A 57,671-nucleotide genomic window follows, 5' to 3' on the forward strand; every position below is an offset into this window, starting at 1 on the left:
CGAGGGGTACGCCTGCCGAGGGGTACGCCTGCCGAGGGGTACGCCTGCCGAGGGGTACGCCTGCCGAGGGGTACGCCCGGCGAGGGGTACGCCCGGCGAGGGGTACGCCCGGCGAGGGGTACGCCTGCCGCTTCGACACCCCCGTCTGCATCAGCCGCGCTGTTCCCCCGGGGAACAGCGCTCCGCGGGTCGGTGTCGCTTCGGCGTGCGCAGGCAAGTGCGAGGCCCTGACCTGCGAAAACAGGCGTACCCTGACTGTCCAGCGTGATGTACCCCGAATCGGTGAAGCGCACCCCGTACCCCGTACCTGCGACCGCACCCCGTACCCCGTACCCCGTACCACCCCGTACCCCGTCTAGCGCGAAGGCGGCGTACCCCGAGCCCCTGTCCGTCAGGAAGGTAGCCGTACCCCGTACCCTCCGCCTGGGAGGTACGGGGTACGGCATGACGAAGGGCGTACCCCTTGGGGTACGCCCTTCGTCAGGAAACACGATGGCTACCTGCCAGTGGCCCGGGCGGCATCACGCTGTTTGCGGCGTTCCTCGGCAGCGGCACGGTCGGCGGCTTCCTCCTCGCGGACCAGCTCCAGGAAGCGCACCGGGTATTCGTCGGCCAGCCTGCGGCGGGCCCTTGCACGTGGCCGAGGCTCGGGGACATGGTGGCCGCGACGGGCCACAATCCCCGCGAACACCGTCTCCAGCAGTACAGCCTCGTTCTCCGCCCGGGCCCGAAAGCGGCGGACGTACTCGCGGGCACCGTTGGCTCCGAGAGAGGCCGGGGGTGACCCGACGTACTTCTCCGGCTCTCGGACGATGCGGTCCACGAGCCGGCGAGCCTTCCGTACGACCTCCGGCGAGCGCAGTGCGTAAGCGAGCACCTGGTCGACGTCGTCGGGCGAGTTGATGAAGGCGGCCAGTGTCTCGGCAAGCTCGGCGTTCGGCATCGCGTTGAGACGGCTGATTTCCTTCTCAACCTCTGCCCGGTCGGGTTCAACCCAGCTGCTCTTTCGCCCCCGCTTGTCGGGCCCGTCCTGGTCCGGTGCCGCCATGCTGGCTGGCCCTCCTGAAGTCGGTCGGTCGGCTGCGCCGAGGTTGGGTATGGGCAAGGTGGCCGCCCTGCGACCGATCTCCCCGCGAGCCGGATCGTCCCGGATAGCGGCCGGTACCCGACCCTGGGTTCCCGGAGGAACGCAGTTTGCTCGGAGCCCTGAGCGGCACGCTCCCTTCTCAATCCCGCCGAGGCGGGAGAGGAATGGAACCGCTGGGCTTACCTGCGACGGTGAGATCGGCGGCACGGCGGCCACCTACAGCGCATGATACCTGCGCGGCTCCGCCGGGCCGCCATCGTGCGGCCCTATTCGGCCGCAGGGGACGCCTTCGGGCTGGTAATCGACTCGATGGCCGGGGCGATGCCGCTGGGCTTCCAGATCAGATCGTGCGCGCTCTGAGAGACGGCGAGGACAGCTCCGATGGTGCCGAGCGTGGGAAGGCCGTGCTGGAGCTGGCCCAAGCCGTTGGTGGACGCCACGGTGGCGACGCCGGCGAGCAGTGCCATGAGGGCGGCGACGATCTTCTTGTTCCGTACGGACCACTCGGGGCGCTGGACAACGGCGGTGATCAGCGGCATGAGGCCGCCGACGGCGGAGCCGGTTCCGACGAGCTGAAGGGTGGAGGACATGAGGGTTCCCGTCTGTTAGAGGAGTTCGACGGGGGAAGAGTGGCGGCCGGCCGGGGCTTGCGTCGCGGCGTGCGGGCGCGGCCGGTCAGTCCCGGTCCTGGGCATCCACGTCAGCCTTGATCTCCTCCGGCGGCACGGGGGCCGGCCGCCCGAGCGTCCTTGCCACCAGGTCCCGCAGGTCACTGATGTACTCCAGCGCCGCAGCCTTCCAGCGCCGCCACTGCCGCTGTTCCTCTTCCAGCCGCTCGACCTTGCGCTCCAGGTCGACTTGCCTCTCTTCCAAAGTCGTGACCCGGGCCATCGTGGACTCGTTGACCGACCTCTGCTGTTCGAGCAGGGTGGTGAACCCTTCGGTCACTGTCTTCATGGACGAGACGAACGTCTGCCCTTCGGCGACTGCGGCATCGGTGCTGTTCTTCTTGGCGTTGGTCCTGTAGACCAGCCAGGCCCCGCCAAGGACACCGGTCATGCCGAACAGCGGAGTAAGGACAGGCGCCAGGGAGGTAAGCCACTCCATGGCCGCCTCCTCGCTTGTGATCGATCGTCAGATGGGTGCGCGGGAGCCGGGGCTATCAAGCCCGCGGCTCCCCGCGACACGAACGCTGCACTACTCGGGAGGCTTGCGTCTCAGGCGGCGGGGACGATGTCGTTGACCAGTTGCTCGCAGCCGGCGCACATCGCGGACCAGACCGGCGCTTCGGCGTTCGGGTACATCGCGGCCACGTACTGGATGCCCTCGGAGGGGCACCCGGCCGTGTGGCATGTGATGACCATGCGCGTGGACGTGGGTGCTTCGCTTTCTGCGGTCATTGCGCTCAGTCCTTCGCGATGACGATGTAGTCGATGTTGGTGGCGGCGTTGTCGGTGCGGGTGACCCAGACGGTCATGGAGGTGTCGGTCTGGTCGGTGATGGAGACGCCCTTGACGTCGGTCCCGACGACGGTGGTGACGGGCGTGGCGACGCCGCGGAAGGTCTTGGAGCCCTCCGGGAAGCGAAGACCGGTGACGGTCATGCTCGTGGGGATGTTCGGGGTCGGCGTGATCCGTACGCGGCCGACTTCCATGTTTCGGGCGGACAGGTAGCCCTCGATCAGGAACTGGGTCTGCGGGACGTATCCGATAGGGGACAAGGCGGAGCCCTGGAAGACGACTCGGTCGGCCTTGACGATCGCTGTCCCCACGTTGCCGTCCGCAGCCAGGGAGAGGGAAGGGCGGTTGCCCCATGCACCCGCGTAGCGGGTTGGGCCCTTGAGTACGAGGGCCTGCATGCCGTCGCGGTCGGTGCCCGCCGAGATGTCGGCGGCGAGGTCGCCGGCGGTGTTGAAGAAGCGGACGACTCCGGTGCTGGTGTCGTTGGTGACCAGGACCCGGTTTCCTGCGGCGGCTGTTTGGACGACGGCGCCTGTGATGGTTTTGCCGTTGAGGGCGTCTGCGTCGATCTTCTCGGCGGTGATGGCACCGGCCTTGATGTGCGTGGCCTCGACCGCCCCGGCCGCGATCTTCGTTGCCGTCACAGAGTTCACGGCGAGCTTGTCCGCGGTCACCGCCAGGGCGTCGAGCTTCGCCGTGGTGATCGCCAGCGCGGCGATCTTCTCCGCCGTGACGGCGAGCGCGAGGAGCTTGTCCGTGGTGATGGAGCCGGCCAGGATCTTCGGCGCGGTGACCGCTCCATCGGCGATCTGCACCCCCGGGACGACGGGGCGCACCGCCGCGTTGTCGAACCAGACCGTGCCCGCGGTGGCGCTTCGGGACTCGACGCGGATGCGGGCGCGGACGGCGGTGGCCGGGGCGGTGATGGTGTTCGTCAGCCGGGTCCAGGCCGCGCGGGCAGGCGAGGTGGTGGGGGCTTTGCTGTAGGAGAGGGACGTTCCGTCTCCGAGTTCCCAGCGGACTTGGATGCTGATCTCGGCGCCGTTCCAGTCGGCGGAGGCGTAGTAGTCGGTCGCCAGGTAGAGCTGGTCGCCGGCGGTTACGGGGATCAGGGTGAGGTCCACGGACCGGGACGTGGCCGTGGCTGAGACTGCGCTGATCCGCAGGGAGGTGGCCGAGCCGTTGCCGAACGCCTTGTCCTGCGTGGCCCACGGCTGGTATGGGGCGATGATCGCCGCGGTGTACGCGCCCTCGAAGGACGGGTCGGAGAGGATGTTTCCGGCCCCGACGATCGTCAGCTTGTCGACCGTGATCGCTCCGGCCGCAACTGCGGTCGCGGTGACGGATGCGGCGGCGAGCTCGTTGACGCCGATGGCCTCGGCCATGATCTCGCGTGAGCTGATGGAGTCCGCCGCGATCTTCCCGGCCGTCACCGAGTCTGCGGCCAGGTGGGCTGTTGCCACGGACCCGATCACGAGGTTCGTGCCGTCGACCACGCCCGTCTTCAGGGCCTCGACGGTGACGGCGTCGATCTGCATGACGCCGGACCCGGATGTGCCTCCGGCGCCGTAGTTGAGCCAGAGCATCGGGGAGATGAAGCGGACTGCGCTGTGGAGGTATCCGGGTGCACGCGGGTCGGGGTACGCGCCGCCGGTCCCGGATGCGCCGGGGGCGGCGAGGCCCTTGATGTAGCCGGTGTAGGTGATCCAGCCCCCGCCTGCCGGCTGCGGGGCGGCTGACGCGGCGCAGTAGTGCTGCGAGCTGTGGGTGTCGGCGCCCGTGCGGTTGACGAGCGTCGTACCGTCCGCCGCGATGCCCAGGACACCGAGGTACAGGCTGTCGGTGCCGGTGGTCGTCGCCACGGTGGTGCGGGCGCGGACCGACACCCGGTAGAGGACGTCGGGGTCGTAGGCGATCTGCACGGCGCCGCGCAGCACCGCGTGCCCGGTGGCCTGTCCGACGCTTCGGCCGGTGCGGGCGTCGGGGACGTCGGGGACGATGTCCCACTGGGCGGTGGGGGCCTTCGTGATGACCCGCCAGGCGGAGGGGTCGGCCATTGTGTCGACGTAGCGCTGGGCGGCGAGGTCGGAGACGGCCCCGCCGAGCGCGTTCAGGGTGACTGCCCCGTCGCCGATCTTGCCGAGGGTGACGGCCCCCTTGGCGAGCTTGTCGGCGAGGACCGCCCCGTCGGCGAGGGCGGTGGTCCCGACCGCGCCGAGCGCGATCTTCGCCTCTGTGACCGCGGCCTCGGCGAGCTTCGTCGCGTCGATGATCTCGTTGACCAGGTCGTCGCCCACGGCCTTGCGCGGCGTGCCCTCCACGGCCGTGCTCGCCTCGCCGGTCACCGCCGCGGTGTTGGCGGCGACCAGGCGCACCCACACGGTGGTGTAGCCCTCGACGGAGATGGTGGCGGAGCCGCCGAGCGGGGCGGTGATGGTCGCTGCGAGCGTCGTCAGGGTGGGGGTGTAGTCGGGGTCGGGCCCGACGTGGACCTGGACGAGCGCGAAGTCGGCCGGGGCGGCTTCCGCGTCGGCCCAGGTCCCGTCCCACGCGACGACCAGGCCCGCGAGGGTGTTCTCGACGGCCGGCGGCGTGGGCGTGGGCGGGGGCTGGGAGTTGCGGGGGGCGAGCGCGACGGTGCCGTCGTCCTGGACGCCGATCTGCGCGCGCAGGGTGCCGTCACCGTCGTAGACGTCGATGGCGCCGCCCTCGATCGACGCGTTCGTGAGCGGGTTGGCGCGCTCCAGCGCGGTGATCCGGTCCTCAAGGGCCTTGAAGTACGCGCCGAACTGCTTGGCCTTCTCGCGCTCGTCCAGCCCGAATGACGACAGCACCCTCCCCGCCCTCCTTCCTCCTCCGGTGTTGTGGAGTGGGGAGAATGGAGGGGCGGGCGGGTTAGCGTCGCGGGCTCAGCCGTAGTGGTCGGAGCGGGCCAGGGTGAGAATGGCGGCGCCGGCGGCCGGGTCGATCTCCTCGGCCATGATCCGGTGCCACAGGGCGAGCTCGCCGAGCCACGGGATCTCGACCTGGACGAGGATGCGGTCGCCCAGACACCAGCTGCCCAACGGGGCGTTCGGGTGCTGCTTGATCGCGATCGACGGGATGGTGATCTGCTCGGAGTGCCGGGAGAGCTCCGTCTGCCCGTACTCCGTGAGCAGCTTCAGGTTCGCCGTGCTCTTGAAGGTGGCGACACGGGCGCGGCGCAGCCGCTTGTCGTCACGGACGAGGCGGACCTTCGCGGTTTTCCGCCCGACGCCCTTGCCGAGCGCGTAAACGGTGTTCGCGAACTCGTCGCCCTGGCCGGAGGGGGTCGCGATCTCCACGATGTTCTCGCCCTGCGCGAAGCGGAGGTCGGTGCGCTGCCGTCCCAGGCGCTTGTGCCCGAGGTCGATGTGATGGAGCACCTTCTCTTTGGAGCCGTCCCAGCGGTGGGACTCCATGTAGTCCGCCTTGGCCAGGCGCATCACCTCATCGATCGTGTCCCCGCAGTCCGGGAAATCCCACCAGTTCAGGGTCCAGGGGTCCTCGCCGTTGCTCGCGCCGAGCAGGTGGCCGGAGTCGTGGCCGTCGATCGTCACGCCGAGATTCCCGCCGTGGTAGCTCTGAAGGTGCGCCCAGATGTGCCGGACGACGTCGAAGGACTCCCACCGCGGGCTGACCTTGTCCTTCGGCCGCTTGGGCATCTTCCGCTTCGGGCGGGTGTGGTCGATGTACCCGTCGTGATTCTTGTCCTTGCCGTCGTACGCCCACTTCTCCTTGATCTTGACGGCGGCCTGGATGCCGGACCCGAAGTACGGCATGCCGTGCGGGTAGGCGGTGTAACCCGAGCAGCCGATGTTCATCTTCTGCCCCTCAAAGCCGAGGCTGGTGACCAGCCCGCCCCAGCGGATATGCCCGTCGTACTCGGCGTACAGGGTGGTCGCCCACTCCCCGATGATCGGCAGCCCGTCCGGCTTCGAGAGCAGGCGCAGGTACTCCGGCTCGATGGTGCCCCGCATCTCCCCGGGCCCGCTCAGCTCTCGCTTCGGCAGGGTCGTCGCCACGAAGGGGACGTCCCAGTCGAGGAAGTCGCCGGTCGTGGAGCGCTGGGCGATGTACCTCCAACCCATCAGGCGACCACCGGTGCCTGCGAGTACGTGATCTCGGCACACAGGACGGTCCCGGCATCGGCCCGCAGGAGACCCGTCACACCGGCGGTCCCGATGCCCTCCACGCCGATGCGCACGACCTGGCCGCGCTCCTCCGGGGGCAGGACGAACTCGTGGCCGGTCTGCACGGCGATCCGGCCGGCCTGCGCGGCCTCGAACGGGTGCTGCGCCCCTGCCTGGTCCCCGCATGTCACCCGCAGCATCCCCCGGGCCGTGGTGGCGTCCGGGTGGAGGAGGCCGGTGACGAAGACGTGGACGGAGACGTGGGTGGCCCACGCCGGGGCGACCGTCGCCCACGATGCGCCGAGCGGGAATTCCTCCCAGACGTCGGTGATCGGGCCGAGCTCGTCCGGGGTCTCCCACGCCCGGTAGAGGTAGTGGCGGCTGCTCTGGGAGCGCGGGCGGGCCATCTGCCGCAGGTCGGTGACCATCGCCGCGGTGACGGACCCGGTCGACGCCTCCAGGTCGACTCGGGCCAGCGTGACCGCGGTCGACGTCGGGTCGACGTCGTGGATGCTTGTGGTGCCCGGCGGCACGTCCGAGATGACCCGGGTGTAGACGTACGGGCCGATGGCGGGGTCCTCGGGCTCCGGCCACAGCTCCCCGCCGAACGGGTCCTCGACCCGGGCGATGATCAGGTCGCTGCGCGGCCCGTCAGCCCCGGTCGGCTCGATGCTGACCTGCTCCGTGGTCGGCATCCGGGCGGCGTAGGACTGCGCCAGGCCGATGCCCTGCCGTCGGGCGATCATCGCGCCGGGCCCGACCTGGACCGCCGCGGCGGGCGCGTCGAGCGCCGTGACCAGTAGGTCGGCAGGGCCGACGATGCCCTCGCCGCCGGCGGCCGCCACCTCCGCGATCAGCCGCAGCGTCTCCTCCGATGTGACCGTGTTCTCGATGAACCACGGCACCCCGTCCCACGCCATCGCTGTCTCCCTCGGATCAAATCGGGTGTGATCCGCGGAGACTGGACCGGGCGGACGGCTAACGTCGCCCCCTGCCCCCGGTCACCACCAGGCGTGGGCGTCACGCCACTTGATCTCGATGCGGGGGCCGGTGCCCTCCGGGTAGGTGGTGCCGGTGCGGCTGTAGGCCAGTTCCGTGTCCCACCGGCCGGGCGGGATCGCCATCTTGGCCAGGCGCGGCGAGGCCCGGGTCAGTGCCGTCCCCACCGCCGACCGCGCCCCGGACGCCGCCGTTTTCGTGACGTTGCGGTACCAGGGGCTGGCGTCGATCGTGACGTGCTCCCCGGCCTTGAGTACCAGCGACAGCTGCACCGCCCACAGGCCGTGCACGGTCAGCTTCGGGTTCTTGCACGGGCCGTGCATCACGATGACGGGATGGGTCGGCAGCCGGCCGCCCACCGCGATCTGCACCTTCTTCCTGGTGTGGGAGGCCACCCACTCCTCGAAAGCGCCGGGGCGGCCCGGGCGCCACATCGTCCTGGGCACCGAGTAGTCCCACAGCTCTGCTGTCTGCCGTGTCTCGTCGTAGAAGCGGTCATCCACGGTCACGAAATCGGCCACGACGGGGATGAACCCCTGGCGGGCGAAGCGGGAGTGCGCGACCGCGAACTTCCGCGGCCGGCCGAACAGGCGCCGCGTGCGCCCACCGGTCCGGTGCGAGAGCCACGCCGGCTCACCGGGCCGGTCCCGCAGCGAGTCCGCCCGCCACACCTGGCGCAGCATGTTCACCCCGTCCTGCGCCCACGTCTCGCGGGTGCCCTCTGTACGCAGCATGCCGAGGACGGGGAGCTCGTTGTTCTCCTCGGGCCACCCGCCGATGTACTCGCCGGAGGTCAACCACCGGTCGCCGCGCGGCCACTTCCGGTCCACGGGGTAGTCCACCGCGTCCACGCCGAGCTCGAACGACACCGTCGCCGAGCGCTGGTAGTCGCGGCCCAGCCGGACCCCGTCCTCACCCGGCAGCGGTGCGTCCCCCACATCCGGGTCGCTGAACGCGATCTCCGGCTCCGACATGGCGGGAATCCCGGACCGGTCGCGCCCGAAGGTCAGCGCCGCGCCGGGCAGGCCGTCGTAGCTCGGGTACCCCAGGTACCAGTCGCCGTCTTGCATCGTTACTTCCCTCCCAGCTTCAGGCGCCGCAGCTCGAACATCGCGTCTTGCAGCGCCTCTCTGGTGTCGCGTACGGCCGCGATGTTCAGATTCAGGTCGCCGCCGACAAGTGCGCTGTTCCCCGGGGGAACAGCCGGCGTGGCTCGTGTTGTCCTCGTGGTGGCGCTGCGGTTGAGCGCCACGGCGTCCTGGCGCTGACTGGTGAGACCGCCGCTGGCGTACCAGGCGACCGCTCCGCCGAAGCGGCGCACGATCTCCTCGACAATTGCCTTAGAACGGGCCCTCTTGGATACCCCTAGGGGTATGTATCCCTCGCCCCCAGTCTCCCGCTCCGCCCACACCCTGTAGCTGCCGGCCGGAGCGATCTGCGCGACGTGGTTCTCGCTGCGGAGACCACCCCGGGCGAACGCCTGGATCTTGCCGATGGCCTTCGTGATGCCGCCGTTGGCGAAGTAGTCGACAACGGCGCCGTTGGCCCGTGCCTGGATGAGGTCGGGGACGCCGTTGCCGTCGAGGTCAGAGCTTGTGGCCTTGAGGTACACGCCGACGCCGACCGACCGGCCGCGGATGTTGTCGATCGCGCCTTGAATGGCGCGCGCGTTCTTCGTCGCGTTCGATGTCGGCACGGTGATCTCGACCCGCTTTCCCGGCAGGTCACGGATCTTGAAACCGAGATCCTTGAGCGCTTCCTGCGCCGTTTTCGTCGGGGTGTCGATCTTGAGCTTGCGCCCCTTGAGCGATGCGACCTTGGTGCGGAGGTTGTCCAGCTCCATGTTGGCCTTGAGGACGATCGCGGACACCGTGATCGTCTTGGAGTCGGGGGCATCCGCGATGTCCGCGACGAGGGCCTTGATGTTCTCGCTGGCCTCCGTAGTCGGCGCGGTGATCTTCACGTTCTTCGAGTGGGGGATCTTCGCGAGCTTGTATCCGAAGCCCTCCAGCGCCTTCTGGGCCTCGCGGGACGGCGCCGCGATCTCGACGCTGGTGCCCTTCTTGAGGTTGGCCAGGCGAACCGACAGCCCGATCAGCTCGGCGTTGACCTCTGTCACGCCTCGGGCCTTGAGGAGCATGGTCACGGCCTCGGGCATCAGCCCCATCTGAGAGGCCAGCCCTTCAGCCTCCTTCGTCGTCAGGCCGAGATCGACGCCGTAGCGCACGGCGGCGTCACGGGCTTTTGCCATCTCCGCCTGGCCGTTCTTCAGCCCTTCCGTGAGCGGCTTCCCGTTCGCCTCCGCCATGTCGAGCGCGGCCACCGCGGCATCGAGGGCGGAATCCCGCAAGTCCTTGAGTGAGCTGTTGTACGCCTGGCCCGTCTTCGTCGTCGTCTTGATGGTGCCGTCCGCCTGAATCAAGGTCTTGGCGGCGTGCGACAGCTTCTTCTTGTTCTCGTCAATCGCGTCGTTCACGGAGAGGATGGCCTCGTTCACCCGTGTCTGCGCGTCGTGGAAACTGGTCGTGTTGCCGGTAAGGGCGTCCAGGGCCTGCTTGAGGGAGTTGACCCGGTCGTCAGCGGTCCCCGTCGACTTCGACAGACCTTCGACCGCTGCCTGGAGGCGGCTGTAGGAGTCCGTGCCTGCCTTGCCCGCGCCCTTCTGCGCCTCGGCCAACTCCTTGTTCTTTTTCTGGCTCCCCTCAAGCTCCCCGTTCACCTCGGTGAGAGCCTTCTGGGCCCGGTCGGCGGCCAGGCCCGTGTCATTGAGGACGATGGCGCCACTGGAGCGGTTGATCATCCAGTTCGCATCGATCGTGTCTTGCAGCGTCGAGTTGAGGCCCTTGAGCGAACCGCCCTGGTTCAGGTAGGCGTCGGTGACCTGCCCCAAGCTGATGTGCGCCTTCCCCAGGACGTCCATGAGCTTGCCCTTGCCGTCCGACAGCTCCATGTCCTGGAGCATCTGGGCTGCCTGCGCCCTCACGTTGGCGTCGATGACTCCGTTCGAATCGCGCAGGGCCTGCGACAGCGAGTCGATGCGCTCCTTGTGGGCCTGGGCCGCCCGGGCACTCTTCTCCTGCTGTGTGGCCAGGTACCCGAGGCCGATCACGGCGCCGGTGATGACGGCTCCCCACGGGCCGCCGAGTGCCCCGAGGAGACCGCCTGCGGATCTGCGCATGACTCCCATGGATGCGCTGGCTCCGGCCAGGGCACGGGGTATCCGGCCCGCGTCGGCTGCCGCGCCGCGGTAGGCGACGCCCATGCGCTGCCACATGCTGATCTGCGGACCCATGCCTCGGTTGGCGACGCTGGATGCTGCCCCCACGTTGCGGATGCTGCTGAGCAAGCCGCCGAGCATGGTGGTCACACCGCGCACGACTCGCAGGGCCAGGAGGGTGCCGAGCATGATGCCCAGGGCTTTCCCGAGGCCGGGCGTGACGACCATCAGCCGGTTGAAGAGGTCCAGCAGCCCGTTGAAGGACGCCAGGAGAAACCCGAGGCCAGTGCCGGCCGCCGACAGGTGAGCAATGGCGGTGGCAATGTTCGAGATCAGGGCAACGACGGTCGGGCCCATGTTCCGGCCGAGGGTGTCCAGGAAACGGCCGATCCCGGGCATGAGCTCGACCCGGATCTGACGTACCAAGTCGGTGATCCCGCTGTCCCGGGACATCCTTCCGAGCCCGCGCATGAGGTCACCGACGAGCCGGTTCAGCTCGTGGAAGGTGGAAGCGGAGTCGTTGAAGTACCGCTTCATGCTGAACGTGCCCTTGTCGCTGTTCGCCCACCGGGCGAACCGCGTCATCGTCCCCTCGAAGCTGTCGAGCAACAGGTTGCCCGTGTCCATCGCGGCACGCCCAACGCCGGCCAGCCCCTTGCCGAGCGAGCCTGTGGCCCGGCCGAGCTGCGCGGCCTTGTCGCCGGCGTGGTCCAAGAACTTGGCCAGCGAGCCCGTTTCCCGCCCCGCCTGGGACGAGGCGCGCAGCCAGCGGGTGAACCGCTCCGTCGCAGCACCGACACGCTCTACGAACGGACCCGACGCCACCAAGAAGTGCCCGGTCGCTCCGGCCAGGTTCGCGGTGCTGTTGCTGAGCTGGCCGATGACCGTGCTGGCCGTCCCCGCGACCTGCTTGAAGCCCTTCGCGAAGACGCCGCTGCGCATCGCCCGGGCGCCCCGGGCCACGAGGTTCCCGAGCTGGCCGGCCGCGTCGTTCATCGCGGAGGAGAACTTCGGCAGGAACGTTTCTGCCGTCGGCTTGATCTGCCCCTTGATCTTGGAGAAGAAGGACTCCTGGGCCCCGCTGCGGACCTTCTTCCACGCCCCTTGAAGGCCCAGGAGCTCCTTCGCTGACGCACGGGCAGACGGCGTCAGCTCCTTCAGGGCGGCGTTGAGCTCACGCTGCTCGCTCTTCGTGAGCTTCGTACCGGCAGCGGCCTTTTTCTGCGCTTCGGCCATCGCCGAGAGCGCCGTACCGAAGCCCTTGAACGCCAGAACACCGGCGATTGCGGCCGTACCCGCAGCCACGATCAAGCCCGGGATGGCCTCCAGCACCCCGACCGCAGGGGCAGCGGCGGAAACGAGGGCAGTCAGCCCGAAGGCGTACTGCGTCAGCGCCCCGAGGATGGGTTGGATCGCGGGGATCAGGGCGGCGAGCAGCAGGCCGCGCATCCTGCGCCTGTTCGGCATGCCCAGCCGAACAGGGACATTCAGCGGGGTGCGGTCGGCTTCCCCCTGCCCAATGCGCAGCAGGCGACGGACGGCTGTACGGAACCGGCCCGGTCCCTCGGTGGTGTCCGGGCTGACCCGGATGCGGAGCGCCGCCCGGCCCGCCCGCCGAACGATGGTGCTGACTCCGCGCGTCAGGGTCCTGGCCGCATCCGTCGCCGGCCGAACAGCGACTCGGACCGCGGCCCGCGTATCACGGGTCGCGTCTCCGATGATCCGACGCATGTCCCGGGTCAGGCCCCGTACGGCGGTGCGTACCGGTTCGGTGGCCACCCGTACGCGGGCGATCAGCGGGGCGGTGATGCTGCCCGCGCTGCGGACGCTGCGCGCGACTCCGGCCAGGGCGCTGCGGGTGGAACTCACTGCCAGACGGACGCCGATGACGACGCGGTCGCGCTGGGTTCGGGCCAGGGATTGCAGGCCGCGGCCGAAGTCCCGGACGGCGGACACGGACATGTCCACACCGGCCCGGACCTGGACCCGTACCCGCCGCAGCGGTCCCCCGAGGAGCGTTTCGATCCAGCCCTCACCGCCAGTGCGGCCGCCGAGGGCGAGGGCCAGGGCGTCGGACATCTCCTCGCCGAGACGACGGAGGTTGCGACCGATGTCCTTCCAGTCCGGCCGCCACAGTGCAGCGATGCGGACTCGGGCCGCGACGTCGCGGCTGTGGACCCCGACGAAGTGCCGCAGCTCCTGTGCGAAGGACCGGACTGCGTCCGTGCCGCTGGCGACCCGCACCCGCACCGTCGTGGCGAGCGAGCGGACGCGGGTGCCCTGGCGGCCGAGTGTTGTCCAGAAGGCCCGGTTGAACGCCGAGCCCGTCTCACGGCCGGCTGTCGCGGTGATCCGTCCGAGCTCCCGCACGAGCCGGCTGAGCGCGCCCCTTGTCGGGGTCATCGCGTCGCCCCACACGGTGCGCATCTGCCGGCGAGCGACGCGAACGATGCGGCCGACCTGGCTGCGCAGCGTGCCTTCCGCAGTTCGCGGAATCCGTACGGGTACCTGGACGGTGGTGTCCGGGTCGCGTGCGGCGCGGGTCACCAGTCTCCGCAATGACCCGCGTATGCGGCGCAGAAGCCCGCCCTGGCGGCCGCGGTCGTCCGGGTCACCGACACGAACCGGAAGGTTCACGGCGACATCGTCGGCCGCGGCCTGGGTGAGGCTGCTGATCTCTTCCCGCAGCCGGGTCTTCTCCTCGGCGACCTTGATCCGGACCTTCGCCTCAACGCCCTTGGACGCCTTCTTGACGGCCTTCTCCAGGCGCTTACGCAGACCCTTGTCGTCCACCTTGACCTTGACCTTGACGGCCAGGCCCTCGGCCGCTGCCTCGACCTTGGTGCGCAGGGCCGCGGCGAAGCCGTCGAGGGCGGCGACGACAGTGACCTCAAGGCGGCCGGCCTGCAACCCTTCAGGCATGGGGGCGCACCATTCCTCTCCGGGCAGCAGCCGCGAGCATCTTGCGGTGCCCGTTCATGGGGGCGGGCTGCTGGGCCGGTGTGCTGTTCCCCTGGGGAACACCCGAGTCGGACGGCGTCGGGTAGGGCCGCTCGATCGTGCGGTGTTCCTTGCGGCGCTCGTCGGCGGCCAGCAGCGAGACTTCCTCGATGAGCTGCGCGAGTAGTTCGGTGTGTACCGTCCAGCCGCCGATGGGGCCGGAGGCGACGCGGGACTCTTCGGGTAGCCCGTCGATGTACGAGATCAGCCGTCGGAGTCCGATGAAGCCGGGCTGTCCTGGTCGGAGCCAGACGCCCCGGGCATCGAGTCCGTGGTGGAAGCGGGAGAGGTCGGACTCGACGTCGCGGAAGCGTTCGCGGAGGAGGTGCCCGACCCGAAGAGCTTTCCCAGGTCCACCCCGTACACCTTGGCGAGGGCCTTGGTGAGGCGTACGTAGTCGCCGATGGAAGGTCGGATGGCGGTGAAGCTCTCGTACGCCTCGGCTCCGAGCAGGCTCTTGTAGATGTCCTTCACCGCAGCGTAGAAGCGGGAGGGGAGCTGCGGCCGGCGGAAGATCAGGGTCACGACCTCGTCCGTCGTGGTGTCGCCCTCCGCGTTGAAGATGTCCCGCATGACGCCCATCAGATCCAGCTCGTCGGAGAACAGCGGATCGAGGCAGTCGGCCGGAACCTCCGCCGGGAAGAGGAACTGCTCACCACGCAGCTTCACGGGGATGCCGTGCGGGTACTGCACCTCGCGGCGCTCGGCGTCGAGGTCAATCGCGTAACTCATGGGGGTAGTCCTCCCGGGGTGGGTGTCGAAGCCCGGGGAACGTAGGAGGCCCGCGCGGTTAGCGTCTCGGGGTGCGCGGCACCGAAGTACAAGGCCGCGTCGGTGTCCCGTCTCAACGAACCCAGTCGACGACAGGCCCCCGACCTGGGGCGACTAACTTCGCTGAGACGGCCCTGTAGAGACCGGGCGAGCGCGTGCCGGCCTCCGGCCTGCGACGACTGGGTTCGTTGAGACGGATCGGCTCCGACTCAGTTCCCTGAGACGGGACAGTCGGTGCCGCTTTGACGGGCGGGCTTCATGAAGCGTCCAGCCGCAGCGTTCCCCAGGGGAACAGCCGCCCGCGTGTTTCCGGTTCCGGCGGCGGACGAAGGGGGCCAGACGGATAGCCTCTATTCCGAAACGATCGCCTACACATCGGAGAGACATCTATGGCCCTGAACCTTAAGGGCGCCCCCAACAAGCGTGGGTCAGGCGTTTCGGACCAGAAGAAGGACCCCCAGAAGTTCTACAGTCAGCCAGCACAGGACGGTGACGTCCTCGACGTTCCGCTGGAAGACATCGCTCCCAACCCGTTCAACGACATCCGCAGCATGGGTGACTTGGCCCAGCTGGCCGAGAGCATCAAGGATGACGGTCTCCTCCAGAGCATCGTTGTGATGGAGACCAGCAAGTTCGTGGAGCACTGGCCGGACTTCGTCAGCGGCGAGCGCGCCATCACGAAGAAGTACGTCATCGCGTTCGGCGAGCGCCGCTGGCGGGCGTCCGAGCTCGCGGGCAAGAAGACGATCTCGACGGTCTTGAAGAACGCCGTGATCCCGAAGATCCGACGCGTGCTCCTGGTGGAGAACCTGCAACGGCAGGCGTACTCACCCATGGAGGAGGCCCGCAACTTCCATCGGCTCAGCGTCGAAGAAGGCATGACGTATCGAGAGATCGCCTCCGCGGTGAAGATCGGCCCCACTCACGTCTCTCGGCGCCTTCAGCTCATGTCCCTTCCCGAGCCGGTGCAGGCCGCTGTCGAAAGCGGGGACCTCGGAGTCACGGACGCACGCCGTCTCGCGGAGAACCTGCCGGACTCTCCCGAGGAGCAGCAAGCGGCTCTGCGGTATGCGGCCGAGCAGGGTACGACGATCAAGAGGGCCATTCAGGCGCTCAACGCAGGCGAGGTGCCCGTAGGCGACGCGGATGACGCGTCGAAGGAACAAGACGCGGGCAACGCGAAGCCCTCGAACCTACCCGTACAACGCACGGAGGATGGCCCGGCTCCCGACGGTCAGAACGAACAGAGCCCGTCCGGAGAAGAGACGGAGGAGGAAGCTCCGCAGCCACAGACCGTCGTGCGGAAGAAGCCCGAGCCTGCTGCCGCGAAGCGACGCCCGACCCCTGCCATCGACCGTTCAGCACGCGAGCGCAACAGCGCCGCTGCCGATCGCGAGCAGGCGTGCCTCCACCTGGTGGACAAGGGCTTCACGCCGGACGAGAAGCAGCTGAACGCTCTCTACGCCAGGACGCTGCTGTCTCCCATCCAGCAGGGCCCAGCCAAGGCGCGGGCGCATGCGTGGCTGCGGCAAGCGGGCAAGGACGTCATCGGCGTCAGCGACTCGGACAGCTACTTCCAGGCCGTCCTGTCTTCGGGAAACGATGAGCTCGTGCGGTTGGCCACAGTCGTCACGGCACTCGCCGCCAGCGAGATCCGGGCGAAGGACAACCGCCGGCAGTGGGACCGCACAGACGCTGCTCACGTTCAGTTCCTGATCCAGGCAGCCGGCTATGTGGTGGCCACCCAGTGGGAGCGTGACCAGCTCAAGAGGTTCCACGTCGACTTCGACGCCACCACGCCCACCGACGAGCCCGCCCCCTAACCGAAGGAAAACCTCGTGTCACTGAAGACGCTCCCGGGCCGTAACACACGCCCTAACGGCCGTAACTGGCCGTTGATCATTGCTGCGCTGATCATCTCGGGTGGTAGTGCGAAGACCACCACGGTCACCATCCTGGCCACCATCCTGGCGCTACGCGGCTGGAAAGTTCGGGTCTTCGACTTCGATCAGCAGCGGAATGCAAGCCACATCTTCTGTGCCAAACACCTGGACGACAAGCAGTTCCCCACAGTGTGGGACCTGATGCTGGACCAGGCCAGCCTGGAAGAGGCCAGCGTGCCCGGCCGAATCCGTACCGGCGAGGGATGGGAGGATCACTTCCTCGCGGCCGAAGGTGAAGAAGTGGATTCCGCCTTCACCGAGATCCCCAACCTCAAGATCGTGAGGGGGTCACGTCACGTCAAGGGCTTCGACACCGAGGCCGCCGTCGGCACCGGCATGCTGATGAGCTGGTTCCAGAACCTGTGCCGCACCTACGACGGCGACGACGACGTATGGCTGCTCGACCTGCCCGCGAGCCTGAGCAAGCTCACCGTCTCCGCGCTACTGCCGCTAACCGAAGACGATGAGGTGATCCCTCCCGTCCTCGTCACGAACAAGGAGGAGGAAGACCTCTCCTACACCTTCGAGGAGCTGAAGGAGATGGTGGAGCAGATGACGACTCGAACTCAGCGGCCGGCCCCGACCATCAAGCGCATCCTTATGTGCGCCACGCCCACAAGCCAGCACTCGGGCGTCGAGTTCGATGACACAGTCGCGGCAATCGAGAAGCAGTATGGCGGGTCCTACGAGTTGCACAAAGTCCGGTGGAGCAAGATCGTTCCCCGGCAGCACCGGTTGCAGCAGACCGTTCCGGCCTTCGCGGGATCTTCGTACCCGATGGAGGACTACAGCAAGCTGGCCACCGCTCTCGGGTTCAATGACCTGATCGACTGACCTGCTTCCCGGCATGAAAAGGCCCGTATCGATCGTGGAAGTCGGCATCTCCCACGCCCGGTACGGGCCTTGTCGTTGTACCCGGCCAGGTTACGCGGCCTCTGCGAAGGCCGGGTCGTTGGTGATCAGGTACCAGGCGTCCGAGTCGTCGCCGCCCTGGACGGCCAGGCGCAGCGGCAGCACTGCCTCCTTCGCCTTCTGGAGATCGGTCTGCACTCCTTCCATCTGCATGGCGCGCGGGATGATGTACCGGTAGACCTTCGCGCCGTCGGTGACCTCGATCATGGCGGCGACTTCGGTCCGGCCGCCGATGCGCGGCGGAGCGAACTTGTAGTGCTTCACGCCCGTCGCGCCTTCGGGGACGATCTCCGAGATGGTGCCGCCGCCGAACACCGCCTTGAAGTTCTTGGCGTTCCACTGCTGGAGGTCGACCTCGATCGTCGCCGAGTCCGAGGTCTGGAAGGTGCGCGAAGGGAAGTCGGTCTGGGCGCTCTTGACCGTCTCGAACTGCGGCTCCTCGTTAAATTTCAGCGAGTCCTCGGTGGTCAAGCCGACCGAGTACCAGCCTTCCGGCATGGTCGCCGTGGCGTCGGTGGGGGCAGTGGTGCCGACGACGGCGAGCCATACTCGGGTGCGGGCGGGGACAACGATCTGCGTCGCATTGGTGATTTCGCCAGCCATGGCTATGGGTCTCCTCGTGACCGGGGGAAAGGGCCGGGCCACGATGGGGAAGGCGGCTGGCTACCGTCCCGGGCTCGGAAGCACGGCGGGCTCGTCCGCGGCCTAGCGTTCGAGGTAGCGCCGGGTAGGGAAGGGAGCCGGGCACGGCGGAACGTATGCGGCGGTCAGCGCCTCCGCGAATGCTGCGGCGATCCGCTCGCGCCGGGCATGGTCTTCGATGACGCGCGCGGTCGAATCGCGCGGCCAGTACAGGGACGACAGGGTGAAGGTCACCTCGCTTCTGGTGGAGAGGAGCGGGGTGTCCGGGCCGGCCGCTTCGAGCGTCATGTCCTCGGCGAAGCCCAGGAGCGTCCACGCACCGGCTTCGTCCGGAGCGGTGCCGGCGGGGGCGATCCACACGGTGCCTTCGGTGACGGGTGTGCTGGTGTGAGTCATGAGGTTTCCGGGTTGGGGTGTTGGGTGACGAGCAGGCCCATGAGCCACCGGGGCTGGCCTGTCTCCAGGGGGGATTCGAGGAGAACGCCGGAGGGACGGACTCCGCTGATGATGGGCTGACCGGGCACCGGCGGCGCACCGGGGAGCTCGGCCGCGGCGAGGGCGCACAGTTTCAGGAGCCTGCTCAGTGCGGCCGGGCCGGGCCAGCCGCCCGGGTCGCCGAACAACTCCAGCGTCACCTCCGGTTCGGTGCGCCAGGTCAGGGTGCCGAGATCACCGCCCGGGCCGGCGGCGACGCGCAGGTGGGGCCACGGCGCTTCCCGTGTGCCGGAGACGTGTCCGGGCCCGCCGAGCGCCGCGGTGACCTTCGGGTGCTCGGCGAGCCAGGCGAGTACGGCCGCGACCTCGTCGGCGTCGGCGAGGGCGTAGGCGTCGTTCACGTCAGGCGCGTCCGCGGGCGATGTAGCCGTTGCCCCGGAGCTGGCGGGCGTAATCGGGCGAGACGTGCGCCTTCTGCCCCGGGCGGAAGTCGCGGCCGCCGATGCGCAGGTGGTGGGCGAAGGTGATCTCCTCGGGGGTCTGTCCGTGCTGGAGCGGCGGGCCGATGACCGTCTTGGTCTCGGCGGTGGTCGTGTCCGGGACGGCGGCGGTTGTGGTGGCGTCGTCGGTGGCGGAGGGCTTTCGGGTGTTCGTCATGAGGCGGAAGAGTGCAGGAGCGGACGGCTTGTGTCGCCCGCTCGCATGCGGGGGGAGCATCTTCGGCGTACGGCTCGGAAGGTGTTCCCCCGGGGAACAGCTACCGGCGCGCGGCAACGGCCGCCACGGCCCGCGCCATGTAGAAGGCGCCCTTGGCCTCCAGGTTGCCGGGGTAGACGGTTCCGATCTCGGCGGGGACTACCCATTCCCCTTCGGCGATTACCTTCACGGTGACGGTGGAACCGGCGACGACGGGCGGGAGCGTGCGGATGTTGCGGGAGATGCCGTCCGAGATGCTCTGGGCGTGGCAGCGGCAGTTCTTGATGTTGGCGACGGCGCGGGATGAGGAGTCCCGGGGTTCCTTCATGTAGGTGGTGGGGCCGAGGCCGCGGTGCTGCATGTCCCAGCGCATCGATTTGATCTTGAAGCGCAGGTTCGCGGGCACCTCTTGGCCGTGGGCGGCGGCGTGCGTGGGGCGGACCTTGTCGTCGGCGACGGTGATCCACTTCTTCGTCGGCGGCGCGAAGACCTTGGCCTGCCGCTCGACCCGGCGCGCGATCTCGTGTACCTGCGGAGCGATGAGCTGGGCGAGTTTTTGCTCCAGGCCCGGCTCGACGTGGAACTTCGCCATCAGGGCACCTCGGGCGGGTTCAGGGTGGCGACGACCGCGATGTAGTCGGCTGCGCCGTGCCCAGGGATGTTCTTGAGGAGCGCGGTCACCACGGTCCAGGTGAGCTCTCCGTCCCCCAGGACGTCGCCTGCCTTCAACGGCCACTCCTCCGGGGCGACACGCAGCGTCCATGAGCCGTCGGCCTGTTCGTTTGCGGCGCCCGGCCTGGGCTCGCCGGGCGCCGGCCGGGCTCCGGGCGGCGGCGGAACGGGGACGCCGCGTGCGTCCCGGCCCCACGGATGGGCCAGGACGTACGCGGTCAGTTGCCGGTTGGGCAGGAGAACAGCCATGGCCGGCTCACCACCTGCTGTAGCGGCGTCCGCGGCTGTACGGCCACGGGGCTGCCGGGGTTACGGGGATGGGCCGGTATACCCGCTTGCGGTACCCGGCCAGCGAGGCGAGCGTGGGCAGGGCCCCGGCCTGCCCTTCGAGGGGGGCGGCGTCATAGCTGACCGACTGACCCTCGGCCGACAGGGAGGTCACCCGGCGGCCGGCACCATCGCCTCCGGCCGTGCCGGGATCGTTGCGGATGCTCTCGGCGGCGTGCGCGATGACGTACCTGACGATGGGCTCCTCCCGGGCGGCGTTCAACCCGGTGAGGAGCTGCACGTCGTACGAGCCGTCCGGGTTCTCGCTGTAGGAGACGACGGTGACTATGTCGTCCACATCGTGCAGCGGCCATGCCCGCGCGTCGTACAGGTCCCACCCGTAGACGGGGTGTACGCCCGCGAGGGTCCTGGGCTGCGGCAAGAGGGGTTGCATCAGATAGCCGGCGACGTCGCTCTGGGCGTCGGTGATGGCGTCACGGAAAGTCTCACGCTGCTGTGCGCTCAAGGGCAGCGGCACCTTCAGCTTGTCGGCGATCTGCTCGGCAGACGCGAGCAGGCCGGTCCCGACCGGGAAGTCGACCCTCACCGTGCGGTCGGACACCGGTCCGCGGCCCTCGCCTGGGGTGAAGGTGACGATGCACCAGTACCGCCCGTCAGGCAGGTCGGCCAGAGCGAAGCGGTAAGCCGCATCGCGCAGTCGCGCAGCCGGCCCGGCGGTGGCCGCCGGGGTGCCGCTGCGTTCCGGACTGTCGTACAGGTCGATCCGTGAGACCTCCCCACCGTTCGCCGCCGGGTCGATCACTGCGCCGCCGTAGACGGGTATGTAGTCGTACACCGTCACCTGTTGGTCCTCCTACTTTGCGGTCGGGGCGAGCTGTGAACGGAGCCGTACAACGACCCGCTCCATCTGGCCGCGCTTCAGGTCGGCCCCGACCGGCACGAGCAGCCGCGTGGCGGGGGTGTTGTAGGTGCCCATCCCGAAGTGCTCGATGAGGCGCGCGGTGCAGCGGAAGGTGTTGCCGTGCGGCGGCTGCACCTGCACGAACACGGTGTCGGGGTCGGGCGGGGCCTGGCCGGTGGCCGCGTCCACGATCAGGCCGGTGATCTGCGCGGGCAGGAGCTGCTGCGCCGTGGTGAGCGGGTCGGGCTCCGGAGCGGGTTCCGGCTCGGACGGGGGCTCCAGCGGCGCGACGTCGGGCGTCTTGCTCTCCGGGGGCTCGGGCGTCTTGGTCTCGGTCTCGGTGGCCGCCGTCTTGTTCTCGGGGGCCTCGGTCGGCTCAGTCGTCTCGGCCGGCTGGGGAGTCGTCTCCTCGATGTCGGCCGTGGTGGTCTTGCGGGTGCGGGGCGGGGTCACAGGGTCCTCCTGCCGTGGTGTGTACGGGAAGGAGGACCCTGGACCGTGAGCGCCGCTACCGTCTCGGTCAGGCGTACGTGAAGGCGTTGTTCTTCGTGACGTTGCCCGCCTCATCACCGACGACGACGCTGACGGCGCCCGCCGTGCCGGCCGGGGTGGTGGCCTGGATGCGTCCGGCCGACAGCACCTTGAGGTCCGTGGCTGCGGTGGCCCCGAACTTGACGCTGGCGACGCCGTCGAGGTTGGTGCCGGTGATGGTGACGACCGTGCCGCCGGCGGCCGGGCCGGTCGCCGGGCTGACGGACGCGACCGTTGCCGGGGGGAACAGCGCGTCGATCTGCGACTGGCGCAGAATCGCCCCGGCCTTGAACAGCAGGGTCTTGATCGACCCCTCGGGCACGCCGTCGCGGGTGTCGCTCGGGCGGCTGCCCTCGTCGAAGTGGCGGGTGGCGTACACGTCGGCGGTGACCCGCTTCAGCGGGTCGGTTGCGTCGGTGGCGGGGAAGGCGGCCTTGGTGATGCGGGCGCCTGCGGCGTTGTAGAGGCCCATGGGATTCCCTTCAGATCGAGTACGAGGGGGTGCAGCGTGCCGCAGCCGTAGGGTTTGGGTCGCGGTCACAGGATGCGGAGGTCGTCCCAGCCGTCGGCGGTGACGGAGAAGACCAGCAGGCCGGGCTGGGACACCTCGCCGGAGCGCATCGCGTACCAGTCCGAGCCGTTGTCCAGGGTGGGGGCCTGTACCCACAGGCGGCCGGCGCCGACCGCCTGCGCGCGGAAGTGGTGGAAGTGACCGGAGACGAGGATCTTGGCGTCGCCGACAGGCTGGCGGCCGAACGTCTGACCGCGCCACCAGTCGGCGGCCTTCTCCGGGCGGGGGTACTGGTGGCCGTGGTTCAGGCCGACGATCGTCCCGGCCATGTCGAGGCTGACGGAGTCACGCCAGGGCTCCGGGGTCACGAACGAGACGTGCCCGTATGCGTCCGGGTTCTTGGCGTAGGCGTCGGCGATTTGGCTCATGACCTCGATGCCCCAGTCGTCCTCGGGCGGGCCGACAGGGTCCTTGCCGCGCCTTACTCGGGCGTGGTTCGAGCCGCAGGTGGCGGCGACGACACGGGGGAAGCTGGTGGCGAGGCGGTCCAGGCCCTCGAACGTCAGCCGCCGGTGCACGCGCACCATCTGGGTCAGCGTCAGGTCGTTGGTGAACGCCTGGCTGGTGACGTTCTCGAAGCCCTCGATGCAGTCGCCGGCATCCAGCCAGTACGCCGAGTCCGGGCCCCGTCCGACCTTGGTGAGGTCCCGCAGGTGGTCCTCCAGGCGGTCGAACCGCTCGGCGACACGGGCCACCAGTTCCTTCGTCCCGCCGTCCCGGCCGACCTTTCCGACCTGCGGGTCCGCGTACACCACGGCGAGTGCGCGGGCGCTGCTTGCTGCGGGGGTGCGCGGCGTGCGGCGGCGGCGCATCACGTCCCGGATCAGGGCGTTGAGGTCTTCGGCGGACGCCCAGCCGGGCATGGACGGCTCGATGAGGTAGCGGCAGCGCCATACGGGCCGGGTGACGGCATCCTCGCCCTGGGCGTCGCGGTGCCAGGCGGCGGGGTCGTGGCGGGCTTCGACCAGGCGCACGCGGTAGCCGTCTGGGACGACCAGCCCCAGTTCTTCCACGCGGGCCCGCCAGCCGTTCTCGTCCTGGGGCGGCGGGTCCGCGGCCGGCGCGGTGACGAGCATGCTGCCGCCGGGCTCGTACCGCACGCCCGGTTCCCACCCTCTGGGGGCGGAAGCGGTGGGCCGGGTGGTCTCGGGTGGTGTGCTCTGCTCGGCGGCGGCCGCCGCGAGCAGCGCGTCAAGGTCGGTTCCCAGGCTCATCGGGGGCACCTGCATCCGTTGGAGGTGCCTCGGCGGCGGTGCCGGGCGACGGCCGGGGCCTGGACGCGGTGCCCGGCCTCGGTGAGGGTGTCCGCGATCCGCGTAGAGGACACGGACGGGGTGTCGAGCACGGTCTGGACCTTGGCGGCCGTGGCCGCGTCCAGCGTGTCGAGGATCGCGCCGACGGTGCACTGCGGGCCCTTTGGGCGGTCGGGCTCGTCCAGGAGCCGGGTGAGGGCCGTGCCCAGCCCTTCCATGTCTTCCACGGCAGTCCTCGCTCTCTGAAAAGGGGTGCGGGGCCGGACCGTACGGCCCGGCCCCGCGTGAGGTTTCCGCGTCTGGGTCAGCCGCCGGACGGCGTGGTCCAGGAGCCAACTACGAAGCTCTCAGGGCGACTTACCTCCAAGGCCAGCCGCTCGTCAGCCCGGAACGTGAGGGCGCCGCGCTCGAAGTTGTCCGAGTTCTCCGAGGAGACGGTGACCGAGACGTTCTCCCGGTCGTAGAGCTGGGCACCCATTCCGAAGCTGCCGAGCAGGTAGTTTTCGTCCGGCATGGCCGTGGTCTCCACGACGTTCAGGCGCCAGACGCGCTTCTGCGCACCGACGGCGACCTGGAGGGCGACGCGGAAGGCGCCGTTGTCGTCGGTCTCGACCTCGACCTCCTCCCACATTGTCGGGCTGATGACGATGCCGGTCGGCTCGTACTCGGCGAGCAGGGACCGGGTCATGGCCCGGCGCATCTGGATCGAGAACTTGTCCTTGGCCTGGCCCTCGTAGGTCTGCACGCCGGGGGTGTTGAACAGGCCGGTGATGGACGTGCCGTCGGTGCCCGAGGAGTGGAGCAGGTCGTAGTCCTCGGCGAACTTGATGCCCTCCACGAGGCGCGAGTTGATGAACTGCTTCAGCCGCGGCTCGTCGGCGAGGATGTTCTTGTGTCCGTCGAGCATGTGGGCGATCTCAGCGATGGGGAAGTTGATCGGCTCCAGCTTCAGCTTCGAGCGCGGGGCCCTGCCGAACACGTCGCTGTCGAGTCCGGTGGGCGCGGACACGCCGTCGGCGGCGCGGCGTTCCGGTACCTGCGCAGCGTTGTTGACCCACCCGGTCTCGCGGATGCCGATGAGGACGGCGCTCTTCGTCTTGGCCTTGGGGAACAGGTCCCTGATGTGCCACTTCCGGCGCTGGGCGTCGGTGATGCCGAGGTCCTGGGCGGAGCCGAGGGCCTGCACGGTGTGGGTGCCGGCCGACAGGCTGAAGATGGACTTGCCCTCGATCTCGGCCCGGATGTACGGGCGTTCCTTGAAGGAGGACTCGGCGGCGCGTCGGTAGGCGTCGGACTCCACGAAGTAGTCGCCGAGGCTCTTGACCTCCGGGCCGGCGGTAGCGGCGCTGCCGTAGTACTGGCCGGCCGCGGGGGTGCCCTCGGGGGCGTCGAGGTAGCTGGTCAGGGTGTCGGCGCCCTGCGCGGCGTCGAGGAGGCCCTTGATCTCCTGCGCGTCCTTGACGGTCTTGACGTAGGCGTTGCGCTGCTCGGTGGAGACGACGAAGGCGCCGTTCTCCTCCTTGAAGGTACCCGCGATGCGCTCGGCCTCTGCCGACTTCTCGGCGAGCTGTCCCTTGAGGGACCGGATGAGGCTCTTGTCGGTGGCGGTAGCCATGGTGGTTGCACTCTCCTGTGCTGGATGGGCGATGGCGTGCGTCGCTCGCCCGGCCAGCACCGGGACGCCTCAACGCGAGGCGTTATGGAAAGGGAGTGCGGGGGTTACCGTCTCGGGCTCCCGGGCACGAAAATGCGTGCGCTCGGGAGCCCGGTATTTGTGCAGGTCAGAGGGTGAGGGAGGCCAGTGTGGCCTTTACCTCGTCGGCGTCGAGTCGGACCTGTTCGGTGTCGTCCTCCAGGTCGTCGTCCTCGGGCTTGCCGGACCCCGTGGTGTCCGGGGCGTTCCCCGGGGGAACAGCGGTGTCGTCGCCCTCCTCGGGCTTCTCGGCCGGCGGGACATCCAGGGTGTTCCCCTGGGGAACGGAGGTGTCGTCGGTGTCCGGCTCCGGTTCGTCGTCGTCCCAGCCGTCGGTGACGTCGTAGTCGTCGTCCCACAGGTTCAGGGAGGAACGGCCGGGGGCGCTGTTGTGCTTGTCCATGGGGAGACCCTTCTTTGCGAGCGTGGCGAGGAGCTGGTTGATTTTCGGCTTGAGGTGTTCGAGGTGAGCGGGGCCGGCGTCGGATACCTCGATCAGGGCTGTGGCGTCGTCCAGTGCCACGGCTGTGGGCTGGACGAACCGGGCTTCGGTCTCCTCGGAGCCGCTGACGCCGTGGGTGTCGCCGGTGATGGGCAGCGCCACGGTGGTCAGCTCGACCTCGGTCGGCGTGCCGAGGTCGATGTCCCGGCCTGCGATGACGTACGGGACGGAGAAGGTCGTGCTGCCGGTGTCGTCGTTGTGCTGGGTGACGATGACGTGGTCGGGGTATGTCGCCTCGACGCACACCCACCCGTCGCCCGTTCCCTTCTCGTCGTTCTTGAAGAGGTGCCGGACGGAGTCGGCGAGGCGGGCGTGAAGCTGTTCGTAGGACAGGGGCATGGGGCGCATGATGATGCTCTCCGGGGATGGGAGGGACTTCGCTTCGAGCACGATGCGGGCGGCCGCCTTCGTCTCGATACGGGCGGCAGGGTGGGCGGCCTTCGCTTCCAGTACGAGCTGCGCGGCCGATTTCATCTCGACCGGCGGCTGTTGGGCGGCCGGCGCCCGGTCGAGGGCGGGGGCTTCTTCGGCCGCCGGGGCCAGGGGGACGAACGAGGTGTCTGCTCCTCGGACAACGGCGATCTGCTCGAACGTGACGGGCGTCGCGGCTACCGGGTCGATCTCCGGGAGTCCGTAGCCGAGGGTGATGTGCGGGGTGTAGCCGTGCCGGGAGTCGAGCTTGTCGGCGTACACCGAGGTCCGCAGCGCGTCCACGACTCGTTGGCGCAGCTCCGCAAGGCCGGGCACATCCACAGGAACCCACGTCGGCTCACCGTCTCCCGTATCGGGGAAGCGGCCGATTCCCCCGATCGTGCCGGCCAGCGGGCTGCTGCCGGTGACGGCCGGTGCGACGATGTCGCGCAGGTCGTCCGGATGCCCCCCGAGTTCCGCAGCCTCTCCCAGGTAGGCGAGCGTCACGTGCAAGTGCTCGGCCGCGGTGCCGTCGGGATGCGCGATCTTCGCTGCGACGTCGGGCTGGAGCTTCAGCGCGACCATCACACCAGTGCCCACGCTTGATTCGGCCGCCTTGAACTCGACGGCCGACCACGTCGCCTTGTGCTCCAGCTCTTCCTGGCCTCCGCCGGCGAACGCCTTCACTTCCAGGCTCCGCGTGAGGGAGTGGGCGCCGTGCAGGACTGGGGAGACCTCGAACAAGTCCAGATCGTGGATGATCCGCACGCCGTCGTGGCGCTTGGAGGCCCCGCCGGGCGTGACCTTGTATCCGATAGAGAAGGCCGCCTCGCCGTTCTCGTGCCACTGTTTGACCTGCGCGTAGGCGTCGCGCCCCCACGAGGTGCCCAAGTTGAACTGGACGGTGGCCACCAGCGCGCCCGCCTCGCGCGGCCAGACACTGCCGTCGGGAATGGTGGCGAACCGCGGGTCTCCCGGCAGCCATTCCTCCACCTCCAGCACGCTCCCCACCGGGTCCTTCCAGGAGTGATGCCAGACGCTCTTCACCCTGCGGTTGGCGAGAGTCCGGGTGAACGCCCCGGGCAGAATGAGGTCTTGGACTTCATCCACTACGCCGGTGACGGCATAGATGGCGCGGACGATGCCCCTGCTCGGGCGCGAGCGGCTGGGCGGCGGGGTACGGGGCACGGCGGGTTCCTCCTGGCGGACGTCTCGGGCGGTGCGCACCGTGCCCCCGTGGAGGGGTTAGCGTCCTGCGCTGGACGTGCGGTGGGCCGTCCTGCGCCGTTGGCTCACTGCCACGGCGCCTTGCCCTTCTTCTTGGCCGAGCCGCCGTCCTTGTCCTCGTCCTCGGTGTCGGGGTCGTCTCCGTCGCCGAGGTCTTCGTCGGATTCTGCGGCCGGGTCGTCCTCGGTGTCGGGGTCCGCTGCGGGGTCGACTACCTCGTCCGCGGTGCCGAATTCGAGTGGCTCCACGCCGTCCGGGGTGTCGGCGCCCGAGTCGGGAACCACGGCGCCCTGGCCGTCGGCGCTCTCGGCCGGCGGCTGTCCGTGGGTGCCTCCGGTCTCCTGCATCTCTGCGTCGTCCACGTCGATGGCCCAGGTGTCGGGGTCGGAGTACCGCCAGACCTGGCCGGTCTCGTCCCGTACCCAGCCGGTGAGGGTGCCGTCCTCGGCCTTGTCGAGCCACGCCTGCTCACCGTTCGGCCCGGACAGCGCGGCGTACGCCTCTGCGGGGTCCGTCTCGTCGCCTTCGTCATAGACGTCGCCGGCCCAGGGGCGCGCGTCGTCCTCCTGGGGCGGCTGCATCTCCTGGGGCGGCGGGTCGGCCGGGGCGCCGCCGGCCGGATCGGCGGCGGGCTGGGGCAGGTTCTTCACGGCGTATGCGTAGTCCACGACGGCAGGGTCCGGGCCAGAGCCGCTTACGTCTCGGGCCGTTCCCCTGCCGCCGGTTCCCGCCGCTCGCTACTCTCGAAGCATGACTCAGCTGACGGTGTCCGTAGACGACCGCCTGGCGGACCAAGTGGCCGATTCCGCCCGCCGATACGGGCTGCCGGTCGACAAGTACGTGGAGCGCGTGTTGCGCGCCGCTGAAGCGCCGGGCGCACCCGACCGGGAAGAGCGGGCCACTGAACTGGCACGCGGGGCCTTCCGAGAGTGGGATGCGGCCGGCCGTCCCGAGCGCGACGCTATGAGCATGGCCGAGGTCTTCGGCGAGTGACCGCGATCCCGGCCCGCTTCGCGTCCGCAGTCGGCCAGACCATCCGCGACCTGCCCGAAACTGACCGGGACGAGCTCAAGGCGGCGATCGTCCGAGCTTGCGAGGACCCTTGGTCCTGGCCGCAGGCCGACAAGTACGAAATGGACGAGTCGGTCCGTGTCATCACGACGCGTACCGCCATCGTTCACTACGTGATCCTGCCCGGCCCCGACCCTCACCTCTGGGTATTCGCCATCACGGTCTGACCTCCACCACCCTCGTACGGTCGCGCAGCAGCGCGAGCACCGCGGCGGTGTCCGTGGCCACCAGGTCCCGCCGGGGCCCGAGCGGGCCGAGCAGGACCGGGCTCCCAATCTGCTGCTCGACCAACGCCCGTACGCGGCGGGAGCCGGTCACCGGCCGGTCTTCCCGGCCGGTGACTTCCACGGCGTAGGCGGCTCCGTCTTCCAGCGTGCCTATGACCCTCATGCCGTTCTCCTTCTATCGGGTGGCGAGCAGTCCAAGGAGGAACGCTCGCAGGTCGTCGTCCTCGTACCAGTCGCCGTCGAACATGGCGGCAATACCGAGCGGGACAAGGTCCCGGTTGGTGTCCTGGTCCGTGCTGTTGCGGAACAGCCGCGCGAGGAGCATGTCCAGCGGTGCGCGGCGCCGCGCTCCTACCCTGCCGCCGTGGGTGCGGGTGAAGTGGAACGCCTGCTGCGCGGCCAGCACATCCGGGTAGTGCTGCTGGAGATGCGCGAGCAGGGCGTGTGCAGCTGTGCGGCGGCCAGAGTCGCCGAGGTCGGCGACGGTCGCGATCCGGCTTTCCGGGTCATAGCCCCCGGCCTCACCAGTGCGAGCCCCGATGAACCGGGCCTCGGTCGGCGACAGCCAGTCGCGAGGTACGAACTGCGCTATGTCCGTGAGCGCCCGTACGGCGGCCGGGTCGCTGTCCGGGGTGGTCACCAGCGTGGCGGTGGTGCCCGGCCCCATCTCGCGGATCTCGGCCAGGGTGTCCCGCACCGCTTCGGGCAACGCCGCGGCGTACGCCTGCTGAAGGCGTGCGGCTTCCTGCCGTGCGGACTGCGCCTCGGCGCGTGCCGCCGCCGCTTCCAGGTCCGCGCCTGGAGCGCCGCCGGCGGCCGCCGCTTCGAGGTCCCGCAGACGGCGCTCCGCCGCCAGGGCATGCTGCTCTGCGTGACGGACTGTCTCGTGCGGGTCGTCGCCGAGTTCCGGGGCAGTGCCGCGCAGCCGGTTCATGACGTCGGTGTCCACGTCCTGCCCGGCCGCACGGACGGCTGCAAGGTGGCGCAGGGCCTGGGCGCCCGGGCCGCCGTCTGCTGCCCGGTTGGGTGTCCAGCGCACACCGTCCTGCACCGGGGGCAGCTGGCCGGCGGCAAGAGATGCACGGCTGGCCGGCCGGTACCAGCGGGCTCGCCGGGAGACCTGCCCGAAGCGGCCCGGGGCGGGAAGAAGCCGCGCCCAGTGGGCGACGCGGTCACCGAGCGGCAGCCCGTCGGTCTGCTGTGGCAGGTTGCCCGGGGCAGCCAGGCGGCGAAGCCGGCGCGTTTCCGGCCACGACCGGATGCGCCGCATCAACCCTCGGCGGAAGCGGGAGATGCGCTCGCGCATACGCCGCAGGCTCTCGCGGCCGGCCCGCCACGCTCTGGCGAGGGCCTTGAGGAATGCTCCGATCACGGCGATGAGCTTCCGAGCGATAGCGGCCAGGCCCGCCACGAGCTGCGGCAGGACACGGGCGCGCTGACCTTCGGGCAGCCGGGAGGCGATCCGCTGCGCGGCCGCGTTGCGGCTGCCGTCGAGGCGGGCGGCGATCTGCCGCACGATCTCAGCACGACGTTCTGGGGTGAGGAGTTCGCCGCTGTCCGCCGCGGCTTGAAGGGCGTCGCTCACCGCGTCGTCGGCGTGCTGGGCGACGTCGTCGTTGATGCCGGTCTCCCCGTCGGTGTCATCAACTCCGGTCGGCCGGGTGTGCAGGGCCTGCGGGATGAGGCGCAGAAGGTCGGCTGCACGGTTCGCGGTGTCTTCCTCCGACTCGCCGTCCAGCGGCTCCAGGTCGTCCAGGGTCCGCACCGCGGCGCGCACTGCTTCGGTGCGTGCCCGGGCAGCGTCCTGCCGCAGCGCGCGCACCAAGTCGTCGCGCTCCTTGCCCTGGAACCCGGCGTCGGTGACGGCGGCCAGCGCCCCGTTGCGGGCGCGCCGCATCGCTGCACGCATTGCCTCGGGGGTGAGCCGTTCGGCGATCTGCTGCCGGAGTTGGTGGATGCTGCCGGGCGTGGTCGTGCCTTCGAGGGCGCTGTCCACGACCGCACGTACGACTGCGTCCGTGTAGTCGTCGCGGACCCTGTCCGCGTTGGGGGCCGGGTTCGGGTCGCGCTCCTCGGTGTCGTCGGCAGCATCCGGGGTCTCCGGGTCGGGGACCTGGTACAGCGGCTCGGAGGAGGCCAGGGTCCTTTCGAAGCGAAGCCCGTCCCCGTCCTCGATCGTGAGAGCCCGCAGGCCGCCCGGGGCCGCCTGCACGTTCACGACGCGGTACGCGGTCATGGTGTCCGGGTCGAACTCGTCGGGGAGGGTGATCGTGTCGCCCTCGCCGACGGAGCCGACGGTGCCGGGCTCGGGCTTGTCGACGTCGTCCGGTTCGTTGCCTGCGGCGGTGTCCAAGCGGTCCGCGGCGCGTCTGGCAGCCCGTCCATCGGGGGTCTCCGGGTCGGCGCCCTCGCGCAGTTCCTCGGCGAGCACGGTCGCCTGCGTGGGGGTGACCGGCAGGTCGTTGACGATGCGAGCCGTCGCCTGCTGGGCCTCGGGGTCGCTTGCCGGGGCCTGCCCGCGGTCCCTGACCGCGTCGCGTTCCTCGGGAGAGAGCTGCGGGTCCACGGTCGGGCCGGAGACCGGGGCGACCGCCGGCGTGGGTTCGTGGGTGGTGATCTCGTCGTCGTCGCTGGGGGCGTCCTCCGGCCCGAGCTCCGGCGGAGCACCGTCTGCGCCTTCGGCTCGCTGAACGTCTGTGTCGTTCGCGGTCGAGAGCGTGGTGGTCTCGCCGGTGGTGGTGTCCTCCAGGTCGAGCTGTGTCTGCTCGCCCTGCTCCTCCCGGTGGGTGACCCGGGCGGTGCGCGGGCCCTTGGGCGTCTGCCGTACGAGGACGTCGCCCTCCTGCACCTTGCCGGCAGGTGTCGGAGCGACACGGACCACCTTGTGCGTGGTGTCGTCTTCCTCCGTGTCCCCGATGACGCGCAGGTCACCGATGGGCACGTCCTGCATCCCGTCCGGGGTGGCGACGGTGGCGGTGTCTCCGTCCACGGACTCAACGGTGCCAAGCCGGCGGCCGTCCTGGTCGCCGACGACGTTTCCTTCGCGGACCCGGCGGCCATCCGTGGTCCAGCCGGAGGGCCGGGCCGCGCCGCCGTCGGTGACGTTGAGGGAGGTAGGTGAGTGGGCGTCGTCGGTGCGGTCGTCGCCGAACTGCACGCGGACGCTGTCCGAGCTCGCGCCCGTGACTACGCCCTCCTTGCCGTCGTTGTCGGTGACGAGCGCGCCGGGGAAGAGGCCGTTGCCCTGGGCGTCGGTGGGCACCCTGTCCGGGATGCGGCCGGTCAACACATCGGCGTCAGCACCTGTCTGCGGTGCCCCCTGGAACTGGTCGGTGTCCTCGCGGGTAGCGCGCGCCACCGCGGCGTCGGGCAGGACGTACACAGGGGCACCGGTATGGGCGCTCGGACTGTCGGCAATCAGAACGCGGCACATGTCCGTGGCGCGGCCCTTCCGCGTCACCGGAATAAGGGCCGGTCCGCCCACGACGTGCCCCGCGAGCGTGCGGGCGGTTCCCTGCTTGGTGACCCCGTCGACCCGTACCAGGTCGCCGAGTTGGAGGTCGCTGACCTGAGTCCACTCGGCGGGGCGGCCCCCGACCGGCTCCGGCGCGGCGACGGCCTCCGGCGCCGCAGTCCGGTCCTCGGCCGGCTCTACGGAAGGGACCGGCCGGGGGGCGCCCGCGGCACCCGAAGCCGCGTCACTGTCGGGCGCTACGGGGCGGGGATTTTCACCGGTCTGGCGGCCGTAGTGGTGCTGGTCGAAGTCCAGGTTCACGTCCTCGGCCCGAGCCAGGCGCAGACCTGTTCCGCCGTCGGCCGGGATGATGAAGGTGTGGGGCTCCAACCTGCCGCGCGCCGCCTGGAACGGGTCCTCCGTGACGTCGACCCGGTACCCCTTGTGCCTGACACCAGCTTCCCTGAAGGTGACCTTCTTCGGGTCACCGACGACGTAGCCGAGCCGGCGGTTGGTGTATCCGGGGTAGAAGCCCGTCATGCGTCCGTGAAGTTGGACGACGTCGCCGGCGTGGATGTCGGCGATGGGCGCCGTCTCCGCGTTATCCAGTCCTCCGTTCTGCGTCAGCTCATCGACGTACTGGCGGGCGGCCCGGTCCTTGCTGACCACATGGTGCTTGGCTCGGGGGTCTTCCGGGCGCAGCACGTCCAGGAACTCGCTGATCTTGTCCGCGAACCACCCCGGCCCGAGGATTACTGCTTCGTTGCGGCCAGGCTTCTGGTGCTTGTAGTGCGTGCTGTCGAGCCACAGCAGTTCGTCATGCAGGTGCGCCAGGTCCGCGGCCACGTTCCCGGAGGGGGTCACCCCGCGCCCCAGCTCGGACACCAGGGCGCGCAGCGCGTGGTAGCGCTCCAGGTCGGCAGGATTGCCAGCCAGCGTCTCCAGACCTCGAAACGGCGTGTCCTTCGGAGGGAAGGCCAGATCCACGGCATTCCCCAGCTTCCACGCCAGGTCGGGGCGTACGGCCTTCAAGTCCGGCTCGCCGTGCTCCCGGTCGCGCAGTACGAGGTTCGCGATGGCGGCCTCGCGGCTGGTGAAGCTGGTGCCGAGGGTGGAGAACGGGGGCTTGCTGCTCCACGACTCGCCCACAACATCCGGGTAAGGGCTGGCAAGGTGCGGCGCGGACATGCTGCCGATCAGGCGGCCGTTCCGCCAGACCTGCTCTCCATCGTCGGACCGCACGCGGGGTGTCGGTACCACCCCCTCGCCGGCCAGTTCGCGCATCCGCTCGGGCAAACCGAACAGAACCCGCTCGCCTTCCTCATTGACTACTCGGTTGGGTCCGGTCTCGTACTGGTGCATCTCCTCCTCTGTGGGCACGCGGCGCCCATCGACAGCGCTGCTGCGGTCGCCGCTCAACGTGTCCGCGTCCGCCTCGCCCTCATGGCTGGCGGAGGGCCCGTTGGAACTGCTACTGCCGGTGCCGTCTTGACGGTGGTCGTCGTCCTTACCCTCCGAACCCTCGTTCCGGCTGGTGCCGTCGGCTGTTCCCTCGTGGGCCAGGACAAGCCCGGCCGCCGCGAGCTCCGGCTCGTGCCATATGCGGCGCTGCCCGTCGGGGGTCACCGCCGTGTACTCGCTCAGCTTGTCGGTGTTGTCGAACCGGCCGACTTCTACGCCATCGACCTTGACGAGCCACGTCCCCTTGATTATTGACGTGCTCTCGTCTGCCGGAACTATCTCGGCACGCCCTGCGAGTTCCTGCACCCGGTCGGGGCCGCCAAGCTCGTACATCTCTTCGTCAGTCAGCAGCTCCGCGGCGGTGTGTGTGTCCGTACGTGCCCGCTGCTGAGCCTTCTTGCGTACGGCCGGTTCCGGCTTCTCCACGAGCACGACCCACGAGTCGGGCTGCACGCTCGCGCGTCCGTTGTGGGGGTCCAGGTTCACGGATCGGACGACACCCTCGCGGCCGCCCCGGTGCAGGTGGATGACGTACTGAGGTGAGGCCAGCCCGACGAAAATTCCGTCTGCGTCCTGAGCTTCCGGTTCGCGGAAGATGTCTCCTTGCCGCAGGTCTGAGCCTTTCACCCAGCGCATGCCCTTGGGCAGCTCTGCTTCACCAGCCACGATGTCGCCCGTGCGGGTGGCCGGGTCGGCAGCCGGCACCATCGGAGCACCAACAGCCGCTCGCCGCCGGTTCACCGCGCTCCACCCGGAGAAGCTGTGGGAGTCATCCATCGAGGACCAGCCGCCGAAGGCGCTCATGTAAGCGCGCCCGTCGTTGACGGCGGCAGCGAGGGGGCGAAGCACTTCTGGGTAAACGGCGTTCAAGCCGTAGGACACCTCGCCAGGGTGGTCGCCGCCGACCAGGTCAAGGATGAAGTCTTCCGCCTGTTGCTCGGTGAGTCCGTGTTCGGCCGCACCGGCCCGAGCCTTGGCGATGTATGCGCGAACTTCTTCATGGGCCTCGTTGACCCTCTTCCGGGTCAACTCGTTGAGCTCTTCACGGGCCTTCTCCCGGCCCTTCCGGGTCGCGATGTGCTCCCTCAAAATGGGCCGGATCTCCCCGACGAGCTCGTTGCCCCTCTTCAGCGAGGATGCACGCAGATCACTGGCGAGACCGGCAAGGAACCCGCGCGCCTCCTGCGGCACCTCTCCAAGGTTTCGGCGCTCGTTCTCATCGAACTGGCCCATGGGGTCGACGTCAGCCATCGTGGAGATCCACTGGCGTACGTCCCATGGATCGACGCGGTCCGTCCAGTGAGGGTTCTGGGCTGCGGCCCGGCCGAGGAATACGTTGCGGACCCCATTGGGCTGCGGAGTCGCCCACAAGCCAACCCAGTCACGAACTCCGTCGCCGCGGCGCGTATCCAAATGGGGGAAGGCGAGGTTCGGAACGTTGCCCGGGCTCCCAGACGGTGCGTCGGCGCCCTGGAGCGCGTCGGCTCCGCCTCTCGACCGCCGTCGAGCGGACCGCCGCTCGTCGCGGTCCTTTCGGTCGTCGTCGGTCCTGCCGGGGCGCTCCTCGTCATCGTTGCGGGCCTTGACCGGGGCGGTCAGTCGTTCGACCTTCTCATCGGGAAGGATCGTGAGGGCGTTGTCCGGGGACGGCTCATCGCCCGGCTGATCTCCCACGTGCAGGCGCCACGCCTTGACGCGCTGATCGCCTCGGGTAGCTGTGACCTGCTTCGGGGGAGCGAGCAGGTACCCGTCACGGATGACGGCGTTGCCCTCGGTGTCCTGCGTCTCGACGCGGACGTAGTCGCCTTCGTCCACCTGGACGGGGTCGAGAACTTCGGTGTCGTCCGTATCGGGGGCCTTCTGCTGACCGGCTGCGGAGCCCTGGACCGCCTGCCGGATCTCTTCCCCGGCAGCCTCCTCGATCTCGCGCCGCTGCTCGTCCTCCGATCGTCGCCGGTCGACGGTTGCCCGGTGGCGCGCGAGGTGGGCATCAACCAGGTCGAGGAAGCGGCGCAAGGGGAGCTCCATCTCCTGGCGCTCCTCGTCCTCCAGAGAGCTCAGGAGCGCGGCCGCATGGTGGCGTGCAGCGGTCAGCCGCTGTTCGGCCTGGTCGTGGTCGTTGTCCTCTTGAGCAGCGAGCGCGTCCAGAACGGCTCGTTCGAGCAAATCGACACTTCCCGGTGTGTCGTCCGTAGCCCACGTACGGCGTGCCGCGCGGCGGACCTGGAACTCGGCCGCGTCGAGCGGCACCATCGCCGCCCGCCACTCCCCGTCGTTCTCGAACGGCTCAGCCGCCGCGGGCTCGTCTGCCGACGGCGCGTCGGGGGCGTCTACCTCCGGCTCTTCGGCGCGCGGTACGTACGGCTTGTCATACGCGTCGGCTTCTCCCGGGGCAGGAATGGTTGCCGCGCGACGGGCGGAGTCGTACTGCTGGAAGTCCATCTTGCGGGCGGCGCCGAGCAGCACATTCTTGTTGCGGCGACCTTCGGGGGTGCTCTGGTCCTGCTGGGCGGCGGCTTCGCGCGCCGCAGCGGCCAGTGCGCCGGCTTGTGCCGAGTAGGGGCTGTAGCGGCGGTGGCCCGGGTTCCAGGGCAGCGTGTCGATCGGCGTGCCGTCGGCATAGTTCCCGGACAGGGTAAGTCGGCTTAGCTCCCGGACCTGAGCCGGGGTGAGCGTCATCTCGGTGACGGCCCGGTCCGGCGTGACCGGCGTGCGCTTGGCCTGCTCCGGCTTGCCGCTCTCGTCCGTCCCGCCGGTGTACTTCTGACGGATGGAGTCGAGGCCGTCACGAACGATGGACGCGGCGCGGACGGGGGCGGCGCCCGCCTGGGCAGGCAGTTCCTCGTGCCACTGCATGTCTGCGGGGGCGCCGCCGTCCGCGTCCTGGCCCCACCAGTACCGGCGGCCGTTGTCGCCGATGCGGGCTCGGACCCATCCGACGGTGTTGCCGTCGCCATCCACGATCGTGCCGTGGCCGGCCTCGACGTCGAGGTCGCGCAGCCGGTTGCCGGTGGACAGCTCAAGGCCCTCGTGGGTCGACGCCTTGGCGATGTTCTCCGCGTTCTGGCGGACCTTCGGGTCCTTGTCGTCGCGGTCCCCACCGAACGGGGTGCCGTCGGAACGGGCCACGTCCTTCAGCGGCCACACACGCGTGCTGTTCTCCCCGCGTACGAGCACTGACCCGTCGTGCACGGCCATGACGTCACCGAGGCCGTCAGGCGTCATTACCTGGTCGTCCTTGGCCGGCAGACCCTGTGCCGGGGCGGCAGCGGGTGCGTTTGTCTCGGCTGGCGCCGGGGTCTCCGGCTTCTCCTCGGGCTTCGGGGTGCTGGTGTCCGAGCGAGTGTTGTTGTCGTTGAGGTTTGCGAGGTCGTTCCGGACCCGCTGCGGGTTGAGGGTGGTGGTGCCCTTGGAGCCGTAGCGGCCCTCGGCGATGGCCTGGTCCAGCTCTTCGTCGGTGGCCGCGGGCAGCAGCGGCTGGCCCTGGCCGTTGCGGCGGCGCACCTGCGCGGGGCTGATCTCCTGGCGCTTCCCTCCCATACCCGGCTCTTCGCTGGTGCTGACCACGGTGAGCAGGGGCGCGTCGATTTCCGAGACCGTGCCGATGTTCGGCGTGCCGTCCTCGTCATCGAAGTCGATCTGGTCGCCGGTCTGGAAGTCGCCCAGCTTGAAGTCTCGGCGGTATTCGCCCTTGGGCGGCTGGGTGGGGTCGTCGTCGTTGACAGCCCGAAACACCCAGCCGAGCGACCCGGGGTCGAGAACTTCGGTGGCCCGAGTCACGGCGACGTACGCCACACGCAGCGCCTCATCGTCCGGGACGGTGTCCCAATCGATGTTCCCGTCGTTGTCGTCCTCGGGGCCCTTGAAGTCGTCGGCGATGCGGACGCGTTCGGACTCCAGGCCCTTCGCCTTGTGAGCAGTCGTCACGAGGACGTCGTGCGGCTCGTGCTCGGGCACCAGACGGCCGTTGCCGTCCTCGGGGTCGCCCTGCGGGTACAGCTCCGCGAGGTGGGCGTCGATCCGCTGCTGCGCCTCTTCCAGCGACAGCTTGTTGTCGATCTTGTGAACGCCGGAGCCCGTCTGCGACTTCCACGGCACTTCTCGCTTGCCGGGCTCGTAGTAGTACCGGCGGGTCGCCGGGTCGTACAGGAGCTTGCCGACGCCGTTGTTCTTGCCGTTGCCGAGCCACCGCTTCAGGGCGTTGGCGTTGGGGTCGTTCCAGTCGAGGCGAACCCACACGCGGTCACCCACGAGTTCGGTGGCCGCCGGCCGGGAGCCGGAGGAGAGCAGGGCGTCGATGTCGTCGCCGTGCTTCTCCAGCAGGTTGAACAGGCTGGCGAGCTGCTGGAGGTCGGGGTCGGCCTTGACCTCCTCAACGATGTCGTCGAAGGCCATGCCGTTGAAGCGGGCCAGTTCGGCGTGGTCAGTGTCCTCGCCGGCGGCCAGGGCGTTGGCGGCCTGCACGAACTCCTGGAGCGCCTTCACGCCTCCGGAGACGGCGACGGTGCGGCCCGCGGTGAGGGCCTGCACCGCGGCGAGCGCGACGCCGGCGTTGGTGCGGGCGATGACCATGGACTCTTCGCCCGGGTGCAGTTGCCCGATGCGGGAGTTCTTGCGGTCATAACCCTTCAGCCGCATCCGGGTGCCGAGCAGCCGCAGGAACCGGTTACCGACGTCGGCGACGGCCGGGCCGAAGCGGAAGGACTGGGTGAGCGTGGCGCGCGCGTCGACGGGGAGCTTGGCCAGGGCGTCGCTGGCGCCCCTGAAGCCGTAGATGGCCTGGTTGGAGTCACCGACGGCCACGACCTGGACGCCCTGATCGAGGGCGGCACGGACGACGCCCTCCATCACCGGGTTCACGTCCTGGGCCTCGTCCCAGAACAGGGTGTCGGCGTCGATCTTGTAGCCGCCGAGCGCCCACTGCTTGACGATGTAGTCGAAGTCCATCGTGAGGTCGCGGTCGGGGTCGCCGGCCTCGGGGTCGCTGAGGTTCGCCCACATGCGGTCAGCGAGCGGTTTGACCGCGTTGAAGAGGTCCCGGGGGTCTCCCTCGACCTTCGCCTTGATGTGCTGCGGGCCCATCTCAGCGTCGGCGGACTTCGCCCACTCGCGGATCATGCGCTCGGCGACGGTGGCCGCGCCGCCCGGGGTGAGGTCCCGGTTCCCGGCCTTGACCGTGTCGTACCAGCGCATGCGGTCGGCGATCTGCTGGGCGCTGAGCTTCTTGAAGCCGCCGGCCCTGCTGCTGGGCAGCCGGTCGTTCAGGCGCCGGTCGGCGACCCGGGCGGCGTACGCGTTCGCCGTGGAGGCGAGCACGTTCTTCGCGTACTCCCCGCGCGCCTGTGCTTCGCGGGCCTCGGCTGCGACGCTCCGGTTGAACGCCAGGTAGACGATCTTCTTGCCCGGCATGCGGTGCGAGAGCATCTTCAGGGTGGACGACTTGCCGGTGCCGGCGAGCGCCATTACGGCCATGTTCAGGCCGCGGCGGGCCGCGCCCTGGATGATGATGTTCTGCTCGTCGGTGGGCGGGTAGTCCTCCCGCGCGGACGCGTCGGCGCTGATCCGCTCCCATTCCTCATCGGCGTAGCCGCCGGCCTTCGCCTCGGGCAGATCCTCAACACGCGTGACAAGGCCCTGCACTTCGGCATCGTTCAGGCCGTAGCCCGCGAGCCGGTCCCTCACCACATCCTCGCGGGAACGCTCGACCAGCTTGCCGTTGTCGTACTTGGGTTCCGGCTTCCAGCGGCGCCGCTCCTCGTCCTCCAGCTCCCACAGGTGCTGTTCCAGGCGCCGCCGCATGGCCAGGTCCAGAGGGTCGGTGGACTCGGTGAGAGGCGCGAGATCGCTCTGAGCGTCATCGATGGCGTTGGCCAACTGGTCCGCGGTCATGTCGGCCGGGGCAGGCTGCTGCGCCGGCTGCGGGCGGGCCGCCGTCGCGGGGCGCTCCTGCTCCCCAGCGGGGCGCGGCGTGCGGGTCGTGCCCGGCTTCCGCGGCGTGCGGCTGGCCGGAGGCTCCTGGTCTTCTTGCTGTCCCTGCTCGTTGCTGGAGGTGTCCGGTACAGGGGCAGGCGTCTCTGCCGGCTGGGCCGCCGGTGTTTCGACGCTGGTGTCGTTGTTCTCGGTGTCCTTCTCGACGTCCGGGTTCTGCGGGTCTTCGCCGGGCGTTTCGGTGGACAGCTGGTCGCGGCGCTGACGCAGCGCTTCGGCTACAGCTCCCACCTGCTTCCCGAAGCTGCCTTCGCGTTCCTCGGGAGTCATCTCCTGGTCGTGGAGCGCTTGGGCCAGATGCAGGGCCGTGTCGCTCGCAGGGCCGAACACTCCGCCGGCGGCTTCCCCCCACTGCTGGTCGAGGAAGTTGAACAGCTCGTCGGCGAGCTGGCTGACTCGGTCGCGGGCGTTCTCGGGGAACTGGTCCTGGTAGGCCCGCTTGAGCCCATCGACCGCCTTGGTGTTGTCCAGCTTGCTGTCGGTGAACAGGTCATTGATCTCGACGGGCTGGGCGCTCGTCTGCGCTGCGGGCTCCGGTGCGGCGTCGTCTTGGGCCGGCGTCGTCTTTTCGGGGGCGTCAACGTTCTCGGGCTTCAGCCCGGCGAGTTCGGAGCGCACTTGCGCAGGGTTCAGCTTGACGTTTTCTCCGGTGGACGCCTCGGACGGCTCCGTGTCGGGAACGGAGACGTCGGACGGCTCGTTGCGGCCGGCAGGCGGGCCGGCCTCGCCCGGCTGCTCCTGGTCGTCGCTCACCTGCTCGGGATCGGCGTCCGTCTCCCCGCGTGCCTCGCGGGCCTGCCGCCGCTTCTCTTCCCGCTTGCGCTCCTTCGCCGCCTTTCGCGCCTCGGCGTCAGGCCACGTGATACGCGTGCGGCCCTTCTCGTCAGTGCTGATGGACGGTGCGGCGGGGGTCCGGGGCAGGAGGTCTGTGTCCTGTTCCGCCGCCGGGTCGTCCACGTCCGCGGCCTTCTCGCCGGCGGCGAGGCGGGCTTCCCGGAGCTGGTGCTCCAGGGCTTCCATCCGGTTGCGCTTCTCCTGGGCTGCGTCCGGACTGGACACCGCCTGTCCCTGTTCCTTGATGATTGCGGCGATCAGCTTGGAGCGGCGTTCGGCAGCCTCCAACTGGTCCGCCTCCTCGAAGGGACGGTCCATCCGCTCGCGGGCGGTCGCCGCGGCACGTTCCTCCTGGCGGAGTCGGCTCTCCAGGCGCACGATCGCCTTGTCGATGTCGGCGAGACGGTCCTCGATCCGCGCCAGGGGAAGGGTGGAGTCCCTATTCAGGTCCTTCTCGTCGTAGGAGTAGGTGGTCTGCGGCACGTCGGGCATGTGGATGTCCACCAGGTGCACGCGACCGGACGAGTTCCACCCCGCCCGGTATTGGGCGACGACGTCGATGTTGCCGACCTTGCCGATGATGACCTCGGGGTGGCCGCCGCGCCGGTAGGGGTCCTCAGCGCCCTGCCGCAGGACGGCGAGGGCTGCGGTACGGAGGGCCTTGGCCGCCTTGTCCCGCTTGGTGAAGTCCGTGGTGCCGATGGTGGCGTTGAAGGCGTCACCGCGGGTGTTCTTCCTGCGCGCGACGACGTCACGGAGCTGGGCCGTGAGCTCGTCCGTGTACTTCTTGGTTCGCTCGGCGGAGCGGATCGTGGACTTGTAGCCCTCGATCGCGCGCATGTAGCCCTTGTGCTTGCGGCGCAGGGCGCCTAGGGCCACCTTCACGTTGGCCTGCTCCAGCAGGTAGGGGTTGCCCGTGGAGATGGCTGTGACCTGCTCGGCGTTGAAGACTCCATCGGGGATGTCCTCGACGGTCCGCTCGGTCAGGTTGCCCTTCATGATCTGGCGGATGAACTTCGCCTTGCGGGCCACCGTCTGCCACGAGAACCCGTCGAACGACCCCTCGGTGACGTACTGGAAGATCGCGACCTCGGGGTTGGCGTTGCCCTGGCGGATGATGCGGCCGTTGCGCTGTTCGAGGTCGGCGGGGCGCCACGGGCAGTCCAGGTGGTGCAGGGCGGTCGCCCTGAGCTGGACGTTGGTTCCCACGCCCATCTTCGTGGTGGAGCCCAGAAGCACGGAAATCTTGCCGTTGCGGGCGTCGGCGAAGAGCCGGGACTTCTCCGCGTCGTTCTTCGCTTCGTGGATGAAACGAATCTTCTCGGCCGGAACACCCCGCTCGATCAGGAGTTCCTTCAGCTCCTGGTAGGCCGGGAACTTGGACTGGCCCATCTCCTCCACGCTGGCCGGGCCCTCGGCCTTCCCCTTTTTCTTCTTGGACTGGCCCGGGTCGGTCGGGGTGCCCATGTCCAGGAAGACGATCTGAAGGCCGCCCGGCGTCTCGTGCGGGGTCGGGTTGTTCTTCGAGGACGGATAGACCGCGTCCTTGGTGTCGGCGTAGATCCGGGCGATGTTGTCGGCCGCTGCGGGGAGCTTGGCTCCCTGCTCGTCAATGCCGACCATGCGGGGGTCGAGGGAGACCTTCCGCCCGTCTGAGTTGATCTTGAGCATGTTGTCGGCTTTGGGGTCGACCTGGCCGCCCTTCACAGCCCTTGCCCGGCGGGCGATCTCCTCCATGTAGTCCACGAGCCCGTCGGTGGGCTCGACGGAGATGGTGACCGCCTTGCCGCCGGCCACGTCCGGCGTGTCCAGGTACTCGGCGAGGTCGTCGGAGTTCTTGACGTCGGCGACGGTGCGCCAGATCCGCAGCAGCTCCGGCATGTTCCGGAAGGCGGCGAAGCGGCTGACTTCCCTGAACCCGGACCCGTCGGCGGCCAGCTCGGTACCGGAGACGACCTTGCCGTAGGTGGACGCGAAGTCATCGAAGTTGCGGATCTTGGCCTTGTCCAGCAGGTCAGGGCGTAGGTAGCGCAGCATGGTGTGCGCTTCAGTGATGCTGTTGGAGATCGGGGTGGCCGTCGCGAAGGTGACCACGCGCCCGGACTTGGTCGTGTTTCGCAGGTACTCCAGCTTCATGTCGAGGTCGGAGGCCCTGTTGGAGCCCTCGATCCCTGCGCCGGGGAGCGTGGAGTTCGTGGAGAGGTTCTTGTAGTGGTGGGCCTCGTCTACGACGACGTAGTCGATGCCCGTGTCCTCGAAGTAGAGGCCGGCCATGTCCTTCTGGGCGGTGAGCTTGGCCTGGATCTTCGCTTCGAGCTTCTTGAGCCGGTTGCGGATGTCCTTGACCATCCGGGAGTCGGCCTGCTTGCCCGGGTTGTTCTCGGCCTCCTCCTGCTTCTGCCGCTTCAGAGACTCCTGGAGCTGCTTCTTCTCCCGCTCGATGTATGCGAGCTGCACCTCGGGGCGCATGGGGATGGACTCGAACGCGTTCTGGGTGAGGATCACCGCGTCGTAGTCGCCGGTGGCGACGCGGGCGATGAACTCGCGGCGCTTGCGGCCCTGGAGGTCGTCGCTGGACGCGGCGAGGATGCGCCCGCTCGTCGCGGACTCCGGGTACAGCTCGGCGAACTCGTCGCGGAACTGGTTGAGCATGTGGTTCGGGACGACGATCGCGGCCTTGTTGACCATGCCGAGGCGCCGGAGCTCCATGACGCCCATGGCCATCTCGGCGGTCTTGCCGGCGCCGACCTCGTGAGCGAGGAGCACCGCGGGCTCGTTGACCATGCGCGCGACGGCGGCGTGCTGGTGGGCGTGCGGCTTGAACCACTCGGCGAGGCCGGGCATGGTCCGGCGCTGGCCGTCGTACGACCTGAGAGCCAGGTTGTTGTGCAGGTCGTTGTACCGCTTCTTGATCTGCTCGGTGCGTTCCTCGGTGGCCCACAGCCAGTCCTGGAACTCCTCGCGCATCTCTTCGGCCTTGGTCTGGGCCGCGGCGGTGGCGTCCTCGTCCACGTACGACTTGTCGTCGTCGCCCCGGTAGGTAACGCGAATCCGGCCGTTGGTGAGGATCGCTTCGGCGAGCTTGACCGCGTTGAAGCCCTTGGTGCCCCAGATCGACCGGGCCGCCTGGCTGTTGGTGACGTGCTCGGGGGCGTCGACCTTCCACATCGAGCCGCCCTGGTAGCTGACGGTGACAGAGTCGGATTCGAGCTTCTCCCGCAGGAACGCCTGGACAGGGTCGCGGCCGAGCCAGGCCGCGCCCATGGGGGCGTCGATCTCGCCGGGGGAGATTTCCTCCGGCAGAACGTCTTCCAGGTGCTTGACGTTGATCTCGAAGCGGGAGTCCTGCCCGGCGAGGGCCTGGGCCTGCTCCAGCTTCTCCCGCACGTTCCCGGACAGGTACTCGGCTGCCGGGATGAGGTCGCCGCGGTCGTGGGGCTCGAAGACCAGCGGGTACTCCTCGCCGGTCTCCGGGTCCTTGGACCGGGCGGCAAGGAGACGTTCCCGCGCGCTCTCGGGGCTGACGCCCATGACGTCGGCAAGAGCGTCGATGTTGAGCGTGCCGCGCTGCTCCAGGACGATCGCCATCGCGTCCTCGGGGCTGCTGGCGCGCTCCGCCATGGTCCGGTGCCGGGACTGCCGCTTGGTGAAGATCGCGGCCGGTGTGCTCGTCTTCGTGTTCTCGTCGTACGAGTCGAGGGAGAGAATCACGGCCATGGTCGGGTCCTTGGACAGGAGCCCGCCCATGGGCGGCCGCTTGCGGTATGCCTTCTTGACCTGCTGCCCCGTCTCTGGGTCAGTGGCCATCCGGTCCGCCCAGTCGAACCGGTTCACGGAGCCGAACTTGGCGTTGTACTTGTCGTAGCGGGCCTTCAGGTCGGCGCGCAGCGTCTCGATCAGGTTCTCGTCGGCGTCCGGCCGGGACTCTTCCCGCACCAGGGCTCTCATGGAGTCGCGGAGCCCGAGGAGCTGCTTGGCCTCCTCGATCTGCGTCTTCGGCACGTCGTAGGGGTGGACCATGCCGTCGCGGACCTGCGTCAGGGTGCCGTCCGAGTGGAGCTCTACGTGCCCGTCGGGCCGCTGCGAGTCCTCGGACAGCAGCTCGACCTTCCGGCGTTCGCCGGTGTCGGCCTTGTAGGTGAGGCGGGCGTCCTTCGCGCGGTCCACAACCCGCTTCAGGGTGTGGCCCAGTTCCTCGTTCAGGTCGCCGGCGACGTGCACGCGCAGTTCGCCCGGCCCGTACATGCCGTCACCGACGTGCATGTCACCGAGGACGTTGCGGGGGCGTTCCAGGAAGTACGGGTTGACGTGGACCTTGGGCGCCTTCACGTCGTCCGGGTCCTGGCCCGGCAGGTCGTTCACCCGAACCGAGTGCACCCACGTCGGCGGGTCGTCCTGCTTGCGCTGCTCGGGCGGCTTCACCTCGCCGTTGCGGGTGCGGCCGGAGGTGAAGTCCTTGTCCTTCTCCCGGCGCCGGAAGATGAGGAGGTCGGTGACGACGTCCGTGCCGGCGGTGCGGCGGTGGGCGCCGGAGGGGAGACGGACCGCGCCGACCAGGTCGGCCTTCCGAGCCATCTCCATACGGGCGTCCTCGGCCCGCGGGGTGGCGCCGTCCATGGTGAAGCGGGAGGTGACGACAGCGACCAGGCCGCCTGGGCGGGTGAGGTCCAGCGACTTCAGGATGAAGTGGTTGTGGATGTTGTGGCCGCCCTTGTTGTGGCGCATGTCCACGACCTGGTAGTCACCGAAGGGGACGTTGCCGACGGTCAGGTCGAACGTGCCGTTCGCGGCGCGGGTCTTCTCGAAGCCCTCGTTGCGGATGTCCGCGTGGGGGTAGAGGGCCTTGGCGATACCGGCGGTGATCGGGTCCAGCTCGACGCCGGTCATGTGGGCGTGCTCAGGGGCGTACCCGATGAAGTTGCCGGAGCCGCTGCCCGGCTCCAGGACGTTCCCGCCGTCGAAGCCGAGTTCGCGTACGGCCTTCCACACCTGCTGGGCGATGGCCGGGTCGGTGTAGTGGGCGTTGAGGGTGTTGTCCTGCGCGGCTTCGTACTCGCTGTCGCTCAGGAGTTCCCGGAGCCGGCGCTGAAGCGGTGCGAACTCGGGCTTCGGGGAGTCCACGAAGACCTGCGGGGTGGCGCCCCAGCCGGACCAGCGGGCCAGGGTCTCCTGCTCGGAGGCCGTGGCCGGCCGGTTCTCCTCCTGGAGGCGGCGCAGCACCTCGATGGCGGCGATGTTGGCCTTGACGCGGGCCAGGACGCCGCTGGGGACGACGGTGCGGCCGTCCTCCGGCGGCTGGTACTGCGGAGCGGTCTGCTCCTGCTCGGCAGAGCCGAAGGTTACCCGGCTGCGATCTTCGGCAGCGTCACCATCGGCATCTCCATGTCCTCCGTGCCCGGCTCCTTCGGCAGGCTGTACAGCATCTCGTGCAGGGCCTTCTCCCGTGCCCTCATCGTGGCCATGTTGATCAGCTGCATCGCCTCTCGGAAGTCCGCCCCCGGCTCCGGCTCCTCCCTGAAGTCGTCCCGGTAGTCCGCGATCAGTTCCTCGATCTCCGCGCTCTGCTCCGCGAACCACCTCTCCGGCGGCGTCGTCACGGCGATCTCCGCCAGCGCCTGCGGCCGGTACGTTTCCCAGTACGCCTTCACCAGCGCGCTGTACCCGCTCACTCTGCTCCTCCTGCTCGTTGCGCTGGCCGGCGGCCGGCTGGGTCACATCTTCGTCCGGAACACCCGGTGCGGGGTTCGCGGGGGCGGTCTCTGGGTTGTTGCGCTGCTCTTCGGTCGGCTCGTTATGGCGGCGGCCCAGGCGGGCGGCCGCGCTGTCGGAGACGCCGCGCTCTCGGTCGAACTGGCCCGCGAGCTGCCAGATGGCGAGAGCTGAGGGCTGCCCGTCCTTGTCGCGGAACGTGCTCAGCGCCGCGCCGATGTTCGGGTCGCCCCAGTCGAGGGTCCGGCCGTCCTTGTCCCGAAGGTTACTGCCGAGGTACAGGGCGAAGCGGTCGGCGGTCTCCCGGTCGGGGAACCGCCCGTACTCGTGGATGCGGCCGACGCCGAGACCGGCCAGGCGGCGGCCGGCGCCCGAGGTGAGGACCCGGAAGCGCGAGGCGTCATCGGCGCTGGTGTCCTCCACGATGGCGAAGCCGTGGTGGCTGGCGAGCGTAATGCGCAGGTTCGGGTCGTTGGCCATCAGACGCAGGGCGTTGCCCTGCGCCTTCCGGCTGTCCTTGCGGGCCCCGGCGTGAGCGCCGCCACGCTTCCAGAACTCGCGGAGCTCCGCGTCGTTGCGGGGGCGGCCCTGCTGACGGCCCGGGGCCTCACCAGCACCTCCAATGTGACCCACGCCGATGTTCGAGGCGGGGACACCGGTGCGGGCAGCGACGTCCTGCGCCGCCTGCTGCTCCGACGAGAGGGTGGGGGCGGCGGGCTTCGTGCGGGAGGTGGCGCCTTCCTTCTTCTTGACGGCCCGCTCGGCGAACGCCTTCTGGGACTCGGCGGCCATGCTGACGCCGAGACGCTTACCTTCGGGAGTGCGGAGCTGGTCGAGCGCGTCCGGGGCGTTCCAGTCGACCGGCTTCCCGTTGAGCTGCGCGGTCTCCATACGGTTGGCGAAGTCGAGCGCTTCGGCCTTGCGCGGGGTGGCGGCCAGGCGGATGCCGGTGTCGTTGTGGGTCACGGCCCAGCCCGACGGCCCGTCACCGGAGGTCTCGGGGAGCTTCCCGATGGTGAAGTGCCCGTTGCGCGACAGCTGCGGCTTGTCGAGCTTGTCCATGTACGAGCGCATCGCTTCGCGGTGGGCGGCGTGCCGTTCCTCGTTCTTCTGGAACGGTGTCAGCTTGCCGCTGGCCCAGTGCGCTCGTACGTCGTCCAGGGTCTTGTAGCGCCGGTTGGGATCGCGGCGGACGCGCTTGGCGGCCGCCTTCTTCGCTGGCGCTGCGGGGCTCGGGTGCCAGGCCCCCAGCCGGGCGGGTGCGTTCTTCCGGGGGTTTCGAAGGGGCGTGTCGCCGTGAGCGGTGAAACGCGTGTGGGCGAGATCAAGGGCGTCGGACAGGGTGGCGGCAGCCTCGGCAAGGTCCGTCTTGCCCGCACGGTCAGCGAGCTCAGCCAGTTCCTCGGCCTTGGCCGCTGAATCCGGAAGCCCGTCGATCAGGTCCCGGGTGGTGGCATCGTGCTCTCGGTTATCGACCTGGATCAGGTCGCCGACGGCGTCTTCCAGCTGCTCGTACAGGTCGCGGGCATCGTCGTCGTCCCAGCCATCGGCGGCCCAGGCATCCTTCAGCCCTTCCAGGTAGTCATCGACCAGCTCGTTGGCGGCGTCGTTGGCGTGGTCGGTGTCGCGGTACTTCAGGTGCCCGTTCGGGTTGCCCTTCGTCGGCTTCCCGCCGGGAGCCCGCAAGGCGTCGCCCTGGCCGGCCCGGTGCCGGGCCAGGCGGTTTCCCGGCATCGGCAGAGCGTTGTTGTAGTGGACGGTCTCGGGGTTCTGGGTGTCCTCTTCGCCATCGCGGAAGGCCCTGCCACGAGGCAGGTACGGTTCGTCGTCCTCCGGTTCGGGCTCCGTCGCACCACGGTCCTCTCCGTCGACGTCCTCCCCGATGTCGTCGCCCTGGTCGTCCTGGTCGTGCGGGTCATCGGGGGTGTCGCCCTGGTCGCCGGGGTCGTCGTCGTCCCGGCCGGTGCCGCGCCGCACGTCCGTGGTGCGGCGCTCGTCCTCGTCGCGGACCTTGCTCTTGCTCTTGGTCGGGGCGGTGCCGTCAGGCCGGGTGACCATGGTCAACCGGGACGCGTGCACGGTGGACTGCTTGTGTGTGGCCAGGTTCTCGACCAGGACGTCCCGGCCGCCGAGGGCTCGTACGACGCGGGCCAGGCCACCGCCCCAGAGGCGGGCGATTCCGCCCGTCTCAATGAAGCGGCCCTTGCTGTCGCGCGGGTGCAGATCAGGGTTCCACGGACGGCGCAGCCTCTTGCTGTCGAGGCTGTCGGCGATACGGTCTGCGGCGTTCGTGATCTGCATGCGGCGGACCATGCACACCGGAGACGGTTAACGTCGCGTCCTCGATGGCGGGCGGGCACCGCCGTGCCGCAATCAACCTTGATAGCAGTGCGGCGGGGGCCCTGAACGCGCGTCGGCCCGGACCGCGAGAGCGGGCCGGGCCGACTGCACAACCGAGGAGATAACCAGCCTGTGGCCAGTTGGTCTTGCTGATTGCGGTTCCGTAGTGGAGCTCTGCGCCCGAGAGCGCAGAGAATGTTGCTGTGATGCTGAACCGCTGTACGACATGTATGCCGCGATGGGGCCTCGGTGGTGCGATGTAAAAGCTACCAGGGACGAGGGCCAGGGCGGCGCGGTTCGGCGGAAGTTACATCGTTTGGGTGAGGATGTGCAGCAGGAACCATCCGGAGAAGCCGAGCCAGCTTGCCGTGAACACCGCCCGGCCGGCCTTGGACGTGCGGGTGCGGAACAGCGCCCGGGTGTTCTCGCTGAGGGTGTCGCCCTTCTTCTTGTTGATCAGCGCCCACGTTTCGAACAGGGCGAAGAGGGCGGTCCACAGGGTCCAGACGATCCAGCTCACAGCTTGTCTCCTTCAGTGCGGTAGCGCAGGCGGCATCGGCAGTTGGCGGTCAGATACAGGGGGGCGAGCTGGTCGCCGGGGTAGCGCATGGGGTACCCGTCCACGTCGAACGGGGTGGTCACGGGCAGGGTGGTGCCGTCCACGTCGGCGTGGGCTTCGCGTACGCGGTCGTCGCCACGCGACACCCAGGTCCGCACGATGTGGGGGCCGATCGCGCCGGCGGTCGCGTCGGCCGCGCCGTTGACGGTGGCGGTGGCCGCGCTCTCGGCGATGCCCGCAGCGGTACGCGGAGCGATGTCGGAGAAGGCTGTGCGGACGAGCGCCAGGAGGTCTTCGAGGTCGTCGGTCACGTCCTGTGCCTGGCCGAGAAGCCCGCCCAGGGTGTCCAGGAAGTGGCGGGCGCCGCCCTCGCCCGCATAGACGGCGTCGAGCACCGCGGCGGTGACACGGGCTGCGGCCGACGGGGGAGGCTCGGCGGCGCCAAGGGCAGCAGCGGTTCGCTGGGACACGCCGTGCGCGATACCGGCCAGAACGTGCGCCAGAGTGCCGGAGACCTCTTCAAGCCAGCGGTCGGCGCCGATGATGCGCTGGATGTCCAGCGCCGCGTCACCGCCGCGGGTGTCTGTCGGGCCGTCGTCGCGCCAGTAGCGGGTGCCCTTGCGGGCCTTCGGGGAACGCAGCCGCGCGGTGATCACGCCCATCTGCCGGTCGAACAGCGGGGTGAGTGCGGCCGCCACCGCCTGGGCGGCCTGGTCGAAGTCGTCGTCGGTGACCTCGTAGCCGGTGCCGCCAGGCGGCAGCGCCTTGCCCTCAAGGCCGCGGGCTTCGGCAACCGCGGTAGCGGCGTCCCCGGGACTTCGCTGTTCGATCTGCCGTGCCGACTCGACGGCCGCGGCGGCTGCGCCCGGCTGTCCGCCGGGGGCGCCGTCCTCGCGTGCGGACGCGACTGCCGTCGCGCCGGGGCCCTGTGGGAGCGCGCCTGCGGGCTGGCCTCCGTCGCTGCGGGCCTGAGCGACGGCCGCCGCGGCGTCCCCGCCCTCTTGGCTGCCTGGGGGAAGCGCAGCGTTGGGGCCCATGCCGGGCGGCAGTGCCCCTCCAGGGGTGTTGGTGTCTCCGGTTCCCTGGATTCCCAGGGCGGCGGCGTCTTCCGGGCGGGCGGGAACAGGGGCCTTCTGCGGGGAGATCCACAGAGCGCGACTGTGGGCGTTGTCGTAGGCGGGCAGCCCCGTACGTCGGCGGTACTCATCGATCGAGATCAGGCCGGCTTCCCACTCTTCGCGGGCTTCCGCGCGACGCCGCCGACGGGGCAGTTCCAGTACCTCGACGCTGGAGGTGTTGAAGCGGATGTTCGCGTCCGGGTGGCGCAGGTCGCCCGCGAAAGCGTTGGAGATCATCGCGAGGTGGTCGAGCTCGGTGTGTGACCAGAAGTTGAACTCTTCCTGCTCGGCGTTGTCGAAGGTGCGGCCGGAGGCGTTGCCGAGCACGCTCTCCGGGACGCCGAAAGCGCCGAGGATTTCGATCTTGGCGTTCTGCGCGGCGTGCTCGTAGGCCATTTCTCGGGGCTTTGCCGCGAGGTCGACGTAGTTCATGCCGCCCGGCCCGGCGCCGACGACCGAGACGTGACCGGCGAACTCGCTGCCGGGCAGGAACCGGGATTCGAGCCGGTTCATCTCCTGGTCGCTGAGCGTGGTGGTGTCCACGGCAACGATGCCGCCGGGCCGGGCGTCGTTGCGGATGAAGGCGACGTTGTACAGCCGCGAGAGGTAGTCCAGCTCGACGCTGACGCCGGCGGCTTCCAGAGGGGTCATGCCGGAGAAGGGATCGGTGGGGTGGGGGTCTCTGATCCAGCGGACCCGTTCCGGGTCGAGCTCCCGGACCTCGCCGAACAGGGTGGTGAACTCGAAGTGGGCGATGTATTCGCCGCGCGGGTCGGGGACGGGGATGACCCGGTCAGGGGGAAGGAGATCGAGGCGGGTGATGGTGCCCCGGTTGGAGCGGGTCACCTCCACGAACGCGCCGGCCTTGGAGAGCAGGATCTGCGCGGACAGACGCTTGCGGAACTGGGCGCCGGTCTCGACGGGATTCGCCCGCCCGTTCAGGACCCGCAGCAGGGGATGGTCCTCGATGACCTGCTCGAACTGGCCGTCTTCGGACAGGCCCACACCGATCTCGATCGGAAGGCGGCCGGCGTGCTTTCCGATCGTCTCGATGGCCTTGTAGACCCAGATGACGCGCTCGTAGCCTTCGGTGACGACGCGGTCCAGGTCCCAGCCGTCGGCGCGCCCCTCCGTGGACCACACGTTGGAGGTACCCGCGTACGTGGTGGAGGCGTAGCCGCCGGTCCAGGTCAGCGTCTTGGTTTCGGGCTCCGGCGCCTGGAGCGGGGGAATGAGGGATCGGAGCGCTGGAAGCCACTTGCGCTTTGCCATGTCAGTCTCCCTCGCTGCTCAGGTAGGCGCCGAGCGCGACCAGGAGAGCGAACAGAACGGCCCAGGGGGTGAAGGCGAACGCAAGGCCGGCGAGCACGGTGAGACCGAGGGAGAGCGCGAGGTACCCGGCAACGAGCCGTACCAGGGGGTGCAGGGGCGGGGTGACGCGCAGAACGGTTGCACCGCCGAAGCCCAGGATCAGGCCGGCAAGGAAGAGGGTCACGAGGGGTTCGGCTGCGTACAGGGCCCCGAGCAGCCCGACCGTCCCTGAGCCGATCAGGAAGAGGCCGAGTACGTCGCGGAGGATGCGACGGCGCGGTGCCCGGTGGCCTGAGGGTGGGGGCTGCGTTGGAGGATTCACGCCGCGGACCGTAGGGGTCTGCCGCGCTTACGTCTCGGGCCTAGTCGTCCGCGAAGATCACAGTTGCCAGGCCGAGCCAGGTGGCGATTGCGGCGATGACGCCGACGATGACGGCGAGTTGCGTGGAGCCGGTCTGATGCTGGGTGACGCCAGCAGATATCCCGCCCAGGAGGACACCGAGGAGGAAGAGGGGCACTGGTGTTCCTATCGGGCCGGGCGGGAGACGCCGCTGATGTAGGAGCCGATGCCGCGGCGCTGGATGGTGCCCCCGCTCAGCAGCCGCGAGGTCGGCGGCGGGGTGGGGATCTTCCGCTTCGCCCGCTGGGACTGGTCGCCGCCGATCAGGTGCTGGTTGTCGATCTGCGCCTCACAGTCGATCCCGGCGACATCCTCGTACGGCCGCCGGCAGTTCCGGCAGTAGACCTCCAGGGCGTCCACGCGGGTCTTGGTCTCCGTCATGAAGCTGCCGCGGAAGTCTGCGATCTTGGCAATGCGCTCCTCAACCTTGATCTCGGCCGCGATGATCCAGACGTGAGCAAGGTCTTGCTCCTGCGGTTTCACGGCTACGGGCGGCGTGGGGCCGCCCTGGGGGCTCTCGAAAAGATCCGCGAAGGGCTCGAAGAAGAGCTGGTCACTCACGAACACTGGCGTCGACACAGTCCGGTTCCTCCTGGCGGCGATACAGCAGCTGCTGGCCGAGCGTCAACGGCTGGCTGCTTGTATGGACGGAGTGACCGCGATTTGCGTTACACCCGGTGCGGGTGTGCGCGGAGGGCTCGGAGATGGCCGCGTCGCTCCGAAGCCCTACCGTGTTCTGCAACGGCTCGGGCACCCCCGTTCCGTCGACGCACGAGAAGCGAGGAGCCCGATCATGGCCGAGCAGACGTCCGAGCTATCCGCTGGGCTTCAAAGAATCGTGGCGGATGAGGCAAGGCGAACTCAGCAGGACACGGAGCCCGCGCTTTACACCATCGAGTTCTTTGCGGCAGGCGCCCGTCTGGAGACCAGTCTCGCCTCCTTTAGGGCGTACGGACCGCTCCCGGTACCGGTCGTCGGCCAGCAAGTGATGGTGCACGGCGTCGACGTCACGGTGACCAATGTGTATGTCTGCTACGACGTCACAGAAGAGGATCGTGTGGCCTTCTACGCACATGTCGATGTCGTGGAGGCCGAGTAGCGAAGCCGCTGCCGCCCCGACGTACTGGCCGCCCAGTCCCTTGTATGCGTTGTGCCCCCTGAGCGACGGACTCAAGGGGCACAACTTGGTCAGGGCGAGGCCGTCAGGAGACCGGCTGCCCGCCCGTGCTCCGTCAGGGCCAGCCGTGCTCGGTCAGTGGCCCGTCGGCGTCGTTCAGGTAGGCCAGCAGCCCGGCTCCGGGGTACTCGATGATGTCGTCGGGCAGCTCGTGCACGCTGAACCATTGCAGCCGCAGGCACTTTTCCGGCTCACGGTTCACCGGTTCTCCGCTCCACTGGGTGGCCTCGAAGAAGAAGCCGATGCGTTCGACTGTTTGGCTCTGCTTGTGGTGCACCACCTGCACCAGGCGCAGGTGTTCCGGATCGACGGTGATCCCGGTTTCCTCCCAGAGTTCCCGGGCAGCTCCCACGCTCAGGGTCTCGCCCTGATCGAGTTTGCCCGAGGGCATGTGCCAGCGGCCGTGACCGTAGGGGCCTCCGCGCTGGGAGAAGAGGATCTTGTCGCCCTCGCGGAGGATGACGTGGGTGTCGATGGCCGGTTCGGCGAGTGGTGGTGTCATGGTCCCTGATGAGTGCTTGGCGACGGTGAAGCAGTCGACGCTAGCGACAATGCGGCGAGTTCGGAGGTGATTCGCTCAGCTACCTCCTTCGGGGTGGCTTCTCCGGTGTTGACGACCAGGACGTTCGGAACGCCGATCCCAGTCAGAATCTTGGCTGCTTCGGTGTAGAGGGAGACTTCGCGGTCCGGTGCGGTGGGGTCTCGGTGGAACCTGTTGCGCGGGCCGCGCGAGGCTATCCGCTCGGCGATCAGGCGGGGGTCGGCCGTCAGGATGACCGCCAGGTCGGGCCGGAGGACGTCCGCGTTCAGGTTCACGAGGAACTGCAACGGCACTCCGTCGAGCCGCTGCATGACGAGCGAGGACGCGAGGTAGCGGTCGCAGACGACGGTTTCGCCGGTGGTGAGCCAGGGCTCGATCTCGTGCTCGACGTGCTGGTAGCGGTCCGCGGCCACGAGGCACGCGAGGGCGTGCCCGCGGATGTGGGCGAAATTCTCGCTGACGAAGCGCCCGGTCTCCCTTGTGCTGGGCTCCAGGGTGCGGCGCACGGGAATCCCTTGCCCGGTCAGGGCGTCGCTCAGTGCCTGGAGCGTGGTCGACTTGCCGACGCCACTGGGCCCGTCGAGTGTGATGAAGATCCCGCGCTGGCTCATGCCGTTGCCCCCTGGATCGTCGTCTGGTTGCGTTCGTGCTGTTCGCGGGTGAGCGTGGCCAGCGTCGAGCGGACTGTGGCCAGGGGGACGTCCCCGAACTGGATGCCGACGGAGAAGTTGAACTCGTCGCGTTGGCGCATGTGTTCTGCGGCGCCGTCCTGCGTGAGGTCGACGTCTCCATAGGCGAGGAGCGCGTCCGGGCTGTGGCCGGCCTCGGTGAGGGTGGTCCAGATCGGGGTGCCGGGGTAGGGGCGGAACTCGAACACGCTGGCGCGTATGTCCCCCGGGTTGTTGTCGGCGATGGCCCAGAGGTTGCGGATGTGGGTGACGGTGTCGTTGATGTCGTCGCTGGTCTCGCCGGGGAATCCCAGGATGAAGTAGCCCTTGACGCCGATGCCGTGGGCGACGAGCCGGCGGGCGACGCGTTCGGTCATCTCGGCGTTGATCCGCTTGTCCATCGCCTTGAGGACGCTGTCGCTTCCGGACTCGATGCCGAGGGCGACCTCGCGCAGGCCGTTGGTGACGAGGCGGTCGAGCTCGCGGTCCGAGAGGCGGTCCAGGACGTTGATGCGGCCGGTGGCGTCCCAGACGTAGCGGTCCCCGATCCGTTGAGCGGTGAACGCTTCCATCTGCTCCTCGATGACGCGGCGCATCCCGAGGAAGAGGTCGTCCACGAATCGGAACGCGGTGACCCCGTACTGGTCGTGGAGCTGGTCGAGCTCACCGATGATGTTCTGCGGGTTGCGGACGCGGATCGTCAGGTCGGGGTTCGCGGACACGGCCGCTCCGCAGAACGTGCAGTTGTACGGGCACCCGCGGCTGCCGACGATGTTGGCCTCCAGGTGCCCGGCGGTGGCGGCGTGTCGGAGCAGGTCCGTTCCGCGGCTGGTGGCCAGCCGGCGGTCGGCCTCGGTGGGCGTGGCCTGGTAGGGGTCCTGCGGCAGGAAGGCGCGGTCGACGTACGGCAGGGCGTTGATGTCGGGGCCGAGGAGCTGCGGGTCGGGGCGGCCGGTGGGGATGCCCGCGGCGTGGGTGCCGAGCAGCGGGTCGCGCCACATCACGCCGGGCAGTTCGCGGCGGCGCTGTTCGTCTTCGAGGAGCGCGGCGACGCGCAGTTCGCCTTCGCCGAGGACCAGGGCCTTCAGGTTGGTCATCCGGGGGTCGGCCAGGACCCGGTCGGGCATGGCCTTGGCGTGGTGACCGCCGACCATCAGCGCGATGTCCGGGTCCAGGCCGGCCGCGATGCGGGCGGACATCTCGTAGGTCGGGGCGAGAAGGTTCATGGCCGCCCACCTCGGCCGGGCGGCGTTGACGGCCTTGACGGTCTCGGTGACGCCGAGACCGTGTGCTTCCGCGTCGAGGACGCCGACGTTGAACCCGGCCTGCTGGGCGTAGGTGGCGATGTACGCCATGCCGAGCACGGGCAGGGTGTAGTCGTTGGTCCGCGGGCGCAGGTCGTAGTCGCGCAGCGGCGCGTTCACGAAGAGGGCGTCGAGGGCCCGGTTCGGGTCGGCTCCGGAGATAAGGGGTAACGGCTGCATCGAGAGTCCTCCAGTTCAGCGGGCATGGGAGCCCCAGGTGAGCGTGGAAAGGGTCAGCGTGTGCAGGGCGGTGCGGTCGGGACCGGCCATGGCGGTCCACATCGGCCCGAACTTCTTGTCCTTTTTGCCGGGCCAGGGGTAGGAGGGGGCGATCTGCGCGGCCCAGGTGCGGACTGCGAGGTCGTCGTGCGGGTAGGTGGCGAAGTCGCCGGTGAAGTCGGTGGCCGCGGCCGCCGCAGTCCAGGGGCCGATGCGGGGAACGGCTGTCAGCGCGGATGCGAGGCTGTCGGCGCCCATCTGCTGCCAGCGAGGCCCGTCCGTGAGGTAGTGCTCTGCTGCGGCCTTCAGCGCGGAACGGTGGAAGCGGGCTCCGATGGCGTCGAACTGGTCGTCCTTCAGGGCCAAGACCTGCTCGGCTGACGGGGCAATGGACAGTTCGCCGTTCGGGCCGGGTACTCGTGTTCCGTACTCGGCGCACCACGCGCGGTAGAGCTTGCGGGCCTGTCCGGCGCGTACGACCTGACGCAGGATCGCGGTGGTGATGGCGTCCCACAGCCACGGATTGGCCAGGCGCCGGCTTTGGCCGAGGCTGGCGAGTCCGAGGTGCAGGGTGGCCGGGACGGTGTCGGGCAGGGTGCGGGGGTCGGTGGTGACGAGGCGCGGCTTGACGTCTTCCAAGCCGGAGAAGCACTGCATGTTCATCCCGTCCGGGCCCCACCGCAGCGTCCAGATGCCGGTGCTTGTGCGCACGGCTCGCGCGCGGTCTCCGTCTTCCGCCTCGATCCACGCCGGGTGGTCGGTCGTCAGTACGCTCATGGGTGCGCTCCCTGCATCGTGCGACGTTCGTGTCCTCGTAGCCTCTCGCGCTCCGGGGTGAGGCTGGGCGGGTGAGCTGAGCCGGCGCCGGTAAGCATCCGGCCGTGAGGATGGAGTGAATGTGGGTTGTGCGACCCGGCGCGGGGCCATCGTGCGGATGCACGAGTTGGTGGTGCCCCCCGCGCCGGGAGTCTGTGGGCCATCAGTCGCTCCGGGCCTGGCCGGACCCATTTCTCATCACGGTTGTCTTACACGGGTGGATGAGCACGTACCCGCTGGACTCCAGCGCGCTCTTAGCGATGGTCACCGCGTCCACGGACACCTTGAAGAGGTCGGCGAGTCGGGCGGAGCTGGGTAACGTGCTGCCCGGCGGGTACCACCGGGGCTTCGCGATCATGCTGAGTACCCCGTCGTAGACCAACCGTGCGGCGGTGCCCGGTTCTGGAATGTCCGTAAACCGGCGTGGATACGTCATGCTTCCGCCCTCAAGCCGCTGGGAGTCATGGGGTGTAGCCGTCCCGGGGCGCGTGCACGAAGAGGAGGTCAGCGGGCATGGGAGCCCCTTCCTGGGCCTTCGGGAGGGTGGGGCACGTAGGTGCCGACGCCCCGCGTGTAGACCAGCAGCCCCTCGTTGTGCAGGGGCGCGAGCGCGCTGAGCAGCACGCTTCTGGACACGCCGAACTCCGCGGTCAGCGCGTTGGAGATTGGCTGGCCGGGCTTGATCACACCGTTCGCTATGCGCTTCCGCACGATCGCGCCCAGGCGCGCAGCAGTCGGCCTCTGGGCGGGTCGGCCATTTGCGCTCGGCTCGGAGACGCGGCTGCCAGTCTCATTGACCGGGGGCCGGCACTTCCCCTGTACCGTCACGCCGCTCTGACGGATGACGACACGTCCCTCGTACGCCAGGGACTCCATCGCGTTGGACACGACGCTCGGCGAGACGCCGTAGCGCTGGCGCAGCTCCATGTAGGACGGGAGCCGGGTACCCGGGGGGTATTTCTCCGTGTCCGCGAGCATGCCGACCAGAGCGTCGTAGACCGCGCGCCCGCGGGTGCCCGGCTGCGGAGGTCGCGGGGTCTTGGGCAGGGTCATGCCGCCGTCCTCAGCTCGTCGGGGGTGATGGGGGTGCAGGCGTGAAGCCGCACGATCAC

43 protein-coding genes (1 of these 43 running past the window's edge) are annotated in these 57,671 nt (G+C 69.3%); 6 read left to right on the top strand and 37 right to left on the bottom strand.

The window, feature by feature from the left end; translation table 11 throughout:
* Positions 1-496: 496 nt before the first annotated feature.
* From ACLQ2N_RS32440 to ACLQ2N_RS32485, 10 genes are all read right to left on the bottom strand, one after another.
* Positions 497-1,048, bottom strand: coding sequence for a hypothetical protein (locus ACLQ2N_RS32440; protein WP_425818751.1), 552 nt, complete (start codon positions 1,046-1,048; stop codon positions 497-499).
* Positions 1,049-1,353: 305 nt separating this feature from the next.
* Positions 1,354-1,677 carry a hypothetical protein gene (locus ACLQ2N_RS32445; RefSeq protein WP_425818753.1) on the bottom strand — a complete coding sequence of 108 codons (324 nt, stop codon included), beginning with the start codon at positions 1,675-1,677 and terminating at the stop codon, positions 1,354-1,356.
* A gap of 85 nt (positions 1,678-1,762) precedes the next feature.
* Positions 1,763-2,194 (bottom strand): hypothetical protein, encoded by a 432-nt coding sequence (locus ACLQ2N_RS32450; RefSeq protein WP_425818755.1) that lies wholly within the window; start codon positions 2,192-2,194, stop codon positions 1,763-1,765.
* Positions 2,195-2,304: 110 nt separating this feature from the next.
* Positions 2,305-2,487, bottom strand: a complete 183-nt coding sequence (locus ACLQ2N_RS32455; RefSeq protein ID WP_425818757.1) for a hypothetical protein — start codon at positions 2,485-2,487, stop codon at positions 2,305-2,307.
* Between the two features lie 5 nt (positions 2,488-2,492).
* Positions 2,493-5,381, bottom strand: coding sequence for a hypothetical protein (locus ACLQ2N_RS32460; RefSeq protein ID WP_425818759.1), 2,889 nt, complete (start codon positions 5,379-5,381; stop codon positions 2,493-2,495).
* A gap of 75 nt (positions 5,382-5,456) precedes the next feature.
* On the bottom strand, positions 5,457-6,656 hold the full coding sequence (locus ACLQ2N_RS32465; protein ID WP_425818761.1) for a hypothetical protein: 1,200 nt from the start codon (positions 6,654-6,656) through the stop codon (positions 5,457-5,459).
* On the bottom strand, positions 6,656-7,618 hold the full coding sequence (locus ACLQ2N_RS32470) for a hypothetical protein (protein ID WP_425818763.1): 963 nt from the start codon (positions 7,616-7,618) through the stop codon (positions 6,656-6,658). Before ACLQ2N_RS32470 ends, ACLQ2N_RS32465 begins: the two co-directional genes overlap by 1 nt.
* 81 nt (positions 7,619-7,699) lie before the next feature.
* Positions 7,700-8,767 (bottom strand): hypothetical protein, encoded by a 1,068-nt coding sequence (locus ACLQ2N_RS32475; protein ID WP_425818765.1) that lies wholly within the window; start codon positions 8,765-8,767, stop codon positions 7,700-7,702.
* A 2-nt stretch (positions 8,768-8,769) separates the two neighbouring features.
* Complete coding sequence (locus ACLQ2N_RS32480) at positions 8,770-13,836, bottom strand: hypothetical protein (protein ID WP_425818767.1); 5,067 nt, start codon at positions 13,834-13,836, stop codon at positions 8,770-8,772.
* Positions 13,837-14,118: 282 nt separating this feature from the next.
* Positions 14,119-14,646 (bottom strand): hypothetical protein, encoded by a 528-nt coding sequence (locus ACLQ2N_RS32485; RefSeq protein WP_425818769.1) that lies wholly within the window; start codon positions 14,644-14,646, stop codon positions 14,119-14,121.
* A 428-nt stretch (positions 14,647-15,074) separates the two neighbouring features.
* On the opposite strand from ACLQ2N_RS32485, the gene ACLQ2N_RS32490 reads away from it, so the two are divergent.
* Positions 15,075-16,508: a ParB/RepB/Spo0J family partition protein gene (locus ACLQ2N_RS32490; protein WP_425818771.1), complete on the top strand. Its 1,434-nt coding sequence runs from the start codon at positions 15,075-15,077 to the stop codon at positions 16,506-16,508.
* Between the two features lie 15 nt (positions 16,509-16,523).
* On the top strand, positions 16,524-17,462 hold the full coding sequence (locus ACLQ2N_RS32495; RefSeq protein WP_425818773.1) for a ParA family protein: 939 nt from the start codon (positions 16,524-16,526) through the stop codon (positions 17,460-17,462).
* 90 nt (positions 17,463-17,552) lie between these two features.
* Here the strand turns inward: ACLQ2N_RS32495 and ACLQ2N_RS32500 are convergent, their stop codons facing one another.
* The 14 genes from ACLQ2N_RS32500 to ACLQ2N_RS32565 all read right to left on the bottom strand — a co-directional run bounded on the left by ACLQ2N_RS32500 (position 17,553) and on the right by ACLQ2N_RS32565 (position 28,030).
* Entirely contained in the window at positions 17,553-18,143 is a 591-nt protein-coding gene (locus ACLQ2N_RS32500; RefSeq protein ID WP_425818775.1) for a hypothetical protein, read from the bottom strand.
* Between the two features lie 102 nt (positions 18,144-18,245).
* Entirely contained in the window at positions 18,246-18,578 is a 333-nt protein-coding gene (locus tag ACLQ2N_RS32505) for a hypothetical protein (RefSeq protein WP_425818777.1), read from the bottom strand.
* Positions 18,575-19,018 carry a hypothetical protein gene (locus tag ACLQ2N_RS32510; RefSeq protein WP_425818779.1) on the bottom strand — a complete coding sequence of 148 codons (444 nt, stop codon included), beginning with the start codon at positions 19,016-19,018 and terminating at the stop codon, positions 18,575-18,577. The genes ACLQ2N_RS32505 and ACLQ2N_RS32510 overlap by 4 nt, the downstream gene beginning before the upstream one ends.
* 1 nt (position 19,019) lies before the next feature.
* Positions 19,020-19,274, bottom strand: a complete 255-nt coding sequence (locus tag ACLQ2N_RS32515) for a hypothetical protein (protein ID WP_425818781.1) — start codon at positions 19,272-19,274, stop codon at positions 19,020-19,022.
* Between the two features lie 100 nt (positions 19,275-19,374).
* Positions 19,375-19,905, bottom strand: a complete 531-nt coding sequence (locus ACLQ2N_RS32520; RefSeq protein ID WP_425818783.1) for a hypothetical protein — start codon at positions 19,903-19,905, stop codon at positions 19,375-19,377.
* The gene (locus ACLQ2N_RS32525) at positions 19,905-20,234 is read right to left on the bottom strand and encodes a hypothetical protein (protein ID WP_425818785.1); all 330 of its coding nucleotides are present in this window, start codon (positions 20,232-20,234) and stop codon (positions 19,905-19,907) included. Before ACLQ2N_RS32525 ends, ACLQ2N_RS32520 begins: the two co-directional genes overlap by 1 nt.
* A 7-nt stretch (positions 20,235-20,241) precedes the next feature.
* Positions 20,242-21,114: a hypothetical protein gene (locus ACLQ2N_RS32530; RefSeq protein WP_425818787.1), complete on the bottom strand. Its 873-nt coding sequence runs from the start codon at positions 21,112-21,114 to the stop codon at positions 20,242-20,244.
* Between the two features lie 12 nt (positions 21,115-21,126).
* Positions 21,127-21,627 carry a hypothetical protein gene (locus ACLQ2N_RS32535; protein ID WP_425818789.1) on the bottom strand — a complete coding sequence of 167 codons (501 nt, stop codon included), beginning with the start codon at positions 21,625-21,627 and terminating at the stop codon, positions 21,127-21,129.
* A gap of 67 nt (positions 21,628-21,694) precedes the next feature.
* The gene (locus ACLQ2N_RS32540) at positions 21,695-22,177 is read right to left on the bottom strand and encodes an IPT/TIG domain-containing protein (protein WP_425818790.1); all 483 of its coding nucleotides are present in this window, start codon (positions 22,175-22,177) and stop codon (positions 21,695-21,697) included.
* 65 nt (positions 22,178-22,242) lie between these two features.
* Positions 22,243-23,490: a hypothetical protein gene (locus ACLQ2N_RS32545; protein ID WP_425818792.1), complete on the bottom strand. Its 1,248-nt coding sequence runs from the start codon at positions 23,488-23,490 to the stop codon at positions 22,243-22,245.
* Positions 23,487-23,747, bottom strand: a complete 261-nt coding sequence (locus ACLQ2N_RS32550) for a hypothetical protein (protein WP_425819014.1) — start codon at positions 23,745-23,747, stop codon at positions 23,487-23,489. Before ACLQ2N_RS32550 ends, ACLQ2N_RS32545 begins: the two co-directional genes overlap by 4 nt.
* Positions 23,748-23,833: 86 nt before the next feature.
* On the bottom strand, positions 23,834-25,144 hold the full coding sequence (locus ACLQ2N_RS32555; RefSeq protein ID WP_425818794.1) for a phage major capsid protein: 1,311 nt from the start codon (positions 25,142-25,144) through the stop codon (positions 23,834-23,836).
* Positions 25,145-25,310: 166 nt separating this feature from the next.
* The gene (locus tag ACLQ2N_RS32560; protein WP_425818796.1) at positions 25,311-27,323 is read right to left on the bottom strand and encodes a 2'-5' RNA ligase family protein; all 2,013 of its coding nucleotides are present in this window, start codon (positions 27,321-27,323) and stop codon (positions 25,311-25,313) included.
* 104 nt (positions 27,324-27,427) lie between these two features.
* The gene (locus ACLQ2N_RS32565; RefSeq protein ID WP_425818798.1) at positions 27,428-28,030 is read right to left on the bottom strand and encodes a hypothetical protein; all 603 of its coding nucleotides are present in this window, start codon (positions 28,028-28,030) and stop codon (positions 27,428-27,430) included.
* Between the two features lie 82 nt (positions 28,031-28,112).
* Here ACLQ2N_RS32565 and ACLQ2N_RS32570 point away from each other — a divergent pair, with 82 nt between their 5' ends.
* Positions 28,113-28,355, top strand: a complete 243-nt coding sequence (locus tag ACLQ2N_RS32570; protein ID WP_425818800.1) for a hypothetical protein — start codon at positions 28,113-28,115, stop codon at positions 28,353-28,355.
* Positions 28,352-28,600, top strand: a complete 249-nt coding sequence (locus ACLQ2N_RS32575) for a hypothetical protein (RefSeq protein WP_425818802.1) — start codon at positions 28,352-28,354, stop codon at positions 28,598-28,600. The genes ACLQ2N_RS32570 and ACLQ2N_RS32575 overlap by 4 nt, the downstream gene beginning before the upstream one ends.
* Here the strand turns inward: ACLQ2N_RS32575 and ACLQ2N_RS32580 are convergent.
* The 7 genes from ACLQ2N_RS32580 to ACLQ2N_RS32610 form a co-directional block, all read right to left on the bottom strand.
* On the bottom strand, positions 28,590-28,823 hold the full coding sequence (locus tag ACLQ2N_RS32580; protein WP_425818804.1) for a hypothetical protein: 234 nt from the start codon (positions 28,821-28,823) through the stop codon (positions 28,590-28,592). The two genes, ACLQ2N_RS32575 and ACLQ2N_RS32580, sit on opposite strands and share 11 nt — an antisense overlap.
* Positions 28,824-28,835: 12 nt before the next feature.
* On the bottom strand, positions 28,836-48,407 hold the full coding sequence (locus ACLQ2N_RS32585) for a UvrD-helicase domain-containing protein (RefSeq protein WP_425818806.1): 19,572 nt from the start codon (positions 48,405-48,407) through the stop codon (positions 28,836-28,838).
* A 346-nt stretch (positions 48,408-48,753) separates the two neighbouring features.
* A complete protein-coding gene (locus ACLQ2N_RS32590) occupies positions 48,754-48,966 on the bottom strand; it encodes a hypothetical protein (protein ID WP_425818808.1) in 213 nt (70 codons plus the stop codon).
* Positions 48,963-51,395: a phage portal protein gene (locus tag ACLQ2N_RS32595; protein WP_425818810.1), complete on the bottom strand. Its 2,433-nt coding sequence runs from the start codon at positions 51,393-51,395 to the stop codon at positions 48,963-48,965. Before ACLQ2N_RS32595 ends, ACLQ2N_RS32590 begins: the two co-directional genes overlap by 4 nt.
* A 1-nt stretch (position 51,396) precedes the next feature.
* The gene (locus tag ACLQ2N_RS32600; protein ID WP_425818812.1) at positions 51,397-51,756 is read right to left on the bottom strand and encodes a hypothetical protein; all 360 of its coding nucleotides are present in this window, start codon (positions 51,754-51,756) and stop codon (positions 51,397-51,399) included.
* 40 nt (positions 51,757-51,796) lie between these two features.
* On the bottom strand, positions 51,797-51,952 hold the full coding sequence (locus ACLQ2N_RS32605) for a hypothetical protein (RefSeq protein ID WP_425818814.1): 156 nt from the start codon (positions 51,950-51,952) through the stop codon (positions 51,797-51,799).
* A gap of 8 nt (positions 51,953-51,960) precedes the next feature.
* Positions 51,961-52,413, bottom strand: a complete 453-nt coding sequence (locus ACLQ2N_RS32610; RefSeq protein WP_425818816.1) for a hypothetical protein — start codon at positions 52,411-52,413, stop codon at positions 51,961-51,963.
* 214 nt (positions 52,414-52,627) lie between these two features.
* Here ACLQ2N_RS32610 and ACLQ2N_RS32615 point away from each other — a divergent pair, with 214 nt between their 5' ends.
* Positions 52,628-52,933, top strand: coding sequence for a hypothetical protein (locus ACLQ2N_RS32615; protein WP_425818818.1), 306 nt, complete (start codon positions 52,628-52,630; stop codon positions 52,931-52,933).
* Between the two features lie 133 nt (positions 52,934-53,066).
* Here ACLQ2N_RS32615 and ACLQ2N_RS32620 read toward each other — a convergent pair whose 3' ends face one another.
* The 4 genes from ACLQ2N_RS32620 to ACLQ2N_RS32635 are packed head-to-tail and all read right to left on the bottom strand — an operon-like array spanning position 53,067 to position 56,520.
* Positions 53,067-53,513 (bottom strand): NUDIX hydrolase, encoded by a 447-nt coding sequence (locus tag ACLQ2N_RS32620; RefSeq protein ID WP_425818820.1) that lies wholly within the window; start codon positions 53,511-53,513, stop codon positions 53,067-53,069.
* Positions 53,510-54,163, bottom strand: a complete 654-nt coding sequence (gene tmk / locus ACLQ2N_RS32625) for a dTMP kinase (RefSeq protein WP_425818822.1) — start codon at positions 54,161-54,163, stop codon at positions 53,510-53,512. The genes ACLQ2N_RS32620 and tmk overlap by 4 nt, the downstream gene beginning before the upstream one ends.
* Positions 54,160-55,704 (bottom strand): B12-binding domain-containing radical SAM protein, encoded by a 1,545-nt coding sequence (locus tag ACLQ2N_RS32630; RefSeq protein WP_425818824.1) that lies wholly within the window; start codon positions 55,702-55,704, stop codon positions 54,160-54,162. Before ACLQ2N_RS32630 ends, tmk begins: the two co-directional genes overlap by 4 nt.
* A 15-nt stretch (positions 55,705-55,719) precedes the next feature.
* Positions 55,720-56,520 carry a hypothetical protein gene (locus ACLQ2N_RS32635; protein ID WP_425818826.1) on the bottom strand — a complete coding sequence of 267 codons (801 nt, stop codon included), beginning with the start codon at positions 56,518-56,520 and terminating at the stop codon, positions 55,720-55,722.
* Positions 56,521-56,780: 260 nt separating this feature from the next.
* On the opposite strand from ACLQ2N_RS32635, the gene ACLQ2N_RS32640 reads away from it, so the two are divergent.
* The gene (locus tag ACLQ2N_RS32640) at positions 56,781-56,936 is read left to right on the top strand and encodes a hypothetical protein (protein WP_425818828.1); all 156 of its coding nucleotides are present in this window, start codon (positions 56,781-56,783) and stop codon (positions 56,934-56,936) included.
* 127 nt (positions 56,937-57,063) lie between these two features.
* On the opposite strand, the gene ACLQ2N_RS32645 is transcribed toward ACLQ2N_RS32640, so the two are convergent.
* Both ACLQ2N_RS32645 and ACLQ2N_RS32650 read right to left on the bottom strand, forming a co-directional pair.
* A complete protein-coding gene (locus ACLQ2N_RS32645) occupies positions 57,064-57,612 on the bottom strand; it encodes a GntR family transcriptional regulator (RefSeq protein WP_425818830.1) in 549 nt (182 codons plus the stop codon).
* Positions 57,609-57,671: the end of a hypothetical protein gene (locus tag ACLQ2N_RS32650; protein WP_425818832.1), read on the bottom strand. Its footprint extends 588 nt past the window's final position; 63 of the gene's 651 nt are visible here — the last part of the coding sequence; its start codon lies off the right edge, out of view; it ends in the stop codon at positions 57,609-57,611. Before ACLQ2N_RS32650 ends, ACLQ2N_RS32645 begins: the two co-directional genes overlap by 4 nt.

The organism is Streptomyces sp. DT224 (assembly GCF_049844595.1).
GTDB lineage: Bacteria > Actinomycetota > Actinomycetes > Streptomycetales > Streptomycetaceae > Streptomyces.

Excerpts from the sequence above, each read along its gene's own strand:
- ACLQ2N_RS32440 (WP_425818751.1), bottom strand. The coding sequence starts at position 1,048 with ATGGCGGCACCGGACCAGGACGGGCCCGACAAGCGGGGGCGAAAGAGC.
- ACLQ2N_RS32445 (WP_425818753.1), bottom strand. The coding sequence starts at position 1,677 with ATGTCCTCCACCCTTCAGCTCGTCGGAACCGGCTCCGCCGTCGGCGGC.
- ACLQ2N_RS32450 (WP_425818755.1), bottom strand. The coding sequence starts at position 2,194 with ATGGAGTGGCTTACCTCCCTGGCGCCTGTCCTTACTCCGCTGTTCGGC.
- ACLQ2N_RS32455 (WP_425818757.1), bottom strand. The coding sequence starts at position 2,487 with ATGACCGCAGAAAGCGAAGCACCCACGTCCACGCGCATGGTCATCACA.
- ACLQ2N_RS32465 (WP_425818761.1), bottom strand. The coding sequence starts at position 6,656 with ATGGGTTGGAGGTACATCGCCCAGCGCTCCACGACCGGCGACTTCCTC.
- ACLQ2N_RS32470 (WP_425818763.1), bottom strand. The coding sequence starts at position 7,618 with ATGGCGTGGGACGGGGTGCCGTGGTTCATCGAGAACACGGTCACATCG.
- ACLQ2N_RS32475 (WP_425818765.1), bottom strand. The coding sequence starts at position 8,767 with ATGCAAGACGGCGACTGGTACCTGGGGTACCCGAGCTACGACGGCCTG.
- ACLQ2N_RS32480 (WP_425818767.1), bottom strand. The coding sequence starts at position 13,836 with ATGCCTGAAGGGTTGCAGGCCGGCCGCCTTGAGGTCACTGTCGTCGCC.
- ACLQ2N_RS32485 (WP_425818769.1), bottom strand. The coding sequence starts at position 14,646 with ATGAGTTACGCGATTGACCTCGACGCCGAGCGCCGCGAGGTGCAGTAC.
- ACLQ2N_RS32490 (WP_425818771.1), top strand. The coding sequence starts at position 15,075 with ATGGCCCTGAACCTTAAGGGCGCCCCCAACAAGCGTGGGTCAGGCGTT.
- ACLQ2N_RS32500 (WP_425818775.1), bottom strand. The coding sequence starts at position 18,143 with ATGGCTGGCGAAATCACCAATGCGACGCAGATCGTTGTCCCCGCCCGC.
- ACLQ2N_RS32505 (WP_425818777.1), bottom strand. The coding sequence starts at position 18,578 with ATGACTCACACCAGCACACCCGTCACCGAAGGCACCGTGTGGATCGCC.
- ACLQ2N_RS32515 (WP_425818781.1), bottom strand. The coding sequence starts at position 19,274 with ATGACGAACACCCGAAAGCCCTCCGCCACCGACGACGCCACCACAACC.
- ACLQ2N_RS32520 (WP_425818783.1), bottom strand. The coding sequence starts at position 19,905 with ATGGCGAAGTTCCACGTCGAGCCGGGCCTGGAGCAAAAACTCGCCCAG.
- ACLQ2N_RS32525 (WP_425818785.1), bottom strand. The coding sequence starts at position 20,234 with ATGGCTGTTCTCCTGCCCAACCGGCAACTGACCGCGTACGTCCTGGCC.
- ACLQ2N_RS32540 (WP_425818790.1), bottom strand. The coding sequence starts at position 22,177 with ATGGGCCTCTACAACGCCGCAGGCGCCCGCATCACCAAGGCCGCCTTC.
- ACLQ2N_RS32545 (WP_425818792.1), bottom strand. The coding sequence starts at position 23,490 with ATGAGCCTGGGAACCGACCTTGACGCGCTGCTCGCGGCGGCCGCCGCC.
- ACLQ2N_RS32550 (WP_425819014.1), bottom strand. The coding sequence starts at position 23,747 with ATGGAAGGGCTGGGCACGGCCCTCACCCGGCTCCTGGACGAGCCCGAC.
- ACLQ2N_RS32555 (WP_425818794.1), bottom strand. The coding sequence starts at position 25,144 with ATGGCTACCGCCACCGACAAGAGCCTCATCCGGTCCCTCAAGGGACAG.
- ACLQ2N_RS32570 (WP_425818800.1), top strand. The coding sequence starts at position 28,113 with ATGACTCAGCTGACGGTGTCCGTAGACGACCGCCTGGCGGACCAAGTG.
- ACLQ2N_RS32580 (WP_425818804.1), bottom strand. The coding sequence starts at position 28,823 with ATGAGGGTCATAGGCACGCTGGAAGACGGAGCCGCCTACGCCGTGGAA.
- ACLQ2N_RS32585 (WP_425818806.1), bottom strand. The coding sequence starts at position 48,407 with ATGCAGATCACGAACGCCGCAGACCGTATCGCCGACAGCCTCGACAGC.
- ACLQ2N_RS32595 (WP_425818810.1), bottom strand. The coding sequence starts at position 51,395 with ATGGCAAAGCGCAAGTGGCTTCCAGCGCTCCGATCCCTCATTCCCCCG.
- ACLQ2N_RS32615 (WP_425818818.1), top strand. The coding sequence starts at position 52,628 with ATGGCCGAGCAGACGTCCGAGCTATCCGCTGGGCTTCAAAGAATCGTG.
- ACLQ2N_RS32620 (WP_425818820.1), bottom strand. The coding sequence starts at position 53,513 with ATGACACCACCACTCGCCGAACCGGCCATCGACACCCACGTCATCCTC.
- tmk (WP_425818822.1), bottom strand. The coding sequence starts at position 54,163 with ATGAGCCAGCGCGGGATCTTCATCACACTCGACGGGCCCAGTGGCGTC.
- ACLQ2N_RS32630 (WP_425818824.1), bottom strand. The coding sequence starts at position 55,704 with ATGCAGCCGTTACCCCTTATCTCCGGAGCCGACCCGAACCGGGCCCTC.
- ACLQ2N_RS32635 (WP_425818826.1), bottom strand. The coding sequence starts at position 56,520 with ATGAGCGTACTGACGACCGACCACCCGGCGTGGATCGAGGCGGAAGAC.
- ACLQ2N_RS32640 (WP_425818828.1), top strand. The coding sequence starts at position 56,781 with ATGAGCACGTACCCGCTGGACTCCAGCGCGCTCTTAGCGATGGTCACC.
- ACLQ2N_RS32645 (WP_425818830.1), bottom strand. The coding sequence starts at position 57,612 with ATGACCCTGCCCAAGACCCCGCGACCTCCGCAGCCGGGCACCCGCGGG.